Origin of the sequence: Bdellovibrio sp. 22V, assembly GCF_030169785.1 — a bacterium.
GTDB lineage: Bacteria > Bdellovibrionota > Bdellovibrionia > Bdellovibrionales > Bdellovibrionaceae > Bdellovibrio.
In genome coordinates this window covers 509834-567504 of record NZ_CP125854.1, presented here as the reverse complement: position 1 = coordinate 567504, position 57671 = coordinate 509834, and the positions used below count along the sequence as shown (strand labels likewise).

The following is a 57671-nucleotide window of genomic DNA, read 5'->3' as shown; positions in this document are numbered from 1 at the left end:
CACGTCGTCAGTAACATTTCCATATATCCCCCAGCAATAAGCCTTACCTTCTCGAGTCAAAGCACAGGCAATACCATCCCCGATGTTCGCTTGTACAAAATAAGGAGACGGCGAAATATGGTCCACCTTAATGAGGGTAGGTGAAGCCGCATCCGTATTTGTTCCATCACCGACTTCACCGTTGGCATTTCTCCCCGAACAAAAGACCCTGCCCTGATTGGTGGTAATACATAGATTCGTATTCCAAGAACCGACGTCGTGACTGATTGGAAACTCTCCGACATTAAGGGCTGAGAGATCTAACTCTACTGGAACATCCGCCTGACTTGCCGGAAAACCTGCGCCAGAAAAATCAGAACCCCATTGATAGATTTTTCTGTCAGCAGTTCTGCCGATAGTAATACTTTCTTCCGTTGCTGATATGTCCAAAAATTTTTTACTGCCGGGAATAGAACTTGTAGTTATTCTTTGTTGGCGAAACACATTAAAACCCGCAGGAATCGGCCCCGCCGCGCCACTGTAATTTTCCCCCCAGCAATAGACGTCGCCAAGCGAATCAACTCGGCAGCCATGAACGTACCCCAAAGCCACTTTATTGGAATCATAAGTTGCCGAAATTTGTGCCACATCACCCGAGTAAGCAATGTCGCTGATAACTCCGTCATTCCACTCAAAGGAGTTCTCCCGCAATCGAGGCCTTAACTCCCCCGCTTCCCCGTGGACATATCCTTTGAGTATGAATTTTTTTGATTCCGCAGTCTCCTCAAGGTCCCAGACCACGGGAGTTCCCGTGTTGATATTTTCAAAATCGCTGGTTTCGAGAGTGTTTCTCTTTATATCCTCTGAAAAACTGACTTCGAATTCAACGTACGGAATTTTGTTTGCAGCAGATGTTGCCTCAGAACGAGATATAACTACGAATTTACCCAGCTCCCCGGCCCGTTGACTCTCTAAATGAACGTCGACAAAACAGCCAGGACAAACCAATACAACACTAATCCAAAAAGTACCGAAATAAGTGCGTTTCATTGGGTATTATATCGGCTGTTCTAAAAAAATTATTTAAGTTACCTTTAATGCCTCAACAAAGAACGCTCTCTCGCAAAGAACATTCCCTCTTTGATCCAGAGACTCCAGATTTAAAGTGAAACTCCCGGCGCCAAGAGCGCGGGATATTCGCGAGTTTCAATGATCTTCATCTTTTTTTGCAGCTTCACGGGCAGCACTCCTTCAGGAGCGTCGACGTAGCCCAAAAGTTCCACTGTCGCCTCAACGATTTCACGATTTCCGATACGCAAACCGCCGCATTTCATCGGGCAGCCAAGATCCAGAATCTCGTTATTTTTCATTTTTAAAGGTAGACCCAGCGATTCAAGTTCATAGTCCACATAAGTGCATTCGTATGATCCTACGCTTGATGTAAAACGCAGGCTCAAAAGTCCCGGAATAAAAGGACTGCCACTTCTGTTCGCGATCGTCATGTCAGGAATATCGATGTAAGGAGCGGCAATATCTTTGCGATGTGATCCATCCCGATAAGCCATGCAGCTCGTACTGGTTCCATGAATGACGTAAGCCTCTTTTTGCACTCGGAAATCCACGTTTTGTGAAAAAGCCATCGCGGGTGCCACGACAAGCAAGAAAGTCATCAGTGACTTCATAGTCCCTCCTTGAATACTGAAATCATAGGCCGAGGGCGGGGAAGGCTCAACGCGACTCCCTTGTTTTTGCTCCGGCAAATTCCATCTTCGCTGTATTTTGATTTACGGTCCTGTTCCGTGGATGGAATGAAACGACGCTTTCACTCTTATTAGATATTGATAAATGGATTCGTGACGTATTTGTGATGGAACAGAGTAAGCAGATGCGATTACTTCGGAATAATTCAATTTTCCCTCGGGTAAACCGATACCAAGAGTGATGTTTAGAACAAGTACGTTACGCATTTCTAAAGTTCATCTTCTGGCACATCTTTTTGCTGTCGTGTCCAGCTTCGTTCTTTCCGCTTGCTCGTTGAATCTTAACGTTGAAGACATCGGACCTTCTGAGACTCTTTTTACGGCAAAGCCCTTTCCTTATACTAATCAGACCGATGCCATTTTTAAATTCGCGGTAGAATCGCGAACTCCCGTCAGTTACAAATGCTCCTTGGATGAAGAGCAATGGCGTGATTGCACAAGTCCTGAAGCTTTCACCAACCTGGCATCCGGGCCGCACGCTTTCAAAGTTCTCGTCATCGAAGAAACTTCAAAGAAATCCAGCGAATCTTCCGTAAAATGGACTGTGGATACCGATGCCCCTACTCTGACTGTGACTCAGGTTCCGGATGCTCTCAACAACGATATCACGGCGACCTTCCAATTTGCCGCGACGGACACGCTGTCGCCTTTGAGCGATTATCAATGCCAACACACGAGCTCCTCCTCACCAACAGCTTCATTTGTACCTTGTGCTTCTTCAGTTCCCCTCGTGGGGCTCACGGAGGGAACACACACTTATAAAATTCGCGCGACCGATGCTGCCGGCAATGTTTCTGCAGAACATAGCCACACGTGGGTCGTCGATCTGACGCCTCCGACTTTGCAACTGACAGCCAAACCTGCGGCGGCAACTACAAGTGCGTCCGCGGTATTTAATTTTACTCACACGGAAACAGGCGGTGGCGTCTTTGCGGGTTATGAATGCCAGCTCGATGGTGGAATTAGAACTTCTTGCACTAGCGGCGTTTCATTTTCCTCTCTGTCACAAGGAGCTCACAGCTTCACGCTGTATGCGAGTGACACCGCCGGGAACAACAGCACGCCGATTACTTATCACTGGATTGTGGATGCGGGCGCTCCGGTTTTGACGTCTTTTTCAATCGCTAACGGTGCACCGACAATTGGCTTTGCTTACACGACAACTCAAATCGTAGCGACCCCTTCGTATTCCGCCATAACCAGCATGCGTTTTTCTGAGATGGCGGATTTCTCTGACACCACGTGGGTGCCTTTTTCTTCTGCGGGCACAGTCACTTTGAAGAATCCAGCGGGCCTAAAAACAATTTATGCACAAGTTCGCAATGCCGCAGGGACCGTGAGCAACATTCTTTCCGATACGGTCACACTTGATCTGGGAAATCCTCCCGTAGTGTTTCTAACGTCACCGGTAGCTGGTGCGGTTCATGCTCCCGGCGATACGATGACGATCGCCTGGTCTTGCAGTCCTGGAGCAGGCCCGATTCCTTTAGCGGCAAATCCGATCAAGGCCATTCGTTACACTGTTGATGATGGCATCACCTACCACACCATTGCGGAAAATCGTCCCAACAATGTGAGCGCGACAACCGGCGATTACAGCTGGGTGCTTCCGGCACAAACTCCATCGGGCCAAACACTGTCGCCGACGAAGCCTATGAAGATTCTTGTATCTTGTAGTTCAGAGGCCGGTGTCTTAACCAGCGCCATTTCCGAGGCCATCAACTCGCAATGGAAAGTCCTGATTGGCGAGCCTGGCAATTTGAACGAAGGCATTCATATCAATGCAGCGGACCTGACTGCGAATGCAAGCGGGACATTTGGTTTTTTTGCAGACTCGCAGAACAAAATGTACTTCACCAAGTTTCACGGCATCATGACGGTCAATCAAGAAACCGGTCTGATTTCACCGTGGATCGGCGACACCTATAATCCCTCTTGCAACCCGGCTCAGGCGAAATTTATCAATCCTATCATTCTTGACATCAATAACGCTGATGAAATGCTGCTTTTTAGTTTCGACTGCTCGGCTATGGCCCGCGTCCGTATTTCTGACAAAGCGATTTTGTGGAGCAAACAGCTTCCGACGATCAAATACGACAGTGCTGTACTTAACAAACAACAACAGCCGGCACTTCGCTATGTCAAAACGGATCACATTCTGTATTTTTCGAATGAAGCTTTTTGGATGGTAGATCTTAACTCTGCCGACAAGAACCCTGTGAAAGTTTTCGGAACGCCGGGAGCCTGCGGAACTTTGGGGACAATCGATACGATGGCCGATGTTTCGCCGATTCCTTGTCCTACGAGTGATCTATATATGACGTTGCTAAGACCGGATCTGAATAAGTTCTGGATTCAGATCAATGGCAAGACCATCGAGTTTCAACGCCAAGGCTCTTACGGCAAATACAAAATCGCGCAAGACAGTATGACGACAGGCACCTGGGGTTCATTTTATACGCGTTGCCTGCAGCTTTCTTCGCAGGCGAATAAAATCTATTGCATGCGCGCCCAATACGAAGGCAGCAATCTGGCGTTCTTCGATTTGACGACAGAGACGTGGTCCACGAGTTTTGCTTTGAACAAACACTACAAGAACATGCCAAGCCACTATTCGTTAGGGGCAGCTAAAGATTTCATTTATGCTTTTTCCGTGACGACCAATGAGCTTTACAAGGTCGTCGATGACGGCGGTGTCTTCACCAGCTCCTTCGTCGCCGGCGTGCCGTTTTTTACTTATGGTAACGGAAGTGACCCGACAAAGACCGCCTTCACGCCGATTTCGAGTATCAGTTATGACTCTGTCACGAAAAATATTTACCTTCGCGGCCCTCGTCATCTTCGCCGTCTGCATATTGATACGGCAACTCCCGGCGGCCCAAAGATTGATACGATTTCTACAGGCTATCACCCTACGGCGGGAAACAGTTCCGCTTACGCTTCACTGACAGTCTCTGAAACAGGCCTTGCTGCTTTTTCGCAGATCGCAGGCGTTCCCGCGAATCTTTGGAACTCCTATAATATTTCGGCCTGGAGTCCCGCCACCACCGAATACAATATGCCCGTGGGGCCGGCGTTTTATACAGCAACCTCGACGGCGACAAGCTTTCCTTCACCCAGTGTCGGGGAATTTAATACAACGAATACGACTTTAAACTTACGTTCGCTTCGTAAAATCGGGACGTTTCTTCCGAATGGGAAACTTTATTTTTATGGTTCTTCGGGGCTGCTGGACGAATCTGATTTGTGGATTTTTGAATCGGATTCCTTATCTGGAAAGATCAAGCCTGTTGCCGGAGGAGCCGGTCCCGTTAATTATGTTTCAACCGATCATGGCAACTCTGCGTGGGGAGCTTACCTCAGCGACATTTATGGAATGCAACCCAATGCCGACGGCGATCTTTTGATCTTTGATGGTTGGCGCTTGCGCAAAGTCACTGTGACTACGGAAGCCCTCACGCCGAAAATATATGATGAAATCAATTTTCTGACTTTAGCAGGTAAACCCAACGTCGCTCGCTGGGTTCATGCTGTTCATGATAACGTCACCGGGTGGAGTTACTTTGCTGCCGCTAACAACACCGCTTTGGGACAAACGGCTCAGGTCTGGGCGGCTCATCCACAGCAAGGTTTTGTAGAACTTTCTACAGAAGGTTGGCTGTTGCCTCAGGAAGGTACCACAGCTCGCTCTATAAACCTTGCCGTCACTCCCTTGGGGCTTCTTCTTTTGGACACCAATAAGAAACGCATTCTGACAACACCGCTATTGCCGGCACCACCTCCTTAAAAAATCTTGTCGTTTAATGCCTCCCCCGAAATTGGGCCTCTGTATCAAAGTTAAACAGCGGCAATGACCTGGGAATGAATTAAAAAGCGCTTGAGGAAGCCCTTCTTTTGCATTTAAGTGCCGACGATAGGGAAACACGTATGCGCAAGCTGATGTTGGTGGTTTTACTTCTTACGACCGGTTTTACATTTTCTGCTCAAGCAAAGGGTCTTTGCGTGGTTCCTAAGACCACCCGCTTGGCGATGGATCAAAGAGATGATCTGCGCCTGCAGTGCCTTAAACAAAAGAAAGCGCAATTAAGTCCTGCCCAATGCCTGCAGGTTGCGAAATCCATGGAGTATTCAACAAACGCCGAAGAGGCACGCTTGCTGTGCCTTTACGATCTTCGCCAGCAGCCGACTTTAAAAGAGTGCTTTGCGATTTCTAAAGCCATGGAATTTCCCGATACAGGTGATGAAGCGCGTTGGGAATGTCTGCGTCGCTTCAACAAAGCGATCACGGCTTCGCAATGCAAACGCATCGCTCAGAGCATGAGTTATCCGCCGAATGCACAAAGAGCTTCTGTGTATTGCACGAATGAACTCCAGTAAGGCCAGCAAAATATAAATAATCGTTCATGTTGCAATAAACATTACATCTCTGCAAAAAACCAGACTTGTTAAAAATTGTATTGGTGCCTATTCTGTCCTCACAAGGACTCATAATCCTTCAATTAGTTGGTACGTTGAGAAGGGATGAAATTTTTAATCATGACTCAGTCTGCAGAAGAAAAAGACAAAGCTAAAAAGACAAAAATTATCGTAAAAGCTCCGACTCAAGAGCGTTCTCGCCAAACGGTGGCAACGATCTTGGATGCTTGTTCTCGCTTGCTCATTTCTGAAGGCTTTTATGCCATCACGACTGATAAAATTGCTAAAGAGGCTGGCGTTAGTATCGGTTCTCTTTATCAATTCTTTGGCAACAAAGAGTCCGTTGTTCAAGCTGTCGTAAAAAACATTATTGAAGAAGATAAACGCATCATCAGCGAAAGAATGCGCGCTATTTCACCGCTTCCTCCTCCGGAAAGAGTGAAAGCCATGATCGAGTTGGCAGTGGACACTATCCGCCGTAACTCTGAACTTCGAGCAAAGCTGACAACGATCCAGTACTACGTCGCTGATGCCGCTTATATTTCAGACTCCATTCGCTTTTACCAAGAAGTTGTACGCTACAATCTGCCACAGCTTCCAGGCCGCGATATGGATAAGGTTTCTTACCTTGTAGTAAATGCTTTCATCGGTCTTGTGAATACAATGTCGATTGATAAGCCGAACTACATCCATGACAACACCGTCGTGCAAGAAATCACTCAATTATTCTTTAAATACCTTGATATGGACGCTTTGGAAACACCGACCACCTCGGCTGGGGCCGTTCGCCAAAACAAGGGTGATTTTATTTAAAGAAAAAAACTCCGTGGTAAATAAAAAAGGGAGGCTTGTCGCCTCCCTTTTTTTATTCTTAAATATATTCTGTCTTATCGGCTCTTTTTATCTTCCATTGCCACCGTACGATCACGGCGCGCCAATGAAATCAAAGCGATGTTGTATTTATCTTTAGGAACCGAGATCACCGTTTTTGCAGGGATCGGCATTCCTTTGCGTGCTTTGTAAGTCAAATGCGGATTGAAGATCTGCGCTTTTGAATCGTCGCCGTCAAACCAGCTTACAATCTCTTTGTATTTTACGGATACAGGAAGTTTCAACTCTTGCGCATTCAAAGGCTTTGACCACAAAACTGCGCCAAAGTATTTGTTCGCATTTCTTTCTACTTCCAATGCCGCCAAGAAACTTGCATAGAAGTTGCGGGAGGCAAATCCGAAGCTTTTGCGCGAACGAACGTTTTGCACAAGCTCACTAAGTTCGCGAGTCTCGTAACTTTTCGTCATCTTCATAACACCTGTCGGTCCGTGGTTGTAACCTGTGACCGCCAAAGGCCAAGACTCGAGCATGTTGTAGTTATTGCGCAAAAGTTTCGCTGCCAGTTTTGTCGCTTCCAACGGATGATTGCGTTTATCAACCACCGGAGAAATCATTTTATAAGGTCTTGCCGTGTACGGCATGATTTGCCAGATACCACTCGCGCCGACTTTAGAACGCGCCATGATATTGAAAGAACTTTCCACGAAAGCCAGGCGAGTCAACTCTACTGGCACTTTCGCGTCACGGAAGATTTGTTCCATGTCTTCAAGATAGCGACCTGAATAAAAGATCGCATCCTGCATACGATCTTTTTGACCTAATTGAAAACGCAAACGATCGGCTTCTTCTTTTGAAAGCTTCTCGGCGATGACCTTTTTAACTTCATCGACTCTTTTTTGCTTTTCGCGTTCCGTTTTCAAACCTTTAAGGTCGACGACTTCATAAACTTTTTCGACGTTTTCAGCGTCATGGATCACGCCATGCTCAGTGGAATATTTAGTATAAATATCCACCCAGAACTGAACCTGCTTTTCCATGCCTTTAGGAATAGAAAACGCTGCTTCGTGATAACCCAAAGCAGAAGGCTGATTGGCAAAGCTAGGAGAACGCCATGGGCGGCTTTCTTCCGGGCTTCTTCCTAAAACTTGTGGCACCACTTGCGAGGCGATATCTTCTTGAGCTCCCGCAACCGGAGCCATAGCAAGTACTGCGTATAATAATGAGACACCTAGTTTCTTCATTGAACGTCCTTTTTCTCTAGATCTCGTCGGCTTATTTTACAAGATAGATAAGCAAATTATCAAAAAACGCGCGAATCTTTGTTTCATCTGTAGAACCGTTGTAAACAAATGAAAATGTGATCACACGTCCATCCTCCAAGCCCGCGTATCCCGCAAGAGACACGACGTTTGTGAGGAATCCCGTTTTTGCACGCACCCAACGCTCTGCGGGCGAGTTCTTCATGCGTTTTTTGAGCGTGCCATCAACTCCCGCGATGGGCAAGGATGTGAGAAATTCGGGCTGGACTCGGAAATCGTCGCGCAAATGCTGCAACACTTTCCACATCGCAAAAGAAGACAGTTTATTTTCACGTGTCAAACCAGACGGTGATTCCAATCGATACTGATCCGCCGGAAGACCCAAGCTTTGCATATGCTCATTGAGGACCAACATCCCGTCGGCGAGACTGGCACCTTTTGTTTTTTTCACGGCTCCCAAATTCTTTGTCAGCATTTCCGCGACGTAGTTGTTGGAAAACTTATTCATGTCGGCGACCATCTGCTCGATCGGCTTGCTTTCTGATTCCGCAAGCACCTCGGCCTTCTCTGCTGTGACACCGTTTTTGACTCCGCCGGTGAGTTGAATTCCTCTTTGCGCTAAAAACGCTTTCAGATTATAACCTGCCCAAAGGTCTGGTTGCGTGATGTTCTTAAAGACCACGACTTCTTTAACCCCTTGGCCGATGCTGCCACCGACATGAATGACGTCGCCGGGAAATTTTTTATCGTCTTGTCTGTCAGCGAGAAGATTGTTAGCACTTCCGCCGACTGTTTTCGCTTTGTTGACCAAACGGATGTACTCGTTTTCAGGATCAATAAAAACATCTGCGCCATTGCCCTTGCCATTCGGGCGCACAAAAATATTTACGGAGTTCCAGTTAAAACTCATCGCGCCGGCCGGAGCATCATAAGCGCGATCGACGCGTTCCTTCTGCCGGCTGACGTCGTAGCGCACTTTATCAAAAAGAGAATCATCCACGATGATATCGCCTTCGATCTTGGTGATTTTGTTGCGCGTGAAAGCGTTGACCAAAAACCACATGTTTTCAGAAACAAAAGACGGATCGCCGCCGCCTTTCAGATACAGATTTCCTTTGAGAACGCCGTTTTTAATAGCGCCGCTGGAAAGCAGCTGTGTTTTGAATTTATGGCCCGGAGGAAAATGCGCCAAGACCGCCGACGCTGTCGCGATTTTTGAAATAGAGGCCGGCACCATCAACTTCGCTCCGTTTACGTCCAGGAGGATTTTCATGTCCTCGCCTTCACCCACGGTTGCGTAAATCCCGAGGTCTTTATTATCAACACCGTATTTTTTCGCCAATGCTTGAAATTCTTTTTGAATGGTTTGAACGTCGGCGAGTTTTTCCTCTGCATAAGCGCTCATTGAAACAAAAAGGAACAACAGAAGGAATCGTGCTAGAAATTTCACTCGATAATCTCCGATGATGATGAGTCCAGGCTCGCTGTTGTGCTCGAATAAACAGCAGCTCTGGACAATAGTAATGGCAGCGGTTTTTATTCGCAAGAAGCAGAGTGAATTGTTAGACTGAAGTGCATGAAAAAACGTGAATGGCTCATCGTGATTCTTCCTCTGTTGGCGACTTGGTTGCTCGACCGTGTTACCAAACTCTGGGCGACGGGAATTACACAGCTTAAGTCTTTTGGTCCGGTCCACTTCGTCCTGCATCACAATCACGGCGCTATGCTCGGTTTGTTTTCAGATCTTCCTTCCGTGTTGCGTATCGTGTCTTTATCGACCGGCGGGGCTTTTCTTCTTTGCACCTATGCGTTGATTCAATATCTTCTGCCTATCAAGTCACTGACTTTGCGTTCGGGCCTTTCTATCTTGATCGGCGGTATTATCGGGAACGTCACGGACCGTATCATTTGGGGTTACGTCGTTGATTTTATCGTTGTCGGGACTCCCTCCCTTTCCAGTCCGGCTTTCAACGTCGCCGATGCTTTGCAGTGGTTGGGTTACGGCTTGATCGTTTACGCAATCATTCGTGAGGGCGAGTTGTTGTGGCCTGAAAACAACGTGCGCAAGCAATATTGGGTCAATATGCCCTTTCAGCTGAAATATTGTTTTATTCTGATGGCTGTGGGTTTAAGTCTGACGCTGATCTGCTTGGTGTTCTCATACACCTATATGCGTGTGACGATTCAGGAGCTTGTGGGCAATAACGCCTTTTTGCTGAACAAGTTTCTTGTTCCGTACGTTATTACTTTCATTATTATTTGCGTCGCTTTCTGCGCGATTCTCTTTGCGGTCGGACGTCTGATTTCCCATCGTATCGCGGGGCCGCTTTATGCCTTTGAAAGATTTTTGAAAACATCTTTGGAAGGCACTTCGTCTCCGTTGAAGTTGCGCGCTGGCGATGAATTCAAACATCTTGAAGAACTCGCTGAACAAATCAACGAACGCCTTAATCAAATCAAAAAAGAACGTACCGTCAACGTTATCGAATACAGCGAAGACGATTCCAAATAATGGGAAAAAGGTACCAGGTACCTTTTTCCCGACTGTTTTCTTAGCTTGCAGATTCCAAAGGTAATAAATCTTCATTGTTTGTAGAAGACTTGCGCGTTGCCGCTAAGACGGGAGCGGCTTTTTTCGTTGTCACGGTCTTGAAAGCTGCGACGGGGGCTTTCACTTCGACAGATCCGCCGCCGCCTTTGATCACTTCCACCAATGTTGAAATCACTTGGCTCATGCTTTCAGCTTGGGCGGAGAGTTCTTCTGCGGACGCCGCTGCCTCTTCGGAAGAAGCCGCATTCACTTGCGTGACTTGGTCCAATTGATTCATGGCCTTGCTGATTTGCGCGATACCGTTGGATTGTTCCGTGCTGGCTGCTGCAATTTCATTGTTCAAAGCTGTCACTTTTTTCACTGACGTTACGATCTCGCTTAAAACAGTTCCGCTGCGCTCGGCCTGCTCGCTGCCACGTTCAATTCTTTCAACACTGGTGTGAATAAGACCCGTGATATCTTTCGCGGCTGAGGCACTTCGTTGCGCCAAGGCCCGGACGGCCTCCGCGACGACAGCAAAACCTTTTCCTTGTTCTCCGGCGCGAGCCGCCTCCACCGCTGCATTCAACGCCAAAAGATTTGTCTGGAAAGCGATGTCATCAATCACGTTGATGATATCCGCGATTTTTTTAGAGTCTGTTGAGATTTCACTCATAGACATAACCAAATGACGGATTTCATTTTCGCCCCGGCTGGCAACTTCACTTGTTGAATTGGAAAGCGCCGCCGCTTGATTGGCATTATCCGCATTCACCCGCACCATCGAAGAAAGTTCTTCAATCGTGGCCACGGTTTCTTCAAGCGAAGAAGCCTGCTCCGTCGTTGCTTGAGACAATTGCTCTGCCGAAGTGGCAATTTGCTGGGATGCCCCAGACACCTGGTGAGACGAGCTCGACAAACTTTCAATGATGCTGTTGATCGCGCGGCTGAGGGACACCAAAACCACGGCACCAATCGTAACACCTAAAAGAATTGCCACAACGCTGGTGAGAACCATCAGCAGTTTAGCATGGGAATAATCAGTCTCTGCCTTTTGCGCGTCTTCGACCATGCGCTGTTCATTACGCTCGACTGTCGAGTTGATCACTTCTTCGCCGGTTTTGCGCAGAGCCGTCCCTTTTTGATGGCTCAGCTGAATTGCTTTTTGATCTTCACCATGAAGAGCCAACTGCTGGATCTCTTTGCTTAAAGCCCACCAAGCTAAATAGTTTTCCTTGAAGTGCGCCATCTCCTCTTTGCCTTTTTCAGTGGAGATATCGTAGAGCTTATCTACTTTCTGCAACATTTCGTTATGACGATTTTGCATTAAAGCGCCCACGGTCTCCATGGCTTGAGGATTTTCTTCCAGCACGAAGTTTCTTTCATTCATCATCTGCAGGTAAAACAGCGCTTTGATATCTTTAACCAAAGAAACACGCGCACTTCTTTCGTGTACGATCGTGTTTAAAGCGGCATTGATTTGCTCCATGCGGCTCAAACCGATTCCTGCGATTGCAATTGATCCAATAATTAAAATAGACAACACCAACATGAACTTAAAGTTCAGGCTTCTTTTTTTCATTTCTTCTCCATGTGCAATAACGATCCATAAAAGCCGCTCCGGAGGCGGCTTCCAGCATTAAAATTAAATTGTTGCTCATTTTCGGAATAGAACGAGGTAACTTAAGTCCTATTTATAAATTATTTTTTGTGTAATGATTCTTCACGAAAAGACGATAGATTTTTCGGAATTTAAAAAACGACCGCAACGTCACCAATACGATTTAAGTAATAACGTTTTGCGGTTTGGTCTTTGTGACAAAAAGCCTGCAAATAATCTCCGTCCGGGTTTCTGACAATTCCAATCGGAGTCAAACGGCGAACTTCTCCTTTGGCAGAGCCGCCTTGATAAACCATATCCACATGCTTTTTATTCTGAACGGCTTCAATCAGAGTTTTAATGTGAGTATTGGCTGACATCATCAAAGCATAGTCTTTCCAATACAGGTTTTTGCCCTGACTTTTGATCGCCTGAGCGAGCGTTGTTTGCTCACCCATTTTTTCAAAGCACGCCAAGCCAACATGCAAGCACGACTTCGCGTCGTCGTACGCACGATGTGCCTGCCCACCGTCAATCTGCAGGTGCTTCACCAAAGTTTGCAGTTTGTGATTGTCCACACCGTGAATCCATTTGCGCGAAAGAAGACTTGTGCATAAAGCAGGTTCGGCAGGCAACGGCAAAAGCGCTTTTTCAAAATCCAACGTCACAAATCCCAAATCGAAAGGCGCGTGATGAGCCATCACAACAGAACCTTTAATAAACTCGTGCACCTCGTGGATTTTATCCGCCATGGTCGGTGCGTCCTGAACCATTTCGTTGGTGATGCCATGAATGCCGATAATAAAATCGCTCATGAGCTCGCGGGGTTTGAGCAGAAACTGCATTCGCCCGATCTCTTGCCCCTTGTACCACTTCACGGCACCCAACTCGACGATATCGAAACCGACCGGATAAGCTCCGCTCGTTTCCGTATCAAATGCGACATATGTGTACTCGTTTAATGGAAGATCCAAGTTCATTAATACCGTCCGACCCTTGCGTTGATGGCGAGAGAGTACATCGGTCTTCGCTTTTGGTCCAGTTCCAGGATCACAATTCCCTCGAATTCTTTGTTTTTCAATCCTGAGTAAGTCACAATGAGACGAACTATCTATGCGAAGATACATTGCTTTTATAATTATTCTTGCGACGTCCTTAGGTGCTTACGCTGCCGATGGAAATCACTCTCCCACCTTTGCGCTTTCCGGAGACGTGAGTCTTCTTTCCCACTATGTGGAAAATGGACTCTCGCAAAGCGACCAATCCCCGGCTTTGCAGGGCTCGTTTTGGTTTAACTTCGGCCCGCAATTCCGCCTGGGTGTATGGGGATCGAATACAAATTTCGATAATAGCGATGATCATTTCAACCTGCGTTTGAACGCCGACATCAAAGTCAACTTCACTGCAAACACTCACGCTGTCATCAGTTACAGCGAAAGCCAGTACTACAACGGTGGCGAGCACAACGGAAATATCTTAGGTCTGCATCTTCACTTCTGGGATTATCGCATTGTGTATGAGGGTTTCAGTAACTGGGAAGCCACGGACGAACGCTCTACGCGCGTTGCCTTTGGGGCTCTCACGACAGTTTTTGGTTCTTGGAAATGGAATAATGAGATCGGTTACAACACTCCGCAGGTCGACACCATCAATCCTTATTTTGATGCTCGCACCGGATTGGGAACAAAATGGGGTGTGATTTTCTTTGAGGGAGCTCTCACCGGTACCAGCGAAAGCTCGCAATTCCATGGCGCTGGAGATTTTTTCTTTATTCTGTCTGCGAAGACGGAGTTGTAATTCCCGTTTCTTCTTTCAGCTCTTGATCCACTTGTTGTTTCAAATCTTGTCCTGCAGCCGCTTTTTCTTTTTTGCGGTTGCTGATCTGATTCACAAAGTTATCATACACAGACATATCCACACGAGAAGGCCCGAACAAAGTTTCGAGCTTGCGCGGTTTTCTGCCGTCTGACGTAATTTCTTTTTGCGCGATCTTAATGCGGATAAAACCAATCAGCTTTGCCGGATCAATTTCACCGCGCTTTTCTTTAACGTTGATGCCGCCGGAAATCGTCGTGGTATTACCCTCGAGTGACGCCAGGATCTTGTTGCGTACGATATCAAATCTTTCCGAAGCCACTTTATTCGCCGACATCACACTGCCGTCTGGAACCGCTTGTACGAAAAGACCAGAGGTGATCTTAATGTCCGCGTCTTTCAAGCCGGAAGTAACGCCTTTGATTTTGTCCATGACTTTAACGAAGTTCGCATTCGGTTGAGCGGAACCTCTTTCAAAAAGCATGTAATCAGGGATATCGAAGTCATAACCTTCCGGAGTGACAACGACGTTCTTTGCCACATCGTTCATCTGATCCGCAAGATAAGCCGCTACGACTTTTGCAGATCCCATATCCAAAAGATTCGGAGTTTTATCCACGGGCTCCATAAAACTTTGGAAGGCTTTCAATGGTTCGTTCAAGATATCCAAGAAAAGTTTTTCCAGAGTTAATTCCGCACCGAAGTTTTGGAAGTTATATTCAATCACTGAAGGCGTCGAAAAATAATCAGACACGGCCTTCTTCGTCTCTTCAGATTGACCCACAAGCCACATCACGAGGAAAAAGGCCATCAACGCCGTCATAAAGTCGGCCAAGGCCACCTTCCAGGATCCCCCGTGGTGACCGCCGCCAGAGACGATAATCTTTTTGATGACGATTGTCTGTTTTTTCTCTGCCATTTTTTATCAGTCCAGTTCCGCGGGCTTGCGCCCGCTTCGCATCTTCGGCGCTCGCCGAATTAAGCCGCTTTCTTAATTTCTTTTGTTGCCTTGTCGATCTCATCGAAAGAAGGACGCTCTTCCGGCATGATCGACCGACGCGCATACTCGACACACACGATTGGCGGAGCGCCTCTTTGCAAAGCCACCATCGCCGCTTTAATACAAGACAAGTAACGACCTTCCGCTTCGATATCCGCATTCATCTTTGTTGCTGTCGGACCAATCAAACCGTAGGCACCGAAAACCCCTAACATCGTTCCCACAAGGGCGCTGGCAACAAGGGCACCAATCTTTTCAACCCCTTCGGTCAAGTGAGCCATCGTTTTTACGATACCCAAAACGGCGGCGACGATACCCAAACCCGGGAAACCATCCGCCACAGTTTGCACGGCATGAGCTGCCATGTGTTCTTCCGAGTGAATCGCTTTAATATCGGCATCCAAAAGATCATCGACGTCGTAAGGAGACATCTCTGCAGAAAGAGTGATCTTCATCGTATCGCACAAGAAGTGAACCGCGTGGTGATTGTGCATGAAGCTGGGATAGGCTTTGAAGATGTCGCTCTTATCCGGTTCTTCAATATGTTTTTCAATCCCTTGAGGTCCTTCTTTTCTGAAAGCCTGAAAAAGTTGAAACATCATCTGCAAAAGTTCGACGTAGTCTTTCTTTTGCGGTCCTTTCGCAGTCATCGCTTTGATACTGAGTTTGAAACCGGCTTTAATGATCTTCATCGGATTGGCAATGATGTATGCACCTAATGCCGCGCCCCCGATAATCATCAATTCCAGCGGAGCTGCTTTGATAATTACGGACATGTGACCACCGGCTAAAAGGAAGCCGCCGAACACCATCACGAATACAACTATGATACCTACAAATCCCATATGGTATGACCTCTCAGTTTCTCTATCGGAGAGAAGTGTGTTAATATTGAGTCACTGCCGAATAAACTTGCCCATAGTCGAGAGTGAGACTAAGAGGAAAGATATGAATTTCAGCCTGAAGCACATTTTAGTACTGGCCCTTCTCTTCAGCTTTGGTCCTAGGTCGTGGGCGCAAGTCGCCGATCCTGAGAATACAGATCCTTTATTAGTAGAAACGAAAGTTCTTCCTTATGAATGGAGTCCCGGCCAAGGCGGCAGTCTTGAAATTAAAATGAAACTGCCTGAGGGCTATCACGCTTACGAAGATCAATTCAAAGTGATCATCCTTGAACCGGATGGTTTTCAAATCGCACCGTTCAAAGTGGAACCTCTCAAAAAATGGTTCGATAAATTTTCCAAACGCGAGCGGCAAGGTGTCGAGAGGTCCGCGACACTGACGGCGCATATCGAAGCGCCTTCCCGCTTTTTAAAACGTCACGACAAAATGAAACTGGAACTGGTCTATCAAGCCTGCACGGACCAGTTTTGCTTATTCCCAACGACAAAGATTATTGATGTCCCTATTTCCGTGACGGTCGTTGAGGGTGAAGCGCAATTGCAAGCGGCTGAAGTCAAGCCCATGGAAAAAGCTCCGTTCTTTGATGCTGGAGGTTTTCAGAAATACTTAGGCACAAGCATGTTGACGGGTTTGTTCTTCGTTTTCATCGCGGGTATCTTCACAAGCTTCACGCCCTGTATTTTCCCGATGATTCCGATCACTCTTGCGGTTTTAGGAAATCACGCCAATGAGCGCACACGTTTGCAAAACTTCATCACGAGTTGCTTCTATGTTTTGGGAATCGCGACCACTTATTCTCTTTTAGGTTTGCTGGCGGCCTCCACCGGAGGCGTCTTCGGCGCAACACTGGGGAATCCATACGTTCTGTCCGTCATTTGCGTGATCTTTTTGGCGATGGCCTTAAGCATGTACGGTCTTTACGATTTGCAAGTTCCGGCGTTTATCCGCAACCGCTTGGGTACGGGAAAACAAAAGCAAGGACTTGGCGGCGCTTATCTAACAGGATTGTTTGCGGGTATTGTCGCAAGTCCTTGTGTCGGACCAGTGCTTGTTGCGATTTTGACTTTCGTGGCTTCAACACAGAACAAGATGATGGGATTTTTATATCTCTTCGTCTATGCCTTGGGATTGGGTTTGATCTTTATCGCCTTGGGTGTATTCACAGAGTTGAGCCGTGCCTTGCCACGCTCCGGCCCGTGGATGAACGGATTTAAATTTGTTCTTGGCACTTTGATGTTGAGCGCTTTTTATTATTACTTGGAATTACTCCTGCCCGACCGCTGGTTTGATCTTGCACTAGGTGTGGGCTTGATCACACTGGCAAGCATCTATGGCGCCTTCCTTGCGACCGGTTCCGGAGTCAGCCCTTTCAAGCGTATTCGCAAAGGACTGATGCAAGCCGTTCTTATCGTCGGAATTGGTTACATTGCGATCTCCGCCTTTGATCTTCGTCCTTACATTCAGGGACGTATCATGGCCAACGACAGCTTGAACCAAATTCAAAAAATAAATTGGCAGCCTTATTCTGAAGAGCTTTTGGAAAAAGCGGCTAAAGAACAAAAGCCCGTGATTATCGACTTCTGGGCCGACTGGTGCGTCGCATGTCATGAGCTGGAAGAACAGACATTCACGGACGCTCGCGTGCGCGCCATGGCGCAGAACTATGTACTTTTAAAATTCGATGCTACGAAAGACTCGGAGCAGTTGAAAGCCTTGAAGAAGAAATACAACATTCAAGGCTTGCCCACAGTGATCTTTATCAATCCTCACGGTGTGTGGATTGATTCACTGACTCTCACCCAATTCGAAAAAGCCGATGCCTTTTTGAAGAGAATGGAAAAAGCGGGACAATAACCGCACATGCAAGAAATAAAAAAGCCGGTTGGGATCACCGGCTTTTTTTTTATTTTTACGGGAAAGCTTACAGGCGTTTCAACCGCGCGATTTCCATTTTGGCTTCGTTCAAAGCTGTTTGGCAGGAAATCATTTGCGCTTCTTTTTCAGCCAAAAGTTTTTGCAGATGATTCATTCTGACTTCAAAACTTTTGATCACATTGTTGTGGCGATCGACCATCTCTTGAACTTTAAGATCCAAGCTTTTGCGCTCGTTCACTCTTTGCGCTAGTTGCGTGATTTTTTGACCGGCTTCTGTAGCCAGGCCGTTATGGCTTTGCTCGAGGCGGCTCAAAAGAGAGCTGTGCTTTTCGAACTTCACGTTGGAAGTTTTGATCAGCTCGTTCACAGTCGCGACAACCTTGTTCAACTGTTCCGCCAAGGCTTGGTTTTGCGCCTTCAATTCGAAAATTTGGCGATCTGTGTTCAAATAGTTATTCCCGCCTGTTCCCATATTGACGGGCATTTCCAGGCTTGGAGATTTGGAGACTTTCTTTTCGCCAAACAATTCCGGATTCAACTCTTTATGCATATTTTGCCCCTCCTGGGACTTCAAAAAATTCTACGTTTTCCATCATATTTTCTCTGGACTAAAAATTCAAATGTTCATACTTTAGGGCCATGCTTAAAGTCGGCCAGCTTCTCAAATTCGTCTCGGATCTTAATCCTCAAAATACTCCGACGCGTTTGTCTTTTTACAACTTCCTCAGAGGGTTTCCTCACCCTGAAGACGTTCTGACGCCAGAGCTGATCGAGATGTTTTTCAATTACTGCATGGACTATCCGCACTGGGCTTCGAACAAGCAGCAGCTCGGTCATGAAGTTCAGTTTTTGTTGGAGAATTTCAATAGCTTCTACCAGCAGAAGTTTGATCTCAGTCCGATCCGTTTTCCGCAAAATATGCAGCTGATCGAGATCGAGCATTTCTCCGATCTTGTTGACGCGGTGAGTTCATATGTTAAGACTCTCTGCGGCGAAAATGATAAGTTCCGCATTCTTCCTGATCAGAACAAAAGAGCGGTGGCAATTCTTCTGCGCGAAGATAAGAGCCTTGAGGTTCGCACTTTCGATCGCAAGTTCACAATTCGCGAAGGTGCTTTGGAGCCTCTCCGCAAGGATCTGGTTCTTTATTATACGCCGGAGTTGGAGTTAAGCTCGCATCACACGCACAAAATTGAGGTCGCTCCTTACATCACGGCGCAGTTCCGCGTTCTTGGCGATAAAGTGACGGGTTCACTTTTGCGTGGTTATGTTTTCCAAAAATTACAAGAAATGAAGAACGAACCTTTGGCTGAACAGACCCGCGTTTTGTTCCCTATTAAGCGTTTAGAGCAGTTCTTCGTCGACCGCCGCACAGATCCTTACTATCAGGATTTGGTGAGCCAACTTGAGCGAACTTGCGCTCTTATCCAACAGGGTGACTCTGAGGCCTTGAAATGGTCTTCCATCATCTTGGGTAAGGCGGAAACCGCTGTCGACAACGTGTTCTTGGGAGACAAGCTCATGACCTTGCTCGCGCGCGACCTCCGCCATGCTATTGCTGAGTTCAACCGCAAGAATCTCTCCTCTTCTGACCTCACTGGTGATATATTGCGAGTTCAACAATTACCTGAGGCAGATGAAGAATGTCTGAAAATAACTCCACTCAAAGAGTTCGACTTAACAAATTAATCGCAGATAGCGGCTTGGCGTCCCGTCGTCATGCAGATCGCATGATCGAAGAAGGCCAAGTCACAGTGAACGGCAAACGCGTTTACGAGTTGGGTATCAAAGTCGATCCGCAAAATGATCGCATTCTTGTTGAAGGTAAACCTCTTCGCAAGCCTTTGACTCAAAAACTTTACATCATGTTCAACAAGCCAAAAGGTGTTTTGACAACGATGGAAGATCCGCATGATCGTCCAACGATTGCAGAATATCTTGAAGGTGTTCCAACTCGCGTTTTCCCTGTGGGCCGTTTGGACTGGGACTCTGAAGGCATGCTTCTTTTGACGAATGACGGTGATTTCGCCAACAAGGTTATGCACCCGAAAGCGGAAGTCACAAAAACTTATCTTGTGAAGCTAGATGGCCAACCTCTGCCTCACCACATTGAAAAGCTGAAAAAAGGCGTGACCATCGTGGGCGGTAAAGTTTCTGCCCGTCACTTAGAGAAAATTAAAAAAGCAGGCGATAACAAATCCGGCAAATACGATTGGTACAAAATCGTGATCACGGAAGGTAAGAATCGTCAGATCCGTCAGATGTTCGCGAAAGTGGGCTTTGACGTTTTGAAACTTCAACGTGTCGGTGTCGGCCGCTTGCGCTTGGGCGCGTTGAAGCCAGGCGAGCTTGTTTACTTAAATGACGTTGCAATTGAGCGTGTTTTCCTTCCTGACGATCCGGATGAAGTGAAAACAAAACGCACTTACAAAGGCCGCGCGGCTTCTTTCAAAAAAACCGCAAAACCTGCCTCTCGCTTGAGAGTTAAAAAGAGCAAAGAAAAATAAAGATGCCCGCACTCAGCCCACGCTTACGAGGAACGATTCAAATTTCCATCGCCAGCGTGGGTTTTGGTTTTTTAGGGATCTTCGGAAAATGGGCTTTTGCTTCGGGGCTTTCTGTCGGCGAGTTTCTTTCTTATCGCTTCACTCTGGCCGCTCTTCTTATCTGGATTTTTCTTCTGCTCTTCAAACCAGGCTGGATTCGTTTGACGGGAAAACAAACTGTCATTGCGTCTTTGCTGGGAATTTTCGGTTACGCTTTATTTTCGACTCTGTATTTTGAAGCGGTGGAAGGTGTCAGCGTCACGCTGGCGGCTTTGTTGCTTTATACGTATCCGTTTTGGGTGAACGTCTTTTCGCATTTTTTTACTCACGATAAAATTTCACGCAAAGAAGCTCTTTGTCTTGTTGCCGCTTCCACAGGACTTGTTCTTTTGTTATGGGGTCATATCGAAGTACAAAACATTTGGGCGATCGTCGCGGGACTGCTTTCAGGAATTAGTTACGCCATTTATGTTTTGCTTTCAGGGCGTTTGCAAAAAAATGTCAGACCGATTTCATCCACTCTGTATGTTATTACGTTTGGAGCGATCGCGCTGTCTTTGTTCCATCGTCCTGATTTTTCCCAAGTGCAAAGCCTTACAAGCTTTCAGGCATCGTGCATTTTAGGAATCGCCTTGATCTGCACGATTTTGCCTTTGACGTTAGAACTCGCAGCTTTGCAAAAATTAAAAAGCACCGAAGTGGCTTTGCTTATGATGATCGAACCGCTTACAGCCGCGATCATGGGTGCGATTCTTTTTCACGAAAGCCTGAGTCTTCGTCAATTTATCGGTGCCCTTATTATTGCCGGCGCTCTTGTCGTGAATACGATTGCCAAGAAGCAATCCATCTCAAACTGATACGCTGACGGAAACTTTCTCGACAAAATATAATCAAGTTCACGTTTGTAAGATAATTTTTCGTGTTGGCTTTCCGATAAGTGTTCCATGAAGCACTTATGGAACGTTTTGGTATTGCTGTCTCTTATGGGTTGCCATTTGGCTGCCGATATTGGCGCATCCCTTTCCGCTCCTGACATTCAAGTGGCCACAGATCTGCAAATTTCAAACGGCCCGACTCCTCTCAAAGGATCCTGTAAAAGCGGTTTCGACGTCCATATATACAGCGAAGATGGAAGCATCGACGAAATCGTTCCGTGCGAGAATGATAAATACGCGACCACGGTACAGCTTTCGGGTGATGAAGGTCTTAAAACTATCTATGTTGAATACGATAAAAAAATCGATCGTCTTGAACGAAATCAAGTAGCGGTTTTGTACGATGTGACTCCACCGGCGTCCGCTCCTTCTTTACAGGGATGGAGTGGAGGAGCATCGAATGACATCAGTGATCGCACGGTAAATATTGATCCGGCCGATTCTTCGGTCGTGTCTTACAAATATCTTTTAAGCAACACACCTTGCGCGGGTCAATTAGCGGTCTTGCAAGCCCAACCGGAAAAAGACGTCGAAGAAGCCGTAACATTGAATGTCTCTTCTGAAAACAATTATTACCTCTGCACTCTTTTGAAAGACAATGCCGGAAACTGGCAAACTTCGGCGAACCAAAGTGCGGTTCTTGAGATTGATCTCACCGCACCGGTCGTGACGGTGACCTCGCCCGCGTTGAATGAAGCGGTGGAATCTTCTTTTACGATCAACGGATCTTGTGAAGACAACGGCAACAGTGTTGCCATTACTGGCGGAATTGATAACAGCCCGGTGATTCTTGCCTGTGTCGCGGGATCGTTCACGGGAACCTTGCAACCAACGGGAGCCGATGGCGGAAAAAATCTTTCGCTTCAACAACTCGACGATGTCGGAAACATCGGAACGCTTTCACACGACGTTGTGAAAGATACGACGGCGCCTGTTATCACGATTGCCTCACCGACAAACAACAGCACGATAGATCCTGTGGGTCTTTCCGTTTCTGGAAGTTGTACGGTTGGCGACACGATCACTTTAGGCGGCACGATTGCGGAGGCGGCACAAACAGTAACCTGTCAAAGCAACGGAACGTGGAGCGCTGTTGTGAACTTCACGCAAGAGGGCGAAGCGCAAACTTTCACCGTGACCCAAACGGATACTTTAAATCACTCGGACTCTGAAACCGTGAATCTAATTGCGGATCCTCCGGTTTTTGCATTGAGCGGTGCTCGTCCCGCTTTAGCGGTGCGTGGAGTCGCCTGCGCCATGTGCCATGCGAAGGTCAAAGGCGATATCGTCACCGATTTCGGTCATGGACAATCTTATTTCCTAGGACACGAAGCGCCCACCGTTGGAGTGCAAATCCGTCCTTATGAAGCCGGTATTTATTATGAGGACTGGCGCGACGGCGTGCAAATAACGGGGAATCTTTATACAAAGAATGCTTCTGTCGTTCTGACAGATTATGTGAATGCGCTCGCAGATCCCAGCACCGGTAATGCTATTCCCGGAGGCGGATGGACCTTGCTCGACGTCGTGACAAAACAAATGTACAGCACGGCCCGCGCCGTCTTAGTAAGACTTGCCAACTACATCGGTGTCGCACCGACGGATGCGGCTCCAGGTTTGTTTGGTACGGCGATTACGAAAAACAATGTGTTGATTTCCGCGCCGACGGTGGCGCAAATAAACGCGTTAACGGCCTCGATGACTTTAGTAGCGAGTGATTCCGGCGTTTCCATTTATAAAAAATCGACGGCGACTCTCACCAATCTGAATATCGTTTCCGGTGTTGGCGGTCAGAGGTATGTGCGCAACAGCGGCACTGTCGAATGTTGGGGTGATATTGTCATTCAAGGAGCTCTTTTCTTGGATAACTTGCAATTGAACTCGCGAGCCATGGGATGCCGTCTGCATGTCACCGGAGCCGTCTTCATTCGCGATGCCGTGAATTATTTAAATGAAGCGACGTATTCGAAGGTCAATCTGCAAATCACAAGTGCAAGGGCCGTCATCGTAGGATTCAATCCTAACTATATGTTCGAACGCTTTAGCTCCACAGTGTGGCCGAAGGTTCCTTCGAAAAATTATCCTGATGACGCTTCGGCATCGGGAAATATTTCCGCCGTTCTTAATGATGCTGCCCGCATACCTGATCTCACAAATGATTCAGGTCCTATCATGAGGGCTTCTTATACGACATATTCCGGTGGCGCTATCGCCACGAAAACTCCCGTCGGAATTTTACAAAATCAGACAGCCTCAACGGCGGATCAGGCCGCCCTCATTGCCGCAGGAACCGGCTGGGCCGCAATTCCGGGGCAAGAAGCTACGTACAATGCGATTCGCTCTAACTGTACAACCGATACGACTTTGGCAACGACGAATTCCATTCCTTGCATCTTGGAGTGGGCGCAAGAGACCGGAAGAAAAACTGTGAACTTTAAACGTCTGCTTCTCAACGCACCGATTATTCATAGCCGTTATTATGGACAGTTCAAAGGTATCGTCATCGCCGACTTTTTCTTACCGGCAGTTCAGCATCTTGAATATGAATACGACACGACTTTCGATAGCGTTCCCGTTCTGCCGTTAGTTATATCGAATGTATATAACCTCTCAGATTAGTCCTTAACTGCGTGTCGCAATCTGAGACGATGGCCAATTAAGCCATCGCAATTTGGACGTTGGACTCTTATAACTTCCTGTTAAAAATCCGATAAGAAACCCATGAGGAACTGCACGTATCTGGCTCTCATTTTTCTTCTCATATCGTCGGTGGCATCAGGCTCACCGAATTCGCTGACTTATCAGGGCCGTATTTTAAAATCAGATGGGACCGCGCTTGAATACGGGCACGTCAGTTTCCTTTTTGAGATTACGAATCCAACCGGTACTTGCGTCATTTATCGTGAGCAAGTCGATGATGTGAACATGATCAATTCCAAAGGGATCTTTGACGTTCCCATTGGCTCAGGTACAAAACTTTTCCCGACGGCACCCACTTTCAAACTTGTCGACGCATTTAAAAACTCTGTTCTTCATTCGTGTTCAGGAGGCTCCACCTACAATGCCGCTTCCGGCGACACTCGTTTACTCAAAGTGCAGTTTCATGACGGATCAGGCTGGAAAGTGATTTCCCCCTCCAATGAAATTCGTTCTGTGCCTTTTTCTGCTTACGCTCTTTCCGCTGAGACCTTGGGCGACAAACAAGCTTCCGATTTTGTTTTAAAGACGGGAGTGCCGACTTGTAGTGCCAGCGAATTTCTTTCATTTGATGGCACGAATCTGACTTGTGCACCCGTTTCGGGAGCGAGCGGAGGAACCGTCACAAACGTCACGTCCGCGAATGCTTATGTTACGATTGCAAATGGCAGTTCGACTCCGCAAATCACTTTGAATGTCGGCACAACCGCTAATACCGTTGCCGCAGGTAATGATCCTCGCTTGTCAGATGCCCGTCCTCCGAATGGCGCTGCGGGTGGTGATTTAAGCGGCACTTATCCCAATCCTTCCGTTGCAAAAATTCAAAACGTGGCCGTCGCGAACGCGGCTCCCAGTAATGGACAGTTCTTTAAATTCGATGGAGCGCAGTGGATAGGCTCCGCTATTGCTATTTCCGACGTTACGAATTTAAGTGCAACTCTTGCGACTTATCATACAACGGCCGCTTTCAATGCAGCCGTGGGAAGTGGGAACTGTGCGGCTCACCAAACTCCTTATTGGAATTCCGTTTCGGGTTCATTCCAATGTCAGGCAATCAATGTTTCCGTCGCTGGTGATGTGAGTGGAACTATTGGCGCCGTGTCTGTGAATAAAATTAAAGGCGTGGATGTTGATACGACAGGTTTAACTTCGGGTCAGGTGTTGAAGTATGACGGCACGAAGTGGGCTCCCGCTAATGACTCGAATGCGGGTGGCACTGTTACGAATATCGCCACAGGTACTGGATTAAGTGGTGGCCCTATCACTTCCACTGGAACTATTTCTCTTGCAAACACTTCTGTTACTGCTGGCTCCTATGGATCAACAACGCAAGTTGGAACATTTACTGTTGATGCTCAAGGGCGCTTGACGGCGGCTTCAAATGCAGCGATCGCTTTTCCAGTAACGTCTGTTGCAACTAAAACCGGTGCTGTCACATTAGATTATGGTGACATCAATAGTGCCGCTTCTAAATATCTTACGTACAAACCTAATAATGTGGCTTGTACGGATGGCCAAGTTTTGAAGTGGATCACGGCCAACTCGCGCTGGGAATGTGCGAACGACACAGATACTTCCTCTGGTGGTACCGTGACGAATATCGCAACAGGAATCGGTCTTACAGGGGGGCCAATTACTTCAACGGGAACTATTTCACTTGCGAATACAGCGGTCACTGCAGGGTCTTACACTCGCGCAAATATCACGGTCGATGCTCAAGGTCGTTTGATTGCTGCTTCTAATGGAGCCGCAGTGAATCTTGCCACGGAAGTCACGGGAACTCTGCCGATTGCGAATGGCGGTACAGGCGCGACCTCACTCACTGCAAATCGAATTCTTGCCTCGAATGGCACAGGCTCGGCCGTCACGACATTTAACTGTACAACGGGACAGCTTCTGACCTTTGATGCGACAGGAATGATGACTTGTACTTCATTTGTGAACGGATCGGTTTTCTTGAACGGCGGAAATTCATTCGGCGCCGCAGGGATTTTGGGTACGAATGACGCAAATCCGATGAACATTGAAACAAACAACACGATCCGTCTGTCTATCAGTGCGGCGGGAGATCTTGCGATCAATACGACGGTCGATACCAACGCGAAACTTAAAATTCGTGCGGGATCAGCAACACAAGCTCCTTTGAGTTTGGATACTCCCGCATCGGGGATTCCGTCTATTGATTTCCTTCGTAACGGCACATGGAAAGGAACTCTGGGTTTTGCTAACGGTTCTGGCGATGAACTCTATGTTTCCAACGGCGTCAGTGGACCCATCGTTTTTGATACGAATAATACCGAAAAAATGCGTATTCAAGCTGACGGCAAAGTGGGCATAGGCACCGACACTCCAGCGGAAGCTTTACATGTCATTGGAACCGTTCGTGCCGGAAATGCGACGGCGACATCGGCAAGTCTTATGTTGGTGGATGCTTACTCATCAGGACACTTAACTACGTACGGTACGGAATACTCCAGCGGGGGACCTCTTATCGGCTATGGTGTCTATGGTGCGGGAGCCTCCAATTCATTTTTATCTTCCACGTCGAGTGCGGGTCTTACCCGGGCCGCTTTATCTATGGGCGGTATTGATGGAATCCGTTTTTATAGTAGTGCCGCGCAAACGGTGACAGCGGGCTCAGCTATCGCGTTGAACGAAGTGATGCGCATCACAAACACAGGGCATGTGGGTATCGGCACCGGAAGTCCATTGTATCCTCTGCATGTTGTCGGTACAGGATACATCACTGACGGAAGTTCTTATCTTGAGTTGCTTTCGCGTTCCGACTCAGCACTGAACGTCACGAACAATCACGCTACAAAACGCGGCTTTACAATTCACCATGCGAATAGCAGCGGCTACATTGCGCAGTGGTACTATTGTCCTGGTGGTGCTTGTGCGCAAAAAATGTATTTTGATTACAACGGAAATATGTGGATCGGCGGAACTCTGACGGAAGCATCGGATGCACGCTTGAAGAAAAACATCGAGACTCTTCCACATAGCCTCGAAAAAATTCTGAGTCTCAATGGTGTCTCTTACTATTGGAAAAATCCTGAAGCTCCAGAAAAACAAATCGGTCTTATTGCCCAAGAAGTCGAAAAAATTTATCCCGAAGTCGTTCGCACTGACAAAGAGGGCGCAAAGTCCGTCGCTTATCAAAAGCTTGTCGCGCCTCTCATCAACTCCATTAAAGAGTTGTATCAGCTGATGACGAGCGAAAACAAAAAACAAGATCGCGAAATAGCCTCTCTGAAAGAGAATAACGCTCATCTCAACGCGAAGTTAAAAGAGCTAGAAAAGCAAAACGACGACTTAAAATCTGCTATCTGCGAGATGAGTCCGAAGTCGAACATCTGTCGAAAAAAATAAAAGACGTCTTAGACAGTCGTCTCATAACGAGACATGTGTAGTTAACACTACGTAATTCAGACCTTCGCCTCTGTTATTAACAGTTAAAATTCCGATAAGAATAATATGCTATACGGTACGTATTTGGCTCTTTTGCTCTTCTTGTCGGCGTCTGTAGGATTGGCTTCGCCCAATTCACTGACCTATCAAGGCCGTATTCTTAAATCCGACGGAGCACCTCTCGAACACAACAGCGTCAGCTTTCTTTTTGAGATCACCAACAACTCTGGATCTTGCGTTATCTACCGTGAACAAAAGAACGGCATCAATATGACGAACAGTCATGGTGTCTTCGACGTTCCTATCGGTACGGGAACAAAGATGTTTCCATCATCACCCACAAAAACTTTGTTAAGTGCTTTTGATAACAGCGTCGTTCACGACTGTGCTGACGGCGATAACAATGTCGCAGGCACGTACACTCCCGCCGTTGGACATACGCGTTTGTTACGCGTGCAGTTTCACGATGGCAGCGGCTGGAAAGTCATCAGTCCTGATAACGAAATTCGTACTGTGCCGTACGCCGCATATGCAAAGTCCGCTGAAAAATTGGGAGAGAACCTGGCCTCTGATTTTGTCATTAAAACAGGGATCCCGACGTGCGGAGCCAGTGAGTTTTTAACTTGGAATGGAACAGCCCTTTCTTGTTCCGCCGTCAGCGGAGCTAGCGGCGGGACCGTCACAAACGTTTCGTCTGCGAATGCATATCTCTCTGTCACTAATGGAACCTCTACACCACAATTGACGGTGAATGTGGGTACGGTTGCGGGAACTGTCGCTGCCGGTAATGACTCACGCTTTACAGACGCGCGCACTCCTTCAGGTTCTGCCGGAGGAGATTTAAGCGGAACTTACCCCAATCCTTCCGTTGCGAAACTTCAAGGTGTCGCTGTTTCTGCGGTCGCTCCGACTTCAGGTCATTTCTTGAAGTATGATGGCACGAATTGGTTGAGCTCGGCCATTGCGATTGCTGACGTCACGAACTTATCGACGACGTTAAGCAACTATCACACAGTAGCTGCTTTCAATGCGGCGGTCGGAAGCGGAAACTGCGCGGCTCACCAAACTCCTTATTGGAATTCTGTTTCGGGTTCGTTCCAATGTCAGGCAATCAATGTTTCCGTTGCGGGTGATGTGAGTGGAACTATTGGTGCGGTTTCCGTAAATAAAATCAAAGGTGTTGATGTTGATACAACCGGTTTAGCTTCAGGCCAGGTGTTGAAATACGATGGAACAAAATGGGCTCCTGCAAATGACTCGAATGCGGGCGGTACTATTACAAACATCGCAACAGGTACTGGCTTAAGTGGTGGTCCTATTACTTCGACAGGAACTATTTCATTGGCAAATACGGCGGTGACGGCGGGCTCTTATGGATCTGCAACTCAAGTCGGTACGTTCACTGTTGATGCTCAAGGCCGCTTAACTGCCGCGGGCAATACCGCCATTACATTCCCCGTTACATCTGTCGCTACAAAAACTGGCGCGGTGACTCTTGACTATGGCGACATTAACAACGCTGCTACAAAATATCTTACTTATCGACCTAACAATGTTGCTTGTACAGACGGTCAGGTTTTGAAATGGATCACTGCCAACTCTCGTTGGGAGTGTGCGAATGACACGGACACTTCAAGTGGTGGTACGGTTACAAATATCGCAACAGGTACTGGCTTAACTGGTGGACCTATTACTTCCACAGGAACTATTTCTCTTGCGAACACAGCGGTGACTGCGGGTTCCTATACTCGTGCAAATATCACAGTCGATGCACAGGGCCGTTTGACGGCGGCTAGCAATGGCGCTTCCGTCAATCTTGCGAGTGAAGTCACCGGCACTTTGCCTGTTGCGAATGGTGGCACAGGAGCGACATCTCTGACGGCGAATCGTCTGCTAGCTTCCAATGGCACTGGCAGCGCGATAACAGCCTTCAACTGCGCAACAGGACAGCTTGTTACGTTCGATGCGACTGGCATGATGATCTGTTCAACATTCACGACCAGTTCTGTTTTTGTGAATGGAGGAAATTCTTTTGGTGCCGCGGGTGTTCTTGGAACCAATGATTCAAACGCCATGAATATTGAAACGAACAATACAACTCGTCTTACAATCAGCGCCGCTGGTGATCTTGCCGTGAACACAACGATAGATACAAATGCGAAAATGAAAATTCGCTCTGGCTCGACAACCCAAGTTCCGATGATTCTCGACTCCCCGGCTTCGGGTATTCCGTCGATTGATTTCCTTCGTAACGGAACCTGGAAGGGAACTCTTGGATTCGCAAATGGCGCTGGCGATGAATTTTATATCTCTAACGGAGTGAACGGACCTATTATTTTTGACACTAATAACGATGAAAAAATGCGTGTTCAGGCCGATGGCAAAGTCGGCATTGGTTCTAGCGGCCCTGGAGCACTTCTTCAAGTCGGTGCTTGGGACGCGCAGGCCACTTACAACAGTATTTTCGTCGGCAGTTATCACAACACTTTGGGTCAAGCGCAGTTTGTCGGTAATTGGAACAGTACAGGTTATTGGGGTATCGGTCCCGTGGCAAATCCTGCCAATGGTGTCGTGCGCATCGGAAACGCAAATCCAACCGGTGACTGGAGAGCTACTCAAGATTTAGCTCTGCAAGTTCCAGGGCGAATCGGAATTGGTGCAACGACCACAAATCCTGAAAGAGTCCTCCATATCAAAGGGACTGGCGGTTCCGATGACGACGTATACATACAATCGCAACACAGCTCGACGGGCGAGGGTGCTTTGATCCTGACACGCGCTCGCGACTCTGCCGGAGCTCCCGCCGCTGTTCTGACAAATGATAGTTTAGGCTTTCTTTCCTTCCGTGGATACGACGGCGCCGCATTTGTGAACGCCGGAAGTATTTCGTCGTATGCCGCTTCGGATTTTGCGACATCCAAGTCGGCGATATTGACCTTCAATACTCTCGCATCGGGAACTGTCGCGGAACGAATGAGAATTCATTCTAACGGCTACGTCGGTATCGGAACGACATTACCTGGAGGACACCTCTCGGTTTCTTCGGCGTCCGCCTATACGATGATTTACAACACCAACACAGCCGCCGGCGGTCAGGCATGGAGATGGTTGTCCTCATCCACGGCGGCTCCGCTCGGTGCAGACTCCATGTGCTTTGCGCTGAACGTTTGTTATTTCAGTTTATATGCGACAGGTAATGCGACTCTTTCGGGAACTTTGACTCAGTCTTCGGATGTTCGCCTTAAGAATGATATCACGCCGATCCTCAACGCCCTGGATAAAATCACAAACATTCAGGGTGTGACTTATCAATGGATCGATAAAGAAAAAGACCAATCAAAACAAATGGGTCTTATCGCTCAAGATGTTGAGAAGGTTTTCCCTGAGGTCGTTAAAACAGATAAAAACGGATTTAAGTCTGTTGCCTATCAAAACTTGGTGGCTCCAATCATTGAAGCCATTAAAGAGGTGAATCACCGATGGTCTTCGGACTCACAAATCATTCACAAAGAATTGGTCGCGCAAAAACGAGAGATCGCTTCTCTCAAAGAAGAAAATAAAAAATTGAAAACACAGGTTGAAGAAATCTCTTCCATCAAAAAAGCGCTGTGCAAACAAGATAAGAATCTCGACTTCTGCAAAAAATAACCCTCGTTACAAATCACCAAAAATAGACTGGTAATTCATTCGCAACCCTTTCAAATTGAGACGGTTTCTTAAAAGGATCTTACATTCGAATAATTCAGGACTTAAGCCCTTCTAAATAGTTGTTAAGATTCCGATAAGATATACATGAGAATTGGTACGTCGCTTATTTTATTTCTCGCGTTTTTCGCTGCGCTCGTTGTTGAAGCTGCGCCGGCGTTGTTCACTTATCAAGGACGCATCCTAAAATCTGATGGCCAAGCTCTTGAGCACAACTCGGTCAGTTTTATTTTCGAAATCACAAACCCGAACGGAACCTGTGTTATCTATCGTGAACAAAAAGACGGCATTAACATGGTGAACTCCAAAGGGGTCTTTGACGTACCAATCGGCTCTGGCACAAAACTTTTCCCTGCGGATCCATTCTATTCACTCTTAGACGCCTTCAATAATACAAAAACTCACGATTGCGTCGGCGGAGCAACTTATTCTTCTCTTTCTGGCGACATTCGTTTATTGAAAGTGCAATTTCATGATGGCAGCGGGTGGAAGGTCATCTCTCCATCCAATGAAATTCGTACGGTCCCTTTTTCTGCGTTCGCCCAGTCTTCCGAAAGATTGGGAACAAAAACTGAAAATGATTTCTTTGTAAAAACGGGATTGCCCGCGTGTGCTTCGGGAGAGTTTTTGACTTGGAACGGAACGGCGCTGGGTTGTTCACCCGTTTCCGGAGCCAGTGGCGGTACTGTCACCAACGTCACTTCGACAAATGCCTATATTACTGTCGCGAATGGCACTTCAACTCCTCAGCTCACCTTAAACGTCGGAAGCGGAGCTGGAACTGTTGCCGCAGGAAATGATTCACGCTTAAGTGATGCCCGCACTCCAACAGGAGCCGCTGGCGGAGATTTGAGCGGTACATATCCGAATCCCTCTGTCGCTAAGGTTCAAGGTGTAGCGGTTTCAGCTGCGGCGCCGACTTCAGGTCATTTTTTAAAATATGATGGTTCGCAATGGGCGAGTTCAGCTATTGCGATGAGTGATGTTACTAATTTAAATACGACGCTCAGTAACTATCATACGGTGGCGGCATTTAATGCAGCCGTCGGAAGTGGGAACTGTGCGGCTCACCAAACGCCTTATTGGAATTCCGTTTCGGGATCCTTCCAATGTCAGGCGATCAATGTTTCCGTTGCAGGTGACGTGAGTGGAACTATTGGTGCCGTGTCTGTTAATAAAATTAAAGGCGTGGATGTTGATACGACAGGTTTAACTTCGGGTCAGGTGTTGAAGTATGACGGCACGAAGTGGGCTCCTGCTAATGACTCGAATGCGGGTGGTACTGTTACGAATATCGCAACAGGTACTGGATTAAGTGGTGGTCCTATCACTTCCACTGGAACTATTTCGTTAGCAAATACTTCTGTAACGGCTGGATCTTATGGTTCAACAACACAAGTTGGAACATTTACTGTTGATGCGCAAGGGCGTTTGACGGCGGCTTCAAATGCAGCGATTGCATTCCCCGTTACTTCGGTTGCGACTAAAACCGGTGCTGTCACTTTGGATTACGGTGATATCAATAGTGCTGCTTCGAAATATCTCACTTACAAACCTAATAACGTTGCTTGTACGGATGGCCAAGTCTTGAAGTGGATTACTGCCAACTCTCGTTGGGAGTGTGCGAATGATACGGACACTTCTTCTGGTGGTACGGTTACGAATGTTAGTAGTGCCAATAGCTATCTCTCTGTTGCGACAGGCTCTTCGACACCCGTTCTTACCGTGAACGTGGGAACAGCCGCAGGAACTGTGGCTGCTGGTAATGATGCACGTTTTACTGACTCAAGAACTCCGACTGGCTCTGCTGGTGGAGACCTTAGCGGTACTTATCCAAACCCAACTGTGGCAAAACTTCAAACGAAGCCCGTGAGTGCGACAGCACCAACAACAGGACAAGTATTGAAGTTTGATGGAACGAATTGGGCTCCGGCTGCGGATAGCAATGCGGGCGGTACTGTTACGAATATCGCGACGGGCACGGGCCTTAGTGGCGGACCGATTACTTCTACTGGAACTATTTCATTAGCAAATACGGCGGTAACTGCGGGTTCTTATGGTTCAACAACGCAAGTTGGAACATTCACGGTGGATGCGCAAGGGCGTTTAACGGCGGCAGCGAATTCTGCGATTGCGACTAATTTCTTCTCCTCCCCCCTCATTTTTTTGTTTATTTTAAAAAAAAATAATTAAAAAAAAAAAAAAAAAAAAAAACCCACGCCGGGGAATGTGCATACGGAGCTGGATGTCGAGTTGCGCGCCTTGCGCGACTTGATGAGCGAAGACGTGACAAGTGTATGGGTGGATGACGTTGAGATTCACAAGAAAGTTGTGAAGTTCGTTTCGCAATTCATGCCCAAGTACAAACAAAATATCGTGCTTTACGAAGAGAAAAAACCTCTTTTCGATCTTTATGACATCGACATTGAAATTTCTCGTTCGATGGAAAGAAAGATTTGGTTGAAGTCCGGCGGTTACATCGTCATTGACGAAGCGGAAGCGCTGGTTGTGATCGACGTCAATACAGGTAAGTTCGTTGGTAAAAAAGATTTGGAAGACACCATCTTAAAAACCAATCTGGAAGCGGTTCGTGAGACAGCTCATCAGCTGCGCATTCGTAATTGCGGCGGGATCATCATTATCGACTTTATCGATATGGAAAAAGAATCTCATCGCGAAAAGGTTCTTGAAGCTTTGGCGGAAGAGCTGCAAAAAGACCGCGCACGAACGAACATCGCTTCGATGTCCCAGTTGGGTCTTGTCGAAATGACTCGTAAACGTATTCGCCCAAGTCTTATTAAAACTCTGTGCGAACCATGCTCTTATTGTGACGGCAAAGGCTACATCAAACGCAAGTCCACAGTCGCGAATGAAATCTTCCGCGAACTTGAGCGCGATGCAGACATGCTCACGAATAAAAAAACCAATGTCGTGATTCATTGTCACAGCGAAGTCGTCGACTGGATTTATGAAGTGGAAGGCGAAAGCCTTGAGAGCATCGAGAAGAAACTCGGTCGCTCTGTCGCATTTAAGATCGAACCAAACTATCACTTAGAACAGTACGAGATTTTCTTTGTATAAGGTGCTCTAAGAGCACCTTGACTACGAACGCTTGCGCTTTTTGTCTTCTTCGAACTTTTCTCTTAAAGATTTTTCCGTCAGGAAAAGCTGCTCTTCAAGAATCAATTCGAAAAGCTTTTCCGCACTGATTTTATAAAGCTTCGCCAGTTTTCTAATTGTTGGAACAGGCGGAAGCGAAAGCCCGCGCTCCCAGTTGCTGATGAACTGAGGTGTATTGTATTCGAAAAATGAAGCGACATCTTTTTGCGAAAGGTTCTGTGCTTCACGGCTCTTCTTAAGGAAATCTCCACATTTATTCATATACTTCTCCGTAAATAAAATGAAAGAGGGCCCTTCATTAGGGCAAAAAAATATTTCATTTAGGGAGTAATTTGAGTCGTAAACGGAAGTAACGAGCCGGAATGTTTTTGATCAAATTGCTCTTTGGCGGGCACACTATCCATTTTTTTTAACAGAATCAAGTGCGTGTTTAATCGAAATTTATTACTTAATGTAGATTACATGCGGCAAAATCATCTCTGATTTATTTACTAACTGTGAAGATAACACCCCATCAATGTCCAGGATTGTCACCGACTTCGATCCAGTAAAAAGTCACTGAGCGATCTAAATCCTTAAGAAGAAAAAACAAGTTTCCGATCACCCTAGCATGCGAACTGCGATTCTCTTTTTATTTAGCTTTATCTTTCCCCTCATCGCTTCGGCGGATCTTTCTATGTCGTGCTCTCAGCAATTGGGAAAATGCGATAAGTTACCGCAATCTCTGCAGCTTGCGGTGGACATGTGTAAGATGCATCAGAATACGATGGGGTGTGCGGATCTTGCGAAGAGTGATCCTGAAACCGCAAAGCATATTGCTTCGTGCGACGCCAAGTCGCTTTGTGATCAGGCGGCTAACAAATCATTGGATCAATTAAAAGGATGTTTTGCCGGAACCAAAGAAATTGCGGTTGAATTTTGGGATGCAATTGCCTCAGTGCCGGATCTTGCCGGAAAAGCCGCAGATAATTTAAAGAAATGCTGGAGAAGCGAAGAATGTCGTTCCAACGCCATCGACACGTCTTTGAAAAATGCCCAAAATGCGATGCTCATGTCCAACCCGATCTTTGCGACGATCGCCTACGCGCACATGCGCATGACCGGAAAGATCTCTGACAGCGATACAAAGAAGATGCTAGAGGTGACGAAAAATCTTCTGCAAAAAGGAAAAGACTATCTGGCAAAACAAGGCGTGAAGCTGGCGTGTTACGATGCGAAGACTCAGGCCGAAATGATTTGTTATGGCGTATTCTCTGTCGTCAACCCGGCCGGGGCGGCAGGCCTTTTGGCAAAAACTCCTAAGCTTGCGAAGTTAGTGAAGGTAGCGACAACAGCCGGAAAAGAAACCAAGGTGGCGAATGGTGCCGTGGATTTGGCAAGAGCCGCAAAACTCACAAATGCACAACGTGTGAGCGAAGCTGAAAAACTTTTGGGCCGAGGCCTTTCCGAGGAACAGAAAAAAGCGTTAATCAAAGCGCATGAAGTCGGCATGGATACGGGCCGCGGTTATGGAACTTATTCTCCAACGGACCTGAAGCAGAAGGCGGATATATTAAGGACCGCCGGTTTCAACGAGGCCGAGCGTGACACGCTTATGCGCCGGGGAATCGCCGGGCAGATGAGCAATACTCAAACAGCGCGGGCGGCTTCTAATAAGATGAGATTGGAAGCAGATAAGCTGCGTGTTTCGGGAGATGTGAAGGGCGCTGTCAGTTCGTATAGAAACTCTGCCGACTCTTATGAGGTCTATATAAAAGATCCTAAGGTGCAAAAATCCGAGCGTGACTATTTGGTGGGAGCCAGCTTGAATGCTCATGCCGAACGCTACGAAAAGGCGGCTGAGTATTTTTTGAGCAGCAAACAGGCTATCACTCGTTCCGATGAAAAAGCGCAGGTCATTTTTGAGACCTTGAATCGTGAAAAGGACGAGCTGCGTGTCATCGCGGCTAAAAATCGCAACAACCCAGGGGTTCAGAAGGCTTACGAAGACCATCGCAAGATGATCGAAGCCATCGTCAACAATCCGAACCTAAAAATGGGCGACAGCTGGAAGCGCGAACTTTTAAAGCCTTAATTTTTTCTAAGCCTCTGAAATAAGGGGCTTTTATGGAAACCCTGGACCTTCTCGCTTTTTGCCAAAATGATTTGCTTTTGAAAGTCCTTCCGTTTACTCTCTCTTTCTCCCTAAAAAGCTGAAAAAAAGAGCACGATTAGGTTGACAAAGCCTGGTGCAAGGTGGCATTTACCATTGGCTTAATTCGGGTAGCTGGAGGTATTTCATGTACGCGATTATTCGTACAGGCGGTAAGCAATATAAAGTTCAAGCTGGTGATGTTCTTCAAGTTGATAAGCTTGAGCAAAAGCTTGGTGCAGAGTTTGATATCAACGAAATCTTGATGGTTGGTGGTGAGTCCACTCATGTTGGTCAACCTCTTGTTAAAGGCGCTAAGGTAACTGTTGTTGTTACAAAGCAAGCTAAGACAAGAAAACAAATCGTTTTCAAAAAGAAGCGTCGTCAAGGTTACAGAAAGTTCGCAACTCACAAGCAAGAGTTCACAGAGCTTTTTGTTAAAGCAATCACTTCTCCAGATGGAAAAGTGGCTAAGACAGATTCTTCTGCAAATGTAGTAGACGTTGCAGCAGTTCGTGCAGAAAAAGCACAAGGTCGCGTAGCAGCTCGTAAAGAGCGTGCAGCGAACAAAGGAACTGCAGAAGTTGTAGAAAAAGCAGCTAAAAAAGTAGCGAAAAAGAAAGTTGCAAAAAAAGCAGCAAAGAAAACTGCTAAAAAAGCGACTAAAGCTGGCGCGAAGAAAAAAGTTGCTAAGAAGACTTCAAAGAAAGCATAACTTTTTAATTCCCTTAAGAGAGGTTAGTCATGGCAAGTAAAAAAGCCGGTGGTAGTACAAAGAACGGTCGTGATTCACAGAGTAAACGCTTAGGTGTAAAACGCTTCGGTGGTGAAAAAGTTCTTCCTGGAACAATCATTGTTCGTCAACGTGGAACAAAATTCCACTTGGGCAACAACGTAAAAATGGGTCGTGACTACACGATCTACTCTGTTATCGAAGGTCTTGTTAAGTTTGAACGTTTCTCTAAAGAGCGTTTCAAAGTCAGTGTTTATCCAAAAGCTGTTTAATCTTTTAGATTAGTCAGTTCGATAAGCACCAAGACATTTTTTCAATAGATTAAAAAAGGAGCCACCTCATGGCTCCTTTTTTAGTATACACGGTGCTGCAATGAAATTTATCGATGAAGTCAAAATTACTTTAGCCTCTGGTCGTGGCGGTCCCGGTTGCGTGAGCTACCGCCGTGAATCTCTTATGCCTCGTGGTGGACCAGATGGTGGTGACGGTGGTAAAGGCGGCGACGTTATTATCCGCACGTCTAAACATATCAACTCTCTCGTCGATATAAGACCTAACAAACGTTACGCCGCTCAAAACGGACATATGGGTATGGGGCGCCAGAAGGCAGGGCCTAACGGGGAAGATCTTGTATTGATCGTTCCTCAAGGAACTGTACTTCGTACTCTTGAGGGCGAAATCATCGTTGATATGACCGGCATTGAAGAACACGTTCTGCTTAAAGGCGGACGTGGCGGTAAAGGCAATGAATTCTTCAAAACTTCAGTAAACCAGGCTCCAGACTATGCTCAACCTGGTGAAGAAGGCGAAGAGATCGAAGTGAAGCTTGAGCTGAAACTCATCGCGGACGTCGGTATCATCGGCTTCCCGAACGCGGGTAAATCTACTTTGATCTCGCGTATCTCTGCAGCGAAACCAAAAATTGCTGACTATCCGTTTACGACGCTAACACCAAATCTCGGTGTGGTGAAGGCGGGTGATTACACGTCTTTTGTTGTCGCTGACATTCCAGGATTGGTGAAGGGTGCGCACGAAGGCGTTGGACTCGGAATTCAATTCTTAAAACACATTGAACGTACACGTCTTTTCATTCACTTGGTGGATGCTTCGGGAATGTCAGGCCGTGATCCGCTTCAAGATTTTGAAGACATTAACTATGAACTCAAAATGTACGATGAAAAGAACAAGGACAAAGAGGGCTTTTTCCCTCTTGCCACGCGTCCTCAGTTTGTCGTGCTCAACAAAATCGACACTTTGGGTGAAACGCAGTTATTGAAACTAAAAAATAAATTTAAAGAAGTCTCGGGCTCAGAGCCATATGCGATTTCTGCCGTTACGGGTAAGAACATCAAAGAATTTATCCAAGAGCTCGCTCGTCAGATTTTAAAAGAGGAAGAAGAATAATGAAAATTGGAATTTTTGGCGGAAGCTTTAATCCTCCTCATATGGGCCACATCAACGCCATTCAAACAGTGGCGAAAAAAGCGGGTCTTGGCAAAGTCCATATCATCCCTGCGGCTCAAAATCCTTTGAAGACGCCGGTTGAAGGCCCGACGCCTGAGCAGCGCTTGGAACTGACTCGTTTGGCATTCGGCCAATACGGTGACACTTACTTTGTTGACGATCAAGAGATCAAACGCGGTGGCATGAGCTACACAATCGATACAGTGATGAATCTTCGTAAAACATACGAAGCTGCGGATCTTTATCTTGTTGTCGGTGCAGATAAGTTTGAAGAGCTTTCTCAATGGAAAGACTATCAGAAGCTTTTGACGGAAGCGAATTTGATCGTCACGACTCGTCCTGGTTATGAAACACCGGAATCTTTGGATGAGATGCCAGGTTACTTGAAGCCGATGGTTTCTGATTTCGACTTTAACTTCATCGAGTTGAACACAGGCAGAAACATTCAGTTCATCACTTTGCGTGATATCGAGATTTCTGCCAGCGAAGTTCGTAAGTGGTTGCGCACAGGAAAGCCGGTTGAAAAATATCTTCCGTTGGCTGTTGAATCCTACATCAAAGAAAACAAGCTTTACAGAAACTTGGGCGACCGCATCGGTGACTTCAAAAAATTCACTGAGTTCTGTGCTGATGTTTTGTTCGCGAAAAAAGGTATCAACGTTCGTGGTTTCGACCTTACAGGCGTAGCTTCTTCCAGCGAATACACTTTGATTGCCTCGGGTACGTCGACTCGTCACGCGGCTGCGATGGCTGAAAACGTCGTGATGGCCGTAAAAGAAGAGTACAACGTTCATCCACAAAGCGTCGAAGGTATGGACGAAGGACGCTGGGTTCTTGTCGACTACGGCTCTTTGATCGTGCACGTGTTCTACGATTTCGTTCGTCAGGAATACAGCCTTGAAAACCTTTGGAGAGAAGGCAAGGACATGGGTCTTAAAGATCCTTATGTTGGAAAACCAGAGGCAAAAGCCTAATGAAATTCGTTTTGTACAATCTCGCGACGGCAAAGGAAGCTTGGGCTGACGAAGCCAGCGAGTTGTACAAAAAGAAAATCTCTTTCTTTGTTCCCTTCGAAATTCAAACGCTCAAAGCCAAGAAGTCTGCGCGTGAAGATGCGGACTTCAAGCGCAATGAAGAGTCCGAACTCCTTCTTAAAAATATCAATAGCGATGACTATGTAGTCCTCTTTGATGAAAGAGGCTCCACCTTTGATTCCATTCAGTTCTCGAAAAAAATAGAAAACATTTTGGGAAGTTCCAAGAAGCGCGCGATCTTTATTATCGGCGGCGCATTCGGAGTGAATGAAGAGGTCCGCAAAAGAGCTGACCTCAAAGTGGCGTTGTCGCCGATGGTGATGAACCATTTAATGGCTCAGGCAATGAGTCTAGAGCAGATCTATCGCGCTTTCACCATCATCAAAAAAATTCCGTATCACAATATTTAGTTCTCAAGCCAAGGCGGATAGTTGCCTAGTTCTTTTTCAGGGCTGCGCTTGAGTTCAAGCAAACGATCCCACTCGTCGCTGAAGAAAGCTTTCTGCTCATAAATCGCCTCATCCGTCGTCATCTCATGCGGATGATAGCAATCCATCATTGGATCAAATGTGTGCGCAGAACAAATAGAGTATTGAAGAACCGCTTTGCTGCCGCCGATAAGATCGTTCCACTCTGTGATTTTTAAAGGACGCTTGGGCTCTACAGCCGGATCGAACACATAAGCTTCGTTGCCGACGCGGTATGTGACGGCCACATGGTACCACCACTGAACATCGCCTGTCGGGGAGTTCGATGTTTTCGCATACAGATTTCCGAAGACAAAAAGTTTTTTCGGAGCAGGGAAATGATGATCTACGAGCTCCACTTTCGCCATCTCAGCACGTGCGTAACAGCCGTCATCGGGATAAAGCCAAGTCATGCGACGCGGAAAATGGGGGTCCTGAGATTTCATGAAGCGTGTGTCGCGGATGTATTTAAACTCGTTCTCTAGGTCAGCATAAGAACCTACATCCGGAATGTCGTTAAGATTTAGATTCTTCAAAGGCTTTTTCGCACGCTCCGCGGGAACGGAACGGGATTCTCTGTCGAGAGGAAACTGAACCTGGAAAGTGTTCAAGAAAAGGTGGCGGTGCAAAGCTTGATCATAGCTTTCATGCGCGTGACGAACAGCAGACACGCCCTTTGTTGATGCAAAACCGGTCAGTGAAAATCCCAAAGCTAGAATGAATGCGAATAATTTCATGGTCCCCTCTTAAGCCACTTCTAGGACGCCACTTAGAGAGAGTCAAAGAAATTGCAGGGGGCCATTGGGATGAATCTTTTTTGTGATTTCTTAAAATTTTACGGCTCTTGCTGTCTTCATTGCGGATCTTTACAGGTTCATTTCGGATACCTTTGCAAACCCTGCGCAAAGCAACTCGCAAGGTTCCGCGAATGCGTCTTTACCCCGTCACATCCGCTCAAAGTGCGATCTCTCTATCGGTGGCATCCGGGGGAAAGCGATCTCCTTTCCACTCTGATTCTGAACCTCAAAGGGCCTGGCACCAAATCCGGCTGGAATTATTACGCGAATCAGTTCATGGCGTTTATGTTAGAAACACTGCCAACAAATAAACACATCCGCATTGTGCCAGCGCCCGCACGGCGCGCGAACATGGAAGACCATGCCTACAATTGGGGGGAGGCATTGGCTCATTTGCTTGGTGCTGAATTTATGCCGTGCCTACGCAAATCCACCTCCGTCCATCAAAGGGGAGCCGCTCGCGGAGAGCGAGCTTTGCTTGAGATGGAGCTTCTTGAAAAATATTCAGACCTGTCTACAGACTCGACAGAGATCCTCTGGGTTTTCGTCGATGATATCCTTACAACAGGGGCTACAGCGCGGGCGGCCCACAAGGCTCTTGGGAGTCCTTCTCACTTTGAAGTTTGGGTCTTTGCACGAAGGAGCCTCTCTTGCGGAGCGTCCAAGGATCTGCTATAAAGCCGGAATGTCTAAAAGATTCAGTATCTTGTTTTTTATCACGTCTTTCATCGCCCTGTTTGCGATGGCCGCTACAAACGGAGCTCTACAAAAAGTTTCAAGCAAGTATCGCGCGGCGAAACTTGTGGAGATGAATGTGGATAAGACGGTGAAGTCAGAACTTCTCGGAAAAGAAACAAAACACTCCGGAAAGATTTATTTGGCGAGCGGAAAGTTCCGTTGGGAAAACACGACGCCAGAAAAATCATTGCTGGTGTTTGACGGCTCGACCATTTGGAGTGAGCAAACTCCGCCAAAAGAATTCGGCGGTCCTGTGCAAGTTGCCAAAGGCCAGGTAGATAAAAAAACGCGCTCGCATATTTTGATTTCTTCGTTGATGGGCGCCAATCTTGAAAAGAATTTTAAAATTAAAAAAGAAACTAAAGATGGTGACCTGGTGAAGCTGGATGTGACTCCGCTTTATGAGGATCTCACGGTGAAGTCTCTGCAAGTGGTTTTGGATACAAAATCCAACACGATGAAAGAGATCAACTACACGGATGACATTGGCAATCTAACGACTCTCAGTTTTTCCAATGTCGAGTTTAAGAAAAAAGAAAAGAAAAGTTTGTTCAAATATCAACCTCCCAAAGGTGCACAGGTGACGGATCTATGAAACAAGAGACAGCGGCAAATAACAAAGTTCATTTTATCTCTCTAGGTTGTCCTAAGAATCTTGTCGACAGTGAGATCATGGCCGGCACGTTGATGAAAGACGGCTACCAAGTCGTAGGCGAGGCGGATCAGGCGGACACAGTCATCGTGAACACGTGTGGCTTCATTGAAGATTCAAAGAAAGAATCTATTCAGCGCATTCTTGAAATGGGTGAGTTGAAGCAAGAAGGTAAAATCAAAAAAGTCGTCGTGGCGGGTTGTCTTACTCAACGTTACAAAGACGAACTTGTTGAGGGTCTTCCAGAGGCCGATCTTTTTGTTGGTTCTGGAGAGTTCCAAAACATCGCGAAGATTCTTAAAAAATCCAATGATGGCGACAAACAAAAAACATTCTTCAACCTTCCGACTTATTTGCAGGAAGATGAAACTCCGCGCGTGAACTCTCAACCGGGCCACCGTGCTTATTTAAAAATCTCTGAAGGTTGCATGAAGCGTTGTGCGTTCTGTGCGATTCCTTTGATCCGTGGAAATCTTCAATCTCGTTCGATTGATGCGATTGTTGCGGAAGCGAGACTTTTGGTTGCTGGCGGCGTTAAAGAGCTTATCATCATCAGCCATGATTTCACGGACTACGGTTGGGACATCCGTCGTAAAGATCCAACTCGTAAAGAAAGCCCTGTGGAACTTCTGAAAGCCTTGGATCAAGTTGAAGGTCTGCAATGGATTCGTTTGATGTACTTGTATCCAGATGGAATCACTCCAGAGATGGTTCAAGTAATTAAGAACAGCAAAAAGATCGTAAAGTATTTCGACATGCCTTTGCAGCACATCAACGATCAGGTTCTTAAGAGCATGAACCGCAAGATGACTCGTGACGAGATCGAGACAGCTTTGATGAATATTCGCGAACATATTCCTGAGGCTGTGATCCGCACGCAATTCATCGTGGGTTTCCCAGGCGAAACGCAAGAGCAGTTTGAAGAGCTTTTGAATTTCATCGCGGATCAACAATTCGACCGTGTAGGTTGTTTCAAATACTCACCTGAAGAAAACACTCCAGGCGGCCGTATGGACAACCAAGTTGATGAAGAGACAAAACAATATCGTCACGACGCCGTGATGGAAATTCAACAAAACATCTCTCGTGAAAAGCACAGAGACTTCATTGGTAAAACGATTGAAGTGATCGTCGAAGGCTTCAGTGAAGAAACTGATTTGTTGTTGCAAGGCCGTTTCTGGGGTCAAGCTCCAGACATCGACGGTGTCGTCTTGATCAACGATGGTGAAGCGCAAGTGGGTGACATGGTTAAAGTTCACATCACCCAAAGCATGGAATACGATCTTCTTGGTGAGATCGTTGTCGAGAACTAGAACGTACAGTTCTCTGAAGCGTTTTCGAACTTATCGACCCATTGTTTATTTTTAGCATTTCTTAAAACTGTGGTGGCTCTGCGAAAGGCCACCGCATTTTTTTTGTCGTACTTGCAGGCGTTCTTGTAAGCCAAAAGTGATAACTCGTATTTACGAATCTCAAAAGACGTCGTCGCTAATCCCAACCAGGAGCGCGCCGCTTGCGGATCTGCTTCCGTTCCCACTTTAAATACCTTCATCGCGTCTACATAGCTTTTTTGTTCTTCAAGCAAGCGACCATACTGGTATTGGGCGAGCTCCGACTTCGGGAAGTCCTTGGACGCTTTCTTCAAAGTTTTCATCGCGGTATCGTCCTCACCAATCGCTTTGTAAGCGACGCCGAGATAAACATAGGGATCTGCGACTTTAGGATCTTTTTGAATCGCTTCCTTGCATGATTGGATCGCGGGTTCATAAGTGCCGTCTTGAGTGTTGATCTCACACATTTTACGCAGATACTGCGGGCGAGCTCCAATATTCTGAATCATGTCTTGATACAAGATGCGTAGCTCATAAAGGTTCGGAGGATCTCTTTTTTCATAGAGCTGCACAAGACCTTCATATGCGGGTTCGTACTTCGCATTTAGCTCAATGGATTTTTTGTAGCTTTCCATGGCGTCTTTGCTTTTCTTTTGCAAGACATACGCATTTCCCATCAGGCTATAGGCTTCAAAATCTTTTTCGTCTTTCCCGATAAGAACATTCAGAGCGCGGATCATCTCTGTTGGTTCTTTGCGCTGTTCATGAGCCTTGGCTAACAAAAGCAAACCTTTGCGGTCGATTTTGTCGACATGTTTCCACAAAAGCAGAGTGACCTTTTCGTATTCGCCTTTTTTAAAGAGTTCGTCCGCCAACTGCACAATCAGTCCTGCGTTTTGTGGACCTTTCCGAATTTCTTTTTTCAGTCTTTCAATTTTTTGGTCGGCCGTTTCTTCCGCAGGAATTTCCGCGACAACAGGAGCTGGTGTCACAGCAGGAAGAGCCGACGCTGACGGCGTTTGTGTGGGTGTCGCGGGCTTCGCTGCCGGAGTGGCGGCGGGTTTTACCTCTTCTTCGAAGAGCGAAAACTCATCCTTCGCCTGTCCGGAAGTCTGGGCCTCTGCCGTGCCGGTGTTTAATAATGAGACAAAAGACAAGAACAGAATAAATAAGAAGCGATTGAAATTCAGTCCATTCATCATATGTTGTAGTATGACCTAAATGCTCTTTCGAGTGAAGAAATCTCAATTTACAGCTAGACTCCGGGACAATAAGGGCCAGGCCTTGATTGAATATGTCCTAATGCTGGTGATTACCGTATCGCTCGTGCTGGCTTTGATTTCGCAAATCTTCACTCCGATGCAAACGTTTTTAAAATCTTACATGGGCGATTACGTGCAGTGCCTTCTTGAGATGGGTGAACTGCCTACTTTGGGGGGCGAGGATACAGCAGTCGCTGATGAAGGCTGTAATGCCCGGTTTGCCGCAGCCACGGTGGGTAATGGAAGACCACCAATCAACAACAGCAATACTAATACGACTCCGCCTCAAACCAATCCACCTCCGCCCGCAAACTCGTCATCTTCTTCTTCGAGTTCTTACGGGGGTTCCAGTGGCACTTATGCCGGTTCCGCGTCTCGCGGTGGCAGCCGCTATTTTAGAAACAACCGTCGCCCGTCTTCCGGTGTAGAAACGGGGAATGGCCGCGCTGGAAAAACCATTGAAATCGCTTTAGAGGGCGGGGGGAGTGGTGATTTCTTTAAAGGCAGTAACGGAGCTACCTATGTAGGTGCACGCAGAAAGATCACGTCTGTGGCCATTACCGGTCTTACGGAGGCCGAGAAGAAGAAGTTAGAAAAGAAAGCCGAAGGTACGGCAAAGATTCTTAATGCGGGCGAGGGTTTTGCGCCGCCACCAAAGAAAATGACGGTGAAAAAACCGGAGCCTAAAACAGTTATCGAAGAAGAAGCTCCGATGACCATTGGAAATTTTATACGTTATCTTTTCATTGCCGCGATCGTTATCGCCTTAGTGATTTTCATTGGCGGTCAAGCTCTGCAAATGTCGAAGAGTTTTGAGAAATAATCTGCGTCGCGTTTAGAAATTCTTCATAGAAATTCTTAAGTTGTCTGTTATCGCTTTAATTTCTTGAAAGCCAAAGATCTTTAATGGATACACCGTTCATCAGAAATGCGGGATGGGGGACTTCCATTTGGAAAATGTGGTTGAAATCAATCGCAATAAGACTTTTACGTTACAGGACGCGCGCCGTCTTCTTCCCATCATTTACCGCATGACTGAGGAATCAAGCCGCGAGGTAAAAACTCATTTAAACCGCATTGAAGCTTTCTCGGATAAATCACATCCATCCGTGGCTATTATCGAAGCGGAAATCAATGCCATCATTGACCGTTGGCAGAGCAAGATCGAAAAGTTGGGAGCTCAACCTAAGGGCCTATGGATGGCCGATTTTGACAACGGGGATGGCTACTATTGCTGGAAATATCCTGAGGTTGAAATTAATCACTGGCATGGCTACCAAGACGGCTTTTCTGGGCGTATATTGATTGAATGAGAATCGCCTTAGCCCAAATCAATCCGACGTTAGCAGACTTTGAATCCAACAAAGAAAAAATTTTAGATTTCGTCCACCAGGCGCAACAACGCAAGTGTGATCTTGTCGTGTTTCCTGAGTGTTCTCTTTTTGGCTATCATCCCTTCGATCTTCTTGAACGCGCCAAGATCGTCGCCAAGCAGGAAGCCGTCTGCAAGGAATTGATTCGCAAACTACCGAAAGGGATCGGCGTTATCTTCGGACTCATAACTAAGAATCCCGCAAAAAAAGGCCGCCCGTATTTTAACAGTGCCATGTTTGTCGCCAAAGGGCAAAAGCCGCGCTTCTTCCACAAGCAGCTTCTGCCTACGGGTGACGTTTTTGATGAGGCTCGCTTTATTGAACAAGGCGATCTCTCTAAAAATTATTTTGCGTGGAAGGGAAAAAAGTTTTTCCTGACAATCTGTGAAGACATCTGGGCATGGCCGGATAAAAAAGGTCATTCTCCTTATATTGAAAATCCTCTGCAAAAAGTAAAAAAGCAAAAAGTGGATATGGTCATCAATCTTAGCGCTTCTCCGTACTTTGTTGGGAAAATGAAGCAAAGAGAATACGTTGTTAGCCAAACCGCAGCCGCTTTTAAAGCGCCGATGATGTACGTCAACCTTGTGGGCGCTCAAGACGAAATCATTTTCGATGGCGGAAGTTTCGTCGTTGATAAAAAAGGCAAGAAAGTTCTGACGTGCCAGCAGTTCGAAGAAGATATCAACGTTATTGATCTCGATACATTGGAAGCATGGAACGAAAATCCCAAACTCGAAGCGACAGAAGAGCTTCGTCGCGCGTTGGTTCTGGGTATCCGCGATTTCTGCGCAAAAACAGGTCTAAAGAAAATTCATTTGGGGTTGAGTGGTGGCATCGATTCTGCGGTGGTGGCCGCTCTGGCAGTCGATGCTCTCGGTCCCAACAACGTCGTCACTATCGGATTGCCGGGGCCGTTTAATGCTCCTGAGAGTTTATCTTTAGCAAAAGATCTTGCAGGAAATCTGGGAGTGGAATTCAAAGTCGTTGAAATTGGCTCCATGTATGAAGAGGTTGTAAATTCTCTTGAAAAAGGTTTGGGTCTTTCAGGGTTCAGTCTGGTGAATGAGAATTTGCAAGCGCGTTTGCGTGGAATTACTTTGATGGCCTATTCCAATAAGGAAAACAGCCTTCTTCTTACAACCAGTAATAAAAGTGAATACGCTGCTGGTTACTCGACACTGTATGGAGACATGTGTGGTGGTTTGGCTCCGCTCGGCGATCTTACAAAAGAGCAAGTCTACGCTTTAGCACGTTTTTATAACAAACAAGGCGAAGTCATTCCCAGCCAGATTATTGACCGTGCACCATCAGCAGAACTTCGCCCGAATCAAAAAGATCAAGACACATTACCGCCTTATGAGGACCTGGATAAGTCTGTGGAAAATCTTGTTGCGCAGTCTGGAGCTGCAAGGACGACAGCAGACAAATGGTTGCTTCCGGTTTTGTTAAGAACCGAGTTCAAGCGTTGGCAAGCGCCGCCGATTTTGAAAGTGTCTTCACACTCTTTCGGACGCGGACGCAGATATCCGATTGCTCACAAAGCAAAAGAATAACATTTGTTAATGAGGCAGACGTTACCGTATTGAAGGCATCAAAATACAAGACTTAAGTTATTGCTGCCTTCCTCTTTAGAGGCCTAAGCTCAACGAATCCATCGCACCAGGAGGATTCGGTGAAAAACAAAAAAATATTTTTGGCTTCTCTTTTAATACTAGCAACAACGGCGACGGCGCTGGCTTGGAACTTTCACAAACAAGATTTGCTGTCAGACGGAAGAGATATTTTCCGTTTTGATACTTTTGGTAGTGAAGCCTTTTGGGGTGGAAAGCTAAAAATTCATCGCGCCATTATTGGTGCCAAAAATGGTGGAGTGGGCGCTGGCGTAAGCCCTAGAACCGCATTGGCGGTGGGCTTGAAAGTCGATGTGGATTCGCTGTCTCCTGAAACACTGGCGGCCATTCAAAATGGAACTGCCGATCTCGATGATCCCAACACAAGCATTCAGCTTTTAAAAGAAGAAGCCATTGTGGGGCTTAAAGGTATCTTCAATAAATCCGGCAAAATGACTTCGGTGGGCATTACCTGCGCTCTTTGCCATTCCACTGTAGATAACTCCCTGACGACCGGGATTGGACATCGTCTTGATGGTTGGCCTAATCGCGATTTGAACGTCGGCGCGATCATAAATCTTTCACCTGATTTGACAGTCGTAAATAATCTTTTGGGTGTCGATGATGCTACGACAAGAAAAGTGATTCTCGCGTGGGGACCGGGAAAATTCGATGCAGAGCTTTTCCTTGATGGAAAAGGCTTCCGCCCTGACGGAAAAACGGCTGCGACTTTGCTTCCACCGGCCTATGGCTTGGCGGGTGTGAATCTTCATACATATACAGGCTGGGGTTCTGTCACGTATTGGAATGCATTCGTGGCGAATTTAGAAATGCACGGCCAAGGAAATTTCTATGACCCTCGTCTTGATGATCCGGTGAAGTTTCCGGTGGCAGCTCGAGCACGCATGGGTCACACAAAAACGGACAATGACTTGATCACACCAAAACTTGCGGCTTTGCATTTTTATCAATTGTCTCTTTTAGCGCCGCAAGCTCCGCCAAGTTCTTATGACCAAATTATGGCTACGCGCGGGGAAACTCTTTTCAACGGTAAAGCTAAGTGCGCCACTTGTCATGTTCCGCCTCTTTATACGGAACCAGGTTGGAATATGCATAAAGGCTCTGAGATTGGTATTGATGAATTTCAAGCGAAGCGATCTCCGGATGAGCGCTATCGAACTACGCCGCTAAAAGGGGCTTGGGCTCACGCGCAAGGAGGCTTCTATCATGACGGTCGTTTCGCAAATTTTGCGGAAGTTGTGAATCACTACAACGGACACTTTAAGCTCGGTTTGTCGAGTGGTGAAAAAGCGGACCTCGTTGAATTCCTTAAATCCCTTTAAGGGCAAAGACCCATTTCCGAGAACGAGGCAAAAAAAAGCCTGCTTGTTTAAAACTCGCAGGCTTTTTTTATTCATTTTTTAAAAGGAAAAACTAAAGAAGATTTCCGAACAAATCCATTTGTTTTGGTTGGCGCACGATTTGTGGGAAACGAAGCTCAGGTTTACCCGTCAACGCCACAAGATTTCCTACTTGAGGTGGTTGGCCACCGATGGAAATTCTTTTTACCATCTGATGGAATAAGTGACCGCAATATGAAGCATCCTCTTCAGCTCTATGGAAATCTGTCGTAGGAATCTTCAAGTGCTGTACAAGAGTTCCCAACTTGTAGTTAGGAAGTCCTGGAAAAACTTTTCTTGCGATCGGAAGAGTGTCGAGAATCAAACCTTTAGGCGCGACTGTTTCGTACTTTTTGATGTCTGCTGTAAGGAACTGAGCATCGAAAGGCGCGTTGTGAGCAACAAGAATGTCGTCGCCGCAGAATTCTGCCAATGAAGGCAAAAGACTTTCGATAAGTGGTTTTCCTTTAACCATGTCGTCGCTGATGCCGTTGACTGCAGAAGCGCCTGGCGGAATCGGACGTTGTGGGTCAACGAGAGTCGCAAAGATCGCCTCCGGCTGTCCATCGATGAAGCGCACGGCTCCGATTTCTACAATTTGATCTACTCCAGGAACAGTACCAGTGGTCTCTAAGTCAAAAGCTATGAATCTCATGAAAATATTGATACAAAATGGAGAGGGTTGTTTCAACTAAAGAGTGCCCTTTTGAAGGAGTTCCCTGGAGTGAAGCCTAAGTCTGGAAAATATATAACCTTTTTACCGGACGAGCTTATTGTCCCGGTGGGTCAAAAAGACGAGTCTGTCTTGGACGTGGCTTTACGGAATGGCGTAAACATCAATCATACTTGTGGCGGGAATGGGACCTGCGGAACATGTCTGCTTTGGGTGGAAGAAGGTCTTGAAGAACTCCATCCGCGCAGTGAATTGGAGGCCGAAATGGCCATGGACCGAACGTTCCGCAAAGAGGAGCGTCTGGCCTGCCAAATTCATCCGATCCATGGTCTTAAGGTGCGTATCCCGAGTGGTTCTTAGGGCTTCACGAAGAACGGATTTGTGTAAATCCAGGTAATCCACTTTTTAGCGTCAGGAAGCGGGAGCATAGGGCTGACTCGCACCTGGACACGGTAAGTACCAGGCTCCGTAATTTGATAGACGCCTTCCGGCTGATTAAAGCGTGTGACGACTTCTCCGTTTTTGAAGACAAGAATCTCAAAGAAATCTTTAGGTTTTGCCGGCAGAGCAATTCGCAAAGACATGTTCTTGGAAAACTTCACTTCAGAACCCATTAAATGCGATTTGTTTTCCTCTTCCAAAGTCGCTGTGAAACCTTTTGGGTCGCCGAGCATATCAAGAGCAATATAGAAGTTTCCGTTTTTTAAAGCATTGAACACTTTCACGCGATCACTGTTGAAACTTCCCGTCAGTTCTGACTTAAGCAAAACGTGATTGCTCACGAACTCAAACGATCTTTTGTAGCTAGGAAAGCGAATGAAATAATTTGCCAAAGGAATCGCGCGCGCGGACGCTTCTGTCCCTGCATACACGATAATTTTTCTTTGCTGACTGAGTTTATCCAGAAGAGCGATTTCGTCAGTGGGTTCCGTGTAAAGACGAAGAAACGCCAAACGCGGATTAAATGGATAAATCAAAAAACTCCATAGAGTGGAAATTTTTGACTCTTCCCAGGCTCTGTTAGCGAGACTCTTAAGATTGACGAGTTCAAACCCGTCAAGACCCGTGGGAATGTCTCCGCTCCACGAGTAGCCGGCTTTATAAGGATGTGAGAGGATGACGAGCGATTCTTTACTCGCACCAAGATTTTGTGAAAGAAGGTCCGCCAGCTTGACCTGCGCTTCGCCGAAGTTGTTGCCGATGCTCTCCTGATTTAATGAGTAATAAATCAAACGCGAATCCAGATAACTGTATTTGCCCGCGGAAAAAACCAAGAGATTGCCGTGATAAGATTCGAACGTCGTTGGCATATTGAAGATATTCAAATCCGTGAACATCAAAAAATCCAGGTTCGCCAATTTCGCCGAAGTGATAACGAAGCTGGCACTGGCAGAGCCACTGCTTAATTCCGTATGTACGTTAAGAACGCCTTTATAATCATTGATATTTGCAGAGTGTTCGCGGGCGATTTGCGGAGGAATAACGCTGGGCTCGTACTGGTTTACGTAAAAACCGTACAAGAAAAAAGTGACCAGCAAAAAAGAAATAGCGCCTATCAGTTTCATTAGCGTGTGAATTCCAACAACACAAAGTCAGGGGAGATCTTTTTGATTTCCTTCATTTGCCATTGTTGTTCGGAAACCCACGCAGGTAAACCATTTGTCTCGCGCTTCACTAAATAAAACCTATTTCCGGTTGGCATGGCCTCGGGAAGCGTGTCAAAGAAATCAAAACGGCTGATATCTTTAAGCTTAAACGTAGGAACCTTGCTAAAATACCAAAGCGAAGCCGCCATTTGATAGCTGCTGGCGTAAAGAGGAGACACTTCTTTAGCAACGGCGCTCAGGTTTTGGAAGTCATAAGGCTCGCGAACTTTCGAGTTTAGATTGCGAAGCTGAGGAATAAAAAGAGTGGCCACAACGACCGTAACAATGAGGCCCCAAAAACCAATGTAGTACTTAAGCCACGTTTCAATTCGTGGATAAAATAGCGCCAACGCCAACACCGCAGGATATGCAATGATGGGCCAATTTGCCTCAACCAAGGCGCGGAATGAAGTCGCGAAGAAAAATAAAATCGGACCCCAGGCAAAATAATAAAGCCAACGCATATTCGTTGGGACTTTCGCACGCAAAGCAGCCCAAAAGACCAAAGGAAAGATGATCAGAACTTGTCCCAGCAGATAGGAAACAGTCCACTCGGGATTGTAGACGGATTTTTCAAGACCGTGATTGAGTTGAAATCGGAAAGACTGGAAATCGTTTTGCAGATTCCAAACTAAAACTGGCGCACAAAAAATAAGACCCGTGATGATCGTAAGCAGGACACCGGTCCAACGCGCCTCACGCCATTTTTTTTCCGCAAGCAAATAAATCAGAAGACATGGCACAAAAAGGACGATGTGATACTTCGAGCAAAATCCCAACCCCAGCGCCGAACCGAGAGCCACATACGATGAAATTTTTTTGGTTTCCAAGGCTTGCAGTGCGAAGTACATGGAAAGGGACCAAAAGAACACGACGGGAACATCCGGTGTCACGATTAAAGAGCCAAAACCTAAAAGAGGAGAGAACAGAACGAGATAAATCCAGATCTTAAACTTCTCAAGCGAGACACGATCCTTCAGAATGAAGTACCAAACTAAAATCGTAAGATGACCGAGAATTACTGATGGCCAACGGACCGCATGCAGCAACGGCTCCAAAAAACTTCCCAGTGAAAAAAGCCACGCCACCATGGGTGGATGATCAAAGTAAGAAAGTTGCAGGCGCTGGGACCAAACCCAGTAATAGGCTTCATCGGCACTCAAGGGTATGAGTGCCGCAAGAACGAGTTTAAAAATAAGACTGAGGGTCCAAAGACGACGAAGGTCTTTCAAGATTAATAGCTCAACTTAATAGGTTTACCGAGATCGCCCGGGATACCGACTTCTTTTCCGTTATGAATAAGATTTACAGCGCCGCCGTTAGAGAAGTTGATTTTAAGTCCGCTCTTGCTCTTGAAAGTATGTACTTGTTCAGCAGAAAGACGGATCTTCTGTGGCTTGCCATTTGGAGCTGCGTATTCGATCTCAACTGTATCCAATGCCTCGACGATCAACTCGACAGGTTTGTTTGACTCTTTTGGAGTCGGCGTCGGTGTTGGAGACGGGCTTGCGACAGGCGTTGCTGTCGGCGAAGGACTCACAGCGGGAGTTGGCGTCGGTTTCGCTGTAGCTACTGGAGTTGGCGAAGGTGATGGTGAAACCGCCGGTGTCGGTGACGCTGTTGCTATAGGCTTCGCCGGAGTTGAAACGGCAGGTGAAGCGGCCGGGGTTGGACTTGGCAATGTCGCAGGCACAGTCGCTGCGGGCGTCGTCAAAGAACCCAACGGGCTCTCAGTTGTTGTCGCAGCAGACGTTTCAACTTCTGTGAGTTGTGGCGTTTCTGCGGTTACCGGAGTCGCTCCTTCCATGGTTTGTGCCACTTCAGAGCTTGGAACTTCGGCTTCTTTAGAATACTTATCGATCATTTTTTTAGTGAATAGAATCAAGCCTACCAGAACAACACCGACAGAAATGATGGCGACGGTTTTCGTTGTTTTATTTTCGCGAAGAGATTCCATTCCATCAGATTTAGAAGAAGGTGGAGGCGTTCTGCGAATCGGCGTTACGCTTGCTTCCGTTTTGTTTTCCTGAGGCTCACTTCCCGTCGCAGTAGCGGCACCGGCACCGGGCGCATTTTCAGTGATTAAAGTCGCTGATTTGTCAGACTCCGTGGGACGAATATAAGGTTTCGGTTTTGTCGAACCCATTTCTTCGTAAAAAACCTCAAGGACTTTGTCGGAATCTAAATGCAAAAAGTTCGCATAACTTTGCACAAAACCGCGCAGAAAAGTTTTCGCGGGAAGGTGAGCGTCGTCGCCCTCTTCAATCGCTTTTAAAACTTTGCTGTTAATTTTTAAAGAAAGACCAATCTCGTTGAGAGAAAGACCTTTTTCCTCGCGGGCTTTCTTTAAAATTTCTCCGGTCTTTTTCATCCGTGTCCCTTTCGAATCAAACTAAGCATTCCCTTGGCTTTCTCGCGATACTTTCCTGTCGGATAGTATTTCACGATTTCCTCGAAGCGTGCGATCGCCTTGGATTTGTCACCTAGACGATAGTAAGCTAAAGCGCTGAAGTAATGAGGTTCATCGTACAAGTTCTTTTGGCAAAATCCAATGGCGCGATCCAGAGCCTCGGTGGCTCGTGAATAGTCCTGGGTTTCAAAGAACGTTCTGCCAAAATAAGTATTCGCGATGCAGTCGTCAGGTTGTGAGCTCAGCACCTTTGAAAAAGCACTGCGAGCTGCCGAATAATCTTTTTGATTGAATTTCGCGAGACCGAAATTAACGTACGCTTTTTCTGGACTTCCGTAGGTAAGGTCGTTCAAGACGATTTTCAACTCGCTCTCAGCTTCGGCGTATTTGCCTTCCTCGATAAGCACGCGCGAAAGGTTGTTGCGAGCTTCCGTATATTTTGGCTCTAGGTCTATAGCTTTACGCAAATGTTTTTCAGAAAGATCATAGCGCTCTCTGAAAAAATAGACCAAGCCCAGATTGTTCTGAACGACCGGGTCGGAAGAGTTGAGTTCTTCAGCCTTAAGAAGATCACGAAGGGCTGCCGGATAGTTGCCGCTCTCGAGTTGGGAAGCTCCCATTCGAAGATAGAGATCGGCTTTTTCTTTGTCCTTACTGGCACAGCCCACTATTGAAAGTGCACAGAGCGCGAGAATCCATTTACGCATGTTAAAAAGGTATCACTCGAGAGCTATTAGTCAACCCTGAGCTCAGCAATAGTCTCGACATGGTCTGTTTGCGGGAACATCTCGAACGCTTGAACTCGAGAGAGGGTGACACGCTTACCGAGTTTCTCGGCCCACGCAAAGAACCAGTTAAGGTCGCGCGCCAGGGAAACAGGGTGACAGCTGATATAAACGATCTTTTTCGGGTGAGCTGCCGCCAATGCACGCATAATGTACTTGCTCGCACCGGCGCGAGGCGGATCGAGCAGGACTAAATCCTGGTTTCCGATGACGGCTCTGCGCATGTAGCTTTCGACATCAGACAGAAAATAGCGCATGCGCTTTTCTTTGATACGGGATTTAGCGCGTTCGACAAGTTTGGGGTTGAGCTCGACACCAACGACCGACGAATTTTGATACTTCGATGCCAAAGGGAAAGTAAAGTTGCCAGCGCCGGCGTAAAGGTCGAAAACCCGTTCATAGTTGTAATCGCCAGCCCATTCAAGAGCCCTGTTCACCAGGTCTTCATTTTGAAAGCGGTTCACTTGAGAAAAACCGATGCCGTCATCTTCATCGGTGATGAGCCCGTAGCGCACATCGCCTTCTTCAGCGATGTACATTTCCATTCTCTGTAAATCTTTGGACTGTTTCTGTTTTGCCCAATCACGGACTTCAGAAAACTTATTGGTCAAAGTTTCTTCTGTGATTAAGCAGTCTTTGATCTCAACGATGTCGTGCGAGTTTCTTGCAAAGAAACCGAACTTTCCGTCTTTGAACTTTGGTTGAATACGATTGCGATAACGAAGATGGCGCGGACTTCCTTTGATCGGAAGATATTCAAACTGCAAACCGGGATTGAACTTTTTGATCGTCTCTAAAACCAGTTTTTCTTTTTGGCGAAGCTGTTCTTCTTCCGTGATGTGCTGCCAGTTGCAACCGCCACAGATAGAAGCGACAGCACAGGGTGCATCCCGGCGAGCAGGACCTGGTTTGAGAATTTCAACGATCTTGGCTTCAACGAAATTCTTTTTGACGAGAGTGACCTCGGCCAAAACTTCTTCATTGGGCGCTGCTTGAGGAACGAAGACAACCATGCCCTCGTGTCGAGCGACTCCAGCACCGCCAATGGCGAGTTTTTCGATATTGAGTTTGATCTTTGAACCAAGAAGGGGAGCTTGCGCTCCCCCCTTGTTTGTTTTTACAGACATTTAAAATCGCTGTTTCAGTTTAAATAATTAAACGTTGCAGATTTCGTGTTTTTCGAAGAACAAAGCAAGTTCGCGAGCTGCAGAAGCTGCAGAGTCAGAACCGTGAACTGCGTTCTCACCAACGTTGTCACCGAACTTAGCGCGAACTGTTCCTGCGTTAGCTTTTTTAGGATCCGTAGCACCCATGATTTCGCGGTTTTTCAAAACTGCGTTTTCACCTTGCAAGCACATCAAACAAACTGGGCCAGAAGTCATGAAAGAAACAAGCTCACCGAAGAAAGGACGCTCTTTGTGTTCAGCGTAGAACTCTTCAGCTTTAGCTTTAGAAAGAATAGTGATTTTCGCTGCAGCGATTTTCAAGCCGTTTGCTTCAAACATGCTGATGATGTCGCCGATAGCGTTTTTCTTCATTGCGTTTGGCTTAATGATTGAGAATGTTTGCTCGATAGCCATGGATATCTCCTTGTTTATTTACAATCTGTTTTAGAAACGTCAAAGAACCTAGGAGTTTTAACGAATTGAGTGACACATGTCCACTCCTGGTTTCGTCCTGAATGGACATTCCTTACGTTAAGCTTGGTTTGCACCGCGAGGTCATAACCTTGGTCCGGCGTGGTGAAGTCCTGATACGTGATTTGATAAGTTTTGTCGGCATCAAGAAGGCTCAAAGTTTCTTCCACACTTTCCGTTGTCATGATCACGATTTCATCGATACGACCGGCAAAAGCGGGGCTCGCTGCAAGCAGGGCAAAAACCAATAATTTCTTCATCTTAGATCTCCTGGATGGGGCTTTTCTTAGGACTATTGCTGCAAATAGTCAAATAAAAATCTCATCCAGGAAAAGAGTCGTTATTTTAGAAACGGATGCTGACGGAAAGGCCGATACTCAGACCCGCTGGCTTAGGGCAATTTCGGTTCGGGTCACACGATGGAGGTGGTTTAAAGAAACCGACGGAGGTTCTGTTATCTGTGACGGAGCCGATCGCGGCGTTGATAGTCTCCATGATGTTCGCGGCCTTCTTTACGATGGATTTATACTGAGATTCCGTGATGCTGATTTCTCCGCGATTGTAGATAAGCTTACGCGAAACGGAGTTGGCAATGCGGTGATCTTTTCTTTTGCCTTCCTCGGTGTGACTTTTCAGCACGAATGCGAGAGTAAATGTTGTTTCTCTACGTTCTTCCATGGCGCCGAAATCGCGTTGACGGAAAACTGTCAAATTGGCTTTGTCACGGCGGGAACTCACACGGAAATAATTGTCTGTCTCTCGACTTCTGGGAATGCCTACGATGACGGCGACTCCTGGAGACGCTATCGTCAGTTTATCTGCATGGGCGGATTCAGCCTCCGAGACAAATTCAAACTCATTGGCAGGAACAGTGATAATGGCGACAGAGAATGGATTTTCACCGCCACCAGTACAGAATGAAAGAACGTTCGTGCCTGTGAGCGCAAGCACCTTTTGCTGAGCGATATCACAAGCTCTGTGATCGCGGGAATCAGCAGCGATAATAAAACCTCGAGCGAACGACTCTTCAGAAGATGCAAGTGAGTTGATTGCACTGAGTAGGATCGAAGTAATAATTAAAAGACTTGTTCTTTTCATATAGGAGCTTTTATCACAACAAGCCCCATCGTGTGGGACCCGTAA

At 46.7% G+C, this 57671-nt stretch carries 49 protein-coding genes and 1 pseudogene (1 of these 50 cut by a window edge); 29 read left to right on the top strand and 21 right to left on the bottom strand.

The window, feature by feature from the left end; all coding sequences use genetic code 11:
• Positions 1–1029: the beginning of an RCC1 domain-containing protein gene (locus QJS83_RS02810; RefSeq protein ID WP_284607554.1), read on the bottom strand. The gene continues 1596 nt to the left of window position 1, outside the view; 1029 of the gene's 2625 nt are visible here — the first part of the coding sequence; its start codon is at positions 1027–1029; its stop codon lies off the left edge, out of view.
• Positions 1030–1139: 110 nt separating this feature from the next.
• Positions 1140–1661: a hypothetical protein gene (locus QJS83_RS02805; RefSeq protein ID WP_284607552.1), complete on the bottom strand. Its 522-nt coding sequence runs from the start codon at positions 1659–1661 to the stop codon at positions 1140–1142.
• Positions 1662–1920: 259 nt separating this feature from the next.
• Here QJS83_RS02805 and QJS83_RS02800 point away from each other — a divergent pair, with 259 nt between their 5' ends.
• The 3 genes from QJS83_RS02800 (at position 1921) to QJS83_RS02790 (ending at position 6968) form a co-directional block, all read left to right on the top strand.
• On the top strand, positions 1921–5526 hold the full coding sequence (locus QJS83_RS02800) for a hemagglutinin (protein WP_284607550.1): 3606 nt from the start codon (positions 1921–1923) through the stop codon (positions 5524–5526).
• Positions 5527–5666: 140 nt separating this feature from the next.
• Positions 5667–6116 (top strand): hypothetical protein, encoded by a 450-nt coding sequence (locus QJS83_RS02795; protein WP_284607549.1) that lies wholly within the window; start codon positions 5667–5669, stop codon positions 6114–6116.
• A 144-nt stretch (positions 6117–6260) separates the two neighbouring features.
• Positions 6261–6968: a TetR/AcrR family transcriptional regulator gene (locus tag QJS83_RS02790; RefSeq protein WP_284607548.1), complete on the top strand. Its 708-nt coding sequence runs from the start codon at positions 6261–6263 to the stop codon at positions 6966–6968.
• A gap of 74 nt (positions 6969–7042) precedes the next feature.
• Here QJS83_RS02790 and QJS83_RS02785 read toward each other — a convergent pair whose 3' ends face one another.
• Both QJS83_RS02785 and dacB read right to left on the bottom strand, forming a co-directional pair.
• Complete coding sequence (locus QJS83_RS02785; protein ID WP_284607547.1) at positions 7043–8227, bottom strand: lytic transglycosylase domain-containing protein; 1185 nt, start codon at positions 8225–8227, stop codon at positions 7043–7045.
• A 31-nt stretch (positions 8228–8258) separates the two neighbouring features.
• Complete coding sequence (gene dacB, locus QJS83_RS02780) at positions 8259–9695, bottom strand: D-alanyl-D-alanine carboxypeptidase/D-alanyl-D-alanine endopeptidase (RefSeq protein ID WP_284607545.1); 1437 nt, start codon at positions 9693–9695, stop codon at positions 8259–8261.
• A 126-nt stretch (positions 9696–9821) separates the two neighbouring features.
• Here dacB and QJS83_RS02775 point away from each other — a divergent pair, with 126 nt between their 5' ends.
• Positions 9822–10757, top strand: a complete 936-nt coding sequence (locus QJS83_RS02775) for a signal peptidase II (RefSeq protein ID WP_284607544.1) — start codon at positions 9822–9824, stop codon at positions 10755–10757.
• A gap of 40 nt (positions 10758–10797) precedes the next feature.
• Here QJS83_RS02775 and QJS83_RS02770 read toward each other — a convergent pair whose 3' ends face one another.
• Both QJS83_RS02770 and QJS83_RS02765 read right to left on the bottom strand, forming a co-directional pair.
• The gene (locus tag QJS83_RS02770) at positions 10798–12357 is read right to left on the bottom strand and encodes a methyl-accepting chemotaxis protein (protein ID WP_284607543.1); all 1560 of its coding nucleotides are present in this window, start codon (positions 12355–12357) and stop codon (positions 10798–10800) included.
• Positions 12358–12527: 170 nt separating this feature from the next.
• Positions 12528–13355 carry an exonuclease domain-containing protein gene (locus QJS83_RS02765; protein WP_284607541.1) on the bottom strand — a complete coding sequence of 276 codons (828 nt, stop codon included), beginning with the start codon at positions 13353–13355 and terminating at the stop codon, positions 12528–12530.
• Between the two features lie 133 nt (positions 13356–13488).
• Here QJS83_RS02765 and QJS83_RS02760 point away from each other — a divergent pair, with 133 nt between their 5' ends.
• Positions 13489–14172 carry a TorF family putative porin gene (locus QJS83_RS02760; RefSeq protein ID WP_284607539.1) on the top strand — a complete coding sequence of 228 codons (684 nt, stop codon included), beginning with the start codon at positions 13489–13491 and terminating at the stop codon, positions 14170–14172.
• Here the strand turns inward: QJS83_RS02760 and QJS83_RS02755 are convergent.
• Both QJS83_RS02755 and motA read right to left on the bottom strand, forming a co-directional pair.
• On the bottom strand, positions 14144–15109 hold the full coding sequence (locus tag QJS83_RS02755) for a flagellar motor protein MotB (protein ID WP_284607538.1): 966 nt from the start codon (positions 15107–15109) through the stop codon (positions 14144–14146). The genes QJS83_RS02760 and QJS83_RS02755 overlap by 29 nt on opposite strands.
• 59 nt (positions 15110–15168) lie before the next feature.
• Complete coding sequence (motA, locus tag QJS83_RS02750; protein ID WP_284607537.1) at positions 15169–16035, bottom strand: flagellar motor stator protein MotA; 867 nt, start codon at positions 16033–16035, stop codon at positions 15169–15171.
• A 103-nt stretch (positions 16036–16138) separates the two neighbouring features.
• Between motA and QJS83_RS02745 the strand changes: the two genes are divergently transcribed.
• Positions 16139–17947 carry a protein-disulfide reductase DsbD family protein gene (locus tag QJS83_RS02745; RefSeq protein ID WP_284607536.1) on the top strand — a complete coding sequence of 603 codons (1809 nt, stop codon included), beginning with the start codon at positions 16139–16141 and terminating at the stop codon, positions 17945–17947.
• A gap of 67 nt (positions 17948–18014) precedes the next feature.
• On the opposite strand, the gene QJS83_RS02740 is transcribed toward QJS83_RS02745, so the two are convergent.
• A complete protein-coding gene (locus QJS83_RS02740) occupies positions 18015–18518 on the bottom strand; it encodes a hypothetical protein (RefSeq protein ID WP_284607535.1) in 504 nt (167 codons plus the stop codon).
• 89 nt (positions 18519–18607) lie between these two features.
• Between QJS83_RS02740 and QJS83_RS02735 the strand changes: the two genes are divergently transcribed.
• The 9 genes and pseudogenes from QJS83_RS02735 (at position 18608) to QJS83_RS17440 (ending at position 34343) form a co-directional block, all read left to right on the top strand.
• Complete coding sequence (locus QJS83_RS02735; protein ID WP_284607533.1) at positions 18608–19657, top strand: hypothetical protein; 1050 nt, start codon at positions 18608–18610, stop codon at positions 19655–19657.
• The gene (locus QJS83_RS02730) at positions 19612–20475 is read left to right on the top strand and encodes a pseudouridine synthase (RefSeq protein ID WP_284607532.1); all 864 of its coding nucleotides are present in this window, start codon (positions 19612–19614) and stop codon (positions 20473–20475) included. Before QJS83_RS02735 ends, QJS83_RS02730 begins: the two co-directional genes overlap by 46 nt.
• A gap of 2 nt (positions 20476–20477) precedes the next feature.
• Positions 20478–21371, top strand: a complete 894-nt coding sequence (locus tag QJS83_RS02725) for an EamA family transporter (RefSeq protein WP_284607531.1) — start codon at positions 20478–20480, stop codon at positions 21369–21371.
• An 87-nt stretch (positions 21372–21458) separates the two neighbouring features.
• Positions 21459–24068, top strand: a complete 2610-nt coding sequence (locus tag QJS83_RS02720; protein WP_284607530.1) for a hypothetical protein — start codon at positions 21459–21461, stop codon at positions 24066–24068.
• Between the two features lie 102 nt (positions 24069–24170).
• Positions 24171–27518, top strand: a complete 3348-nt coding sequence (locus QJS83_RS02715) for a tail fiber domain-containing protein (RefSeq protein ID WP_470287786.1) — start codon at positions 24171–24173, stop codon at positions 27516–27518.
• Between the two features lie 105 nt (positions 27519–27623).
• Positions 27624–31205, top strand: a complete 3582-nt coding sequence (locus tag QJS83_RS02710; protein WP_284607527.1) for a tail fiber domain-containing protein — start codon at positions 27624–27626, stop codon at positions 31203–31205.
• A gap of 144 nt (positions 31206–31349) precedes the next feature.
• Positions 31350–33455, top strand: a complete 2106-nt coding sequence (locus tag QJS83_RS02705; RefSeq protein ID WP_350159202.1) for a hypothetical protein — start codon at positions 31350–31352, stop codon at positions 33453–33455.
• A 15-nt stretch (positions 33456–33470) separates the two neighbouring features.
• Positions 33471–34031, top strand: a pseudogene (locus tag QJS83_RS17445) (ribonuclease E/G); the annotation flags it as partial.
• Positions 34005–34343 (top strand): ribonuclease E/G family protein, encoded by a 339-nt coding sequence (locus QJS83_RS17440; RefSeq protein ID WP_350159276.1) that lies wholly within the window; start codon positions 34005–34007, stop codon positions 34341–34343. The pseudogene QJS83_RS17445 and the gene QJS83_RS17440, both read left to right, overlap by 27 nt.
• 21 nt (positions 34344–34364) lie before the next feature.
• Here QJS83_RS17440 and QJS83_RS02695 read toward each other — a convergent pair whose 3' ends face one another.
• The gene (locus QJS83_RS02695) at positions 34365–34643 is read right to left on the bottom strand and encodes a helix-turn-helix domain-containing protein (protein WP_284607525.1); all 279 of its coding nucleotides are present in this window, start codon (positions 34641–34643) and stop codon (positions 34365–34367) included.
• 349 nt (positions 34644–34992) lie between these two features.
• Here QJS83_RS02695 and QJS83_RS02690 point away from each other — a divergent pair, with 349 nt between their 5' ends.
• From QJS83_RS02690 to QJS83_RS02665, 6 genes are all read left to right on the top strand, one after another.
• Positions 34993–36456: a hypothetical protein gene (locus tag QJS83_RS02690; protein ID WP_284607524.1), complete on the top strand. Its 1464-nt coding sequence runs from the start codon at positions 34993–34995 to the stop codon at positions 36454–36456.
• 205 nt (positions 36457–36661) lie between these two features.
• The gene (gene rplU, locus QJS83_RS02685) at positions 36662–37228 is read left to right on the top strand and encodes a 50S ribosomal protein L21 (protein ID WP_284607523.1); all 567 of its coding nucleotides are present in this window, start codon (positions 36662–36664) and stop codon (positions 37226–37228) included.
• A 29-nt stretch (positions 37229–37257) separates the two neighbouring features.
• Positions 37258–37518, top strand: a complete 261-nt coding sequence (gene rpmA, locus QJS83_RS02680; RefSeq protein WP_284607521.1) for a 50S ribosomal protein L27 — start codon at positions 37258–37260, stop codon at positions 37516–37518.
• A 100-nt stretch (positions 37519–37618) separates the two neighbouring features.
• Complete coding sequence (gene obgE / locus QJS83_RS02675; protein WP_284607520.1) at positions 37619–38650, top strand: GTPase ObgE; 1032 nt, start codon at positions 37619–37621, stop codon at positions 38648–38650.
• A complete protein-coding gene (nadD, locus tag QJS83_RS02670) occupies positions 38650–39684 on the top strand; it encodes a nicotinate (nicotinamide) nucleotide adenylyltransferase (protein ID WP_284607518.1) in 1035 nt (344 codons plus the stop codon). Before obgE ends, nadD begins: the two co-directional genes overlap by 1 nt.
• Positions 39684–40154 carry a 23S rRNA (pseudouridine(1915)-N(3))-methyltransferase RlmH gene (locus tag QJS83_RS02665; RefSeq protein WP_284607517.1) on the top strand — a complete coding sequence of 157 codons (471 nt, stop codon included), beginning with the start codon at positions 39684–39686 and terminating at the stop codon, positions 40152–40154. The genes nadD and QJS83_RS02665 overlap by 1 nt, the downstream gene beginning before the upstream one ends.
• Here QJS83_RS02665 and QJS83_RS02660 read toward each other — a convergent pair.
• A complete protein-coding gene (locus QJS83_RS02660; protein WP_284607515.1) occupies positions 40151–40948 on the bottom strand; it encodes a protein-glutamine glutaminase family protein in 798 nt (265 codons plus the stop codon). The genes QJS83_RS02665 and QJS83_RS02660 overlap by 4 nt on opposite strands.
• A gap of 222 nt (positions 40949–41170) precedes the next feature.
• Here QJS83_RS02660 and QJS83_RS02655 point away from each other — a divergent pair, with 222 nt between their 5' ends.
• From QJS83_RS02655 to rimO, 3 genes are read left to right on the top strand one after another with little or no spacing between them, the layout of a single operon-like run.
• Positions 41171–41686 (top strand): hypothetical protein, encoded by a 516-nt coding sequence (locus tag QJS83_RS02655; protein ID WP_284607513.1) that lies wholly within the window; start codon positions 41171–41173, stop codon positions 41684–41686.
• A gap of 7 nt (positions 41687–41693) precedes the next feature.
• Entirely contained in the window at positions 41694–42341 is a 648-nt protein-coding gene (locus QJS83_RS02650) for a LolA family protein (protein WP_284607511.1), read from the top strand.
• Entirely contained in the window at positions 42338–43711 is a 1374-nt protein-coding gene (rimO, locus tag QJS83_RS02645) for a 30S ribosomal protein S12 methylthiotransferase RimO (protein WP_284607509.1), read from the top strand. Before QJS83_RS02650 ends, rimO begins: the two co-directional genes overlap by 4 nt.
• Here the strand turns inward: rimO and QJS83_RS02640 are convergent.
• A complete protein-coding gene (locus tag QJS83_RS02640; RefSeq protein ID WP_284607507.1) occupies positions 43708–44931 on the bottom strand; it encodes a tetratricopeptide repeat protein in 1224 nt (407 codons plus the stop codon). The genes rimO and QJS83_RS02640 overlap by 4 nt on opposite strands.
• A gap of 100 nt (positions 44932–45031) precedes the next feature.
• Here QJS83_RS02640 and QJS83_RS02635 point away from each other — a divergent pair, with 100 nt between their 5' ends.
• The 4 genes from QJS83_RS02635 to QJS83_RS02620 all read left to right on the top strand — a co-directional run bounded on the left by QJS83_RS02635 (position 45032) and on the right by QJS83_RS02620 (position 49320).
• Positions 45032–45814 carry a hypothetical protein gene (locus tag QJS83_RS02635; protein WP_284607506.1) on the top strand — a complete coding sequence of 261 codons (783 nt, stop codon included), beginning with the start codon at positions 45032–45034 and terminating at the stop codon, positions 45812–45814.
• A 112-nt stretch (positions 45815–45926) separates the two neighbouring features.
• Positions 45927–46304 (top strand): DUF2203 domain-containing protein, encoded by a 378-nt coding sequence (locus QJS83_RS02630; protein WP_284607504.1) that lies wholly within the window; start codon positions 45927–45929, stop codon positions 46302–46304.
• Positions 46301–47920 (top strand): NAD+ synthase, encoded by a 1620-nt coding sequence (locus tag QJS83_RS02625; protein WP_284607502.1) that lies wholly within the window; start codon positions 46301–46303, stop codon positions 47918–47920. The genes QJS83_RS02630 and QJS83_RS02625 overlap by 4 nt, the downstream gene beginning before the upstream one ends.
• A gap of 155 nt (positions 47921–48075) precedes the next feature.
• A complete protein-coding gene (locus QJS83_RS02620; protein WP_350159275.1) occupies positions 48076–49320 on the top strand; it encodes a hypothetical protein in 1245 nt (414 codons plus the stop codon).
• Between the two features lie 91 nt (positions 49321–49411).
• On the opposite strand, the gene QJS83_RS02615 is transcribed toward QJS83_RS02620, so the two are convergent.
• Complete coding sequence (locus tag QJS83_RS02615; RefSeq protein WP_284607499.1) at positions 49412–50032, bottom strand: 3'-5' exonuclease; 621 nt, start codon at positions 50030–50032, stop codon at positions 49412–49414.
• 69 nt (positions 50033–50101) lie between these two features.
• Between QJS83_RS02615 and QJS83_RS02610 the strand changes: the two genes are divergently transcribed.
• Positions 50102–50410 carry a 2Fe-2S iron-sulfur cluster-binding protein gene (locus tag QJS83_RS02610; RefSeq protein WP_284607497.1) on the top strand — a complete coding sequence of 103 codons (309 nt, stop codon included), beginning with the start codon at positions 50102–50104 and terminating at the stop codon, positions 50408–50410.
• Here the strand turns inward: QJS83_RS02610 and QJS83_RS02605 are convergent.
• The 8 genes from QJS83_RS02605 to QJS83_RS02570 all read right to left on the bottom strand — a co-directional run bounded on the left by QJS83_RS02605 (position 50407) and on the right by QJS83_RS02570 (position 57626).
• The gene (locus QJS83_RS02605) at positions 50407–51615 is read right to left on the bottom strand and encodes a hypothetical protein (RefSeq protein WP_284607495.1); all 1209 of its coding nucleotides are present in this window, start codon (positions 51613–51615) and stop codon (positions 50407–50409) included. The two genes, QJS83_RS02610 and QJS83_RS02605, sit on opposite strands and share 4 nt — an antisense overlap.
• Positions 51615–52928, bottom strand: a complete 1314-nt coding sequence (locus QJS83_RS02600) for an ArnT family glycosyltransferase (protein WP_284607494.1) — start codon at positions 52926–52928, stop codon at positions 51615–51617. Before QJS83_RS02600 ends, QJS83_RS02605 begins: the two co-directional genes overlap by 1 nt.
• 2 nt (positions 52929–52930) lie before the next feature.
• Positions 52931–54067: a helix-turn-helix domain-containing protein gene (locus QJS83_RS02595; protein WP_284607492.1), complete on the bottom strand. Its 1137-nt coding sequence runs from the start codon at positions 54065–54067 to the stop codon at positions 52931–52933.
• Positions 54064–54813, bottom strand: coding sequence for a tetratricopeptide repeat protein (locus tag QJS83_RS02590; protein ID WP_284607490.1), 750 nt, complete (start codon positions 54811–54813; stop codon positions 54064–54066). The genes QJS83_RS02595 and QJS83_RS02590 overlap by 4 nt, the downstream gene beginning before the upstream one ends.
• 26 nt (positions 54814–54839) lie before the next feature.
• Positions 54840–56018 (bottom strand): class I SAM-dependent RNA methyltransferase, encoded by a 1179-nt coding sequence (locus QJS83_RS02585; protein ID WP_284607488.1) that lies wholly within the window; start codon positions 56016–56018, stop codon positions 54840–54842.
• A 27-nt stretch (positions 56019–56045) separates the two neighbouring features.
• On the bottom strand, positions 56046–56471 hold the full coding sequence (ndk, locus tag QJS83_RS02580) for a nucleoside-diphosphate kinase (RefSeq protein ID WP_041873596.1): 426 nt from the start codon (positions 56469–56471) through the stop codon (positions 56046–56048).
• A 14-nt stretch (positions 56472–56485) separates the two neighbouring features.
• Positions 56486–56788, bottom strand: a complete 303-nt coding sequence (locus QJS83_RS02575; RefSeq protein WP_284607461.1) for a hypothetical protein — start codon at positions 56786–56788, stop codon at positions 56486–56488.
• An 85-nt stretch (positions 56789–56873) separates the two neighbouring features.
• Positions 56874–57626, bottom strand: coding sequence for a hypothetical protein (locus QJS83_RS02570; RefSeq protein WP_284607459.1), 753 nt, complete (start codon positions 57624–57626; stop codon positions 56874–56876).
• Positions 57627–57671 lie beyond the last annotated feature (45 nt).

What these genes read in the sequence shown, in the direction of transcription:
- QJS83_RS02805 (WP_284607552.1), bottom strand. Translation starts at nt 1,661, where the DNA reads ATGAAGTCACTGATGACTTTCTTGCTTGTCGTGGCACCCGCGATGGCT.
- QJS83_RS02800 (WP_284607550.1), top strand. Translation starts at nt 1,921, where the DNA reads ATGTTTAGAACAAGTACGTTACGCATTTCTAAAGTTCATCTTCTGGCA.
- QJS83_RS02795 (WP_284607549.1), top strand. Translation starts at nt 5,667, where the DNA reads ATGCGCAAGCTGATGTTGGTGGTTTTACTTCTTACGACCGGTTTTACA.
- QJS83_RS02790 (WP_284607548.1), top strand. Translation starts at nt 6,261, where the DNA reads ATGAAATTTTTAATCATGACTCAGTCTGCAGAAGAAAAAGACAAAGCT.
- QJS83_RS02785 (WP_284607547.1), bottom strand. Translation starts at nt 8,227, where the DNA reads ATGAAGAAACTAGGTGTCTCATTATTATACGCAGTACTTGCTATGGCT.
- QJS83_RS02775 (WP_284607544.1), top strand. Translation starts at nt 9,822, where the DNA reads ATGAAAAAACGTGAATGGCTCATCGTGATTCTTCCTCTGTTGGCGACT.
- QJS83_RS02770 (WP_284607543.1), bottom strand. Translation starts at nt 12,357, where the DNA reads ATGAAAAAAAGAAGCCTGAACTTTAAGTTCATGTTGGTGTTGTCTATT.
- QJS83_RS02765 (WP_284607541.1), bottom strand. Translation starts at nt 13,355, where the DNA reads ATGAACTTGGATCTTCCATTAAACGAGTACACATATGTCGCATTTGAT.
- QJS83_RS02760 (WP_284607539.1), top strand. Translation starts at nt 13,489, where the DNA reads ATGCGAAGATACATTGCTTTTATAATTATTCTTGCGACGTCCTTAGGT.
- QJS83_RS02755 (WP_284607538.1), bottom strand. Translation starts at nt 15,109, where the DNA reads ATGGCAGAGAAAAAACAGACAATCGTCATCAAAAAGATTATCGTCTCT.
- motA (WP_284607537.1), bottom strand. Translation starts at nt 16,035, where the DNA reads ATGGGATTTGTAGGTATCATAGTTGTATTCGTGATGGTGTTCGGCGGC.
- QJS83_RS02745 (WP_284607536.1), top strand. Translation starts at nt 16,139, where the DNA reads ATGAATTTCAGCCTGAAGCACATTTTAGTACTGGCCCTTCTCTTCAGC.
- QJS83_RS02740 (WP_284607535.1), bottom strand. Translation starts at nt 18,518, where the DNA reads ATGCATAAAGAGTTGAATCCGGAATTGTTTGGCGAAAAGAAAGTCTCC.
- QJS83_RS02735 (WP_284607533.1), top strand. Translation starts at nt 18,608, where the DNA reads ATGCTTAAAGTCGGCCAGCTTCTCAAATTCGTCTCGGATCTTAATCCT.
- QJS83_RS02730 (WP_284607532.1), top strand. Translation starts at nt 19,612, where the DNA reads ATGTCTGAAAATAACTCCACTCAAAGAGTTCGACTTAACAAATTAATC.
- QJS83_RS02725 (WP_284607531.1), top strand. Translation starts at nt 20,478, where the DNA reads ATGCCCGCACTCAGCCCACGCTTACGAGGAACGATTCAAATTTCCATC.
- QJS83_RS02720 (WP_284607530.1), top strand. Translation starts at nt 21,459, where the DNA reads ATGAAGCACTTATGGAACGTTTTGGTATTGCTGTCTCTTATGGGTTGC.
- QJS83_RS02715 (WP_470287786.1), top strand. Translation starts at nt 24,171, where the DNA reads ATGAGGAACTGCACGTATCTGGCTCTCATTTTTCTTCTCATATCGTCG.
- QJS83_RS02710 (WP_284607527.1), top strand. Translation starts at nt 27,624, where the DNA reads ATGCTATACGGTACGTATTTGGCTCTTTTGCTCTTCTTGTCGGCGTCT.
- QJS83_RS02705 (WP_350159202.1), top strand. Translation starts at nt 31,350, where the DNA reads ATGAGAATTGGTACGTCGCTTATTTTATTTCTCGCGTTTTTCGCTGCG.
- QJS83_RS17440 (WP_350159276.1), top strand. Translation starts at nt 34,005, where the DNA reads ATGTCCCAGTTGGGTCTTGTCGAAATGACTCGTAAACGTATTCGCCCA.
- QJS83_RS02695 (WP_284607525.1), bottom strand. Translation starts at nt 34,643, where the DNA reads ATGAATAAATGTGGAGATTTCCTTAAGAAGAGCCGTGAAGCACAGAAC.
- QJS83_RS02690 (WP_284607524.1), top strand. Translation starts at nt 34,993, where the DNA reads ATGCGAACTGCGATTCTCTTTTTATTTAGCTTTATCTTTCCCCTCATC.
- rplU (WP_284607523.1), top strand. Translation starts at nt 36,662, where the DNA reads ATGTACGCGATTATTCGTACAGGCGGTAAGCAATATAAAGTTCAAGCT.
- rpmA (WP_284607521.1), top strand. Translation starts at nt 37,258, where the DNA reads ATGGCAAGTAAAAAAGCCGGTGGTAGTACAAAGAACGGTCGTGATTCA.
- obgE (WP_284607520.1), top strand. Translation starts at nt 37,619, where the DNA reads ATGAAATTTATCGATGAAGTCAAAATTACTTTAGCCTCTGGTCGTGGC.
- nadD (WP_284607518.1), top strand. Translation starts at nt 38,650, where the DNA reads ATGAAAATTGGAATTTTTGGCGGAAGCTTTAATCCTCCTCATATGGGC.
- QJS83_RS02665 (WP_284607517.1), top strand. Translation starts at nt 39,684, where the DNA reads ATGAAATTCGTTTTGTACAATCTCGCGACGGCAAAGGAAGCTTGGGCT.
- QJS83_RS02660 (WP_284607515.1), bottom strand. Translation starts at nt 40,948, where the DNA reads ATGAAATTATTCGCATTCATTCTAGCTTTGGGATTTTCACTGACCGGT.
- QJS83_RS02650 (WP_284607511.1), top strand. Translation starts at nt 41,694, where the DNA reads ATGTCTAAAAGATTCAGTATCTTGTTTTTTATCACGTCTTTCATCGCC.
- rimO (WP_284607509.1), top strand. Translation starts at nt 42,338, where the DNA reads ATGAAACAAGAGACAGCGGCAAATAACAAAGTTCATTTTATCTCTCTA.
- QJS83_RS02640 (WP_284607507.1), bottom strand. Translation starts at nt 44,931, where the DNA reads ATGATGAATGGACTGAATTTCAATCGCTTCTTATTTATTCTGTTCTTG.
- QJS83_RS02635 (WP_284607506.1), top strand. Translation starts at nt 45,032, where the DNA reads ATGCTGGTGATTACCGTATCGCTCGTGCTGGCTTTGATTTCGCAAATC.
- QJS83_RS02630 (WP_284607504.1), top strand. Translation starts at nt 45,927, where the DNA reads ATGGGGGACTTCCATTTGGAAAATGTGGTTGAAATCAATCGCAATAAG.
- QJS83_RS02625 (WP_284607502.1), top strand. Translation starts at nt 46,301, where the DNA reads ATGAGAATCGCCTTAGCCCAAATCAATCCGACGTTAGCAGACTTTGAA.
- QJS83_RS02615 (WP_284607499.1), bottom strand. Translation starts at nt 50,032, where the DNA reads ATGAGATTCATAGCTTTTGACTTAGAGACCACTGGTACTGTTCCTGGA.
- QJS83_RS02605 (WP_284607495.1), bottom strand. Translation starts at nt 51,615, where the DNA reads ATGAAACTGATAGGCGCTATTTCTTTTTTGCTGGTCACTTTTTTCTTG.
- QJS83_RS02595 (WP_284607492.1), bottom strand. Translation starts at nt 54,067, where the DNA reads ATGAAAAAGACCGGAGAAATTTTAAAGAAAGCCCGCGAGGAAAAAGGT.
- QJS83_RS02590 (WP_284607490.1), bottom strand. Translation starts at nt 54,813, where the DNA reads ATGCGTAAATGGATTCTCGCGCTCTGTGCACTTTCAATAGTGGGCTGT.
- QJS83_RS02585 (WP_284607488.1), bottom strand. Translation starts at nt 56,018, where the DNA reads ATGTCTGTAAAAACAAACAAGGGGGGAGCGCAAGCTCCCCTTCTTGGT.
- ndk (WP_041873596.1), bottom strand. Translation starts at nt 56,471, where the DNA reads ATGGCTATCGAGCAAACATTCTCAATCATTAAGCCAAACGCAATGAAG.
- QJS83_RS02575 (WP_284607461.1), bottom strand. Translation starts at nt 56,788, where the DNA reads ATGAAGAAATTATTGGTTTTTGCCCTGCTTGCAGCGAGCCCCGCTTTT.
- QJS83_RS02570 (WP_284607459.1), bottom strand. Translation starts at nt 57,626, where the DNA reads ATGAAAAGAACAAGTCTTTTAATTATTACTTCGATCCTACTCAGTGCA.